Raw genomic sequence first — 54692 nt, forward strand, 5'->3', positions numbered from 1 at the left:
CTCGACCTGCATCTCGCCGGGGAGCTCTGAGACATGACGGCCAGCACGATGGAAGCGCCGCTTGCGCTTCATGCGCGGACCTACGGAACTGGCCCGCGCAAGGCGATCGCCCTGCATTGCTCGCTGGCCCATTCCGGGGCGTGGCGCGGCGTCGCTCAACAGCTTGAGGACGATCTGACCATCACCGCGCTTGATCTGCCGGGCCATGGCAAAAGCCCGGTTTGGGGCGGGCATGGCGATCTGACCGAAGAAACGTTGAAGGCGCTCTTGCCGCTTGTCACCGAGCCGGTGGACCTGATCGGGCATAGCTTTGGCGGCGTGCTGTCGCTGCTGATCGCGCTCGAGAAACCTGAAATGGTGCGCAGCCTGTCGCTCTTCGAGCCGGTCTTGATGGCCGTGGCGCGGGAGGATGCGCCAGAGCTTCATCAATGGAACTGTGCTCACATGGACGAGATCAACGCCCATATCGAGGCGGGCGACCCGGCAATGGGCGCGCGAATCTTCCTGCGGGTCTGGGGCGATGGGCGGCCTTGGGACGCTTTGCCCGAGGAGCTTCAGAAAACCGCGACGCGGCTCATTCCCTTTATCGGGGCGAGCCAGCCTGCGTTGGCCGATGACAACACCAACCTGATCCCGCGTCTTGGCCAGATCACCGCGCCCTGCGTGTTGATGGACGGAGGACAATCGCCGGCCCTGATGAAAACGGTGCAGGACGGTCTTGCCGCCCGTATTCCCAATGCGCGGCGCGCGACACTTGCCGCCGCGGGGCATATGGGGCCGATCACCCATGCCGCAGAGGTCGCCGCCGAAATCCGCAAGACGATGGCCAAAGCCCCCGCCTGAGCGTCACCTGATCGCCATCATTGCTGCAATGCGGCATCAGGGGCGGGGCTTTTTGTCCTTCCCTCCTGATCCGGCCAAGCGGGGCGTGACAAGACGCCCCGTCGCCCCTATAACGCGCGCAAATTCTCCCCGTTCGATGAAGGACTATTGCTCATGACCACCCTCGTTTTCGGCCACAAGTCGCCCGATACCGATTCCACCGGCTCGCCCATCATCTGGGCGTGGTATCTGAACGAAATCAAAGGCGTCGCTGCCAAGCCCGTCCTGCTTGGCGAGCCGAACACCGAAGCCGCCTTCGTGATCGAGAAATGGGGCTTTGAAAAGCCCGAGATCATCAGCGAGGTCGCCGCCGATACCCCGGTCGTCATCGTCGACACCAACAACCCCGCCGAGCTTCCCGAGGCGATCAACGACGCTGATATCACCGCCATCATCGACCACCACAAGCTCGTCGGTGGCCTTGAAACCAAGGGCCCGATCGACATCACCATCCGTCCGCTCGCCTGCACCGCGACGATCATGTATGATCTGATGGGCGACGATGCCGACAAGATGCCCGACAATATCAAGGGCGCGATGCTCTCCTGCATCCTCTCCGACACGCTTGAGTTCCGTTCGCCGACCACGACAGACGTGGACAAGGCGCTGGCCGAAAAGCTCGCCTCGGAACTGAACATCGACCTTGGCCAATATGCCTCCGAGCTTTTCGAAGCCAAATCCGACATCTCGGCCTTCTCGGATGCCGAACTGATCCGCATGGACTCGAAAGAATACGAAGTCGACGGCACCAAGTTCCGCGTCTCCGTGCTTGAGACCACCGCGCCGAAACTCGTCCTTGACCGCAAAGCGAGCCTGATGACTTCCTTTGCCGATGTCGCGAAAGAAGACGGTGTGGATGAAGTCCTGCTCTTCGTCGTCGACATTCTCAACGAAGAAGCGACCCTCTTCGTGCCGAACGACCTCGTCAAAGGCGTCGCCGAGAAGAGCTTTGGTGCCACTGTCGACGGCGACAGCGTCGTCCTCCCCGGCATCATGTCGCGTAAGAAACAGATCATCCCGAACCTCAAGGTCTGATCGCTTCTGAGATAGGTAATCAAAAAGGGCGCCCCTCACGGCGCCCTTTTTCTTTCAGAGAGAAATCGCCGTGAGCCATTCACTCCCCGCAGGGCGGTATTCACCATAGGTGCGCAATAGGCGCAAAACGGCGGGCATATGGGACGCGCCATAAACCACCGAGATCGACATTTCCCGGTCGTGATTTTCTTCAAGCAATCCAAGCAGAAGACTGCAAAGCCGGTCATCGCGTAGCCGTCGAATAGGTCCGGCCAGATCATAGCCGGGCGTGCCCCATTCGAAGGCGCTGGCCCGGCTTGCCTTGTCGTTCAAAGATGAGACCCCGCTCACCAACGACTGTCGACTAAGCCTTAGACGGTGCCTCAGCCCCACAAATGCTGACCTCTGAGGCGCCGCAAACCGAAGCCAGAGGGGCAAGTCTCTCCAAGCGGCCTCAAACTCATCCCCGCTTAAATCTGCATTCAACACCCGACATCCTGGCGGGGGAGTGGGAAACCTTGGCTGCAGGACGAGCCCCAGATTTTCCAGATCGATCCATCGATAAGAACGCGTCAAACGTCGAACCATCGGAGACTGAATGCCTTCTGTCAAAACCACATCTGCTTTGCAGGCCTGCGCGTAAACCGTTTCATAGAAGTCAGGTTCGCCGATATGAACCATCGGAAATAGGGTCACGACAGGGCGTTTTGAGCCGCTGGCCATACGATGCCGGGCAGATCGCAGGCCGATAATCGAACTTTCAATCAATTGCATGCAAAGGGAACGCGAGAAAACAGATGTGTGGGCAAACCTTCATATCCTGACATTCTTCAATAGGCAAAGCGGCTAGCCATTGCCCTAGATCCGTTTCGCCACTTCCTCGAGCATGACCTCGGTCGCGCCGCCGCCAATTGCCTGCACGCGCGCATCGCGGGCCATGCGTTCGATGGCCATGCCGCGCAGGTAGCCCGCGCCGCCGTGGAATTGCAGGCAGTCATACATGACGTCATTGACCAACTCACCGCAGAGCGCCTTGAGCATCGAGACCTCGCGCACCACGTCCTCGCCATTGGCATCGCGCGCCGCGACTTGGTAGACGAAGGCCCGCGCCGCCGAGACCCGTGCCGCGAGCATCGCCATGCGCTGCCGGATCGCCTGTTTCTCCCACAGCGGTGCGCCGAAGGCTTTGCGCTCTTTCACATAGTCGAGGGTCAGGTCGATGGCCGCCTGCGCCTCGCCCACGGCCATGGCGGCGATGACGATGCGCTCGTTCTGAAAGTTCTGCATGATGGCGTAAAAGCCGCGCCCTTCCTCACCGAGGACGTTTTCGACCGGAACGCGCACGTCTTGAAAGCTGAGTTCTGCCGTATCAGACGAACGCCAACCATGTTTGTCGAGCGCACGGCTCACGGTGAAGCCGTCCATGCCCTTCTCAAGCAGAAACATGGTCACTGACTGGCTCGCCGGGCCGTCGCGGTCGGTCTTGGCGGCGACACAGTAGAGATCGGCATGCACCCCGTTGGTGATGAACATCTTGGAGCCGTTGAGGACGTAGTGATCCCCTTCGCGGCGGGCAAAGCTACGGATGCCTTTGACGTCAGATCCTGCGCCGGGTTCGGTCACGCCGACGGCGACGATCTTCTTGCCGGCGATCACGTCCGGCATATGGGCGGCGCGCTGTGCCTCGCTGCCCGCGTTGTAGAGGTGGACCGAGGCCATATCCGTGTGCACCAGCGCCGTGATGGCAAAGCCCGAATAGGTCGAGCGGCCAAGTTCTTCGGCAAGCACGGCGGTGGCGCGTGTGTCCATCTCGCTGCCGCCATAGTCGGCCGGATAGCGGATGCCGAAAAAGCCGAGGTCGCCCATCTCGCGCAGGATGGCGCGCGGGACCATGCCGTCTTCTTCCCAGGCGTCTGCCACGGGTTTGACCCGCTCGGTCACAAAGCGGCGGATCTGGTCGCGCAGAAGGCTGTGCTCCTCGCCAAGAAATAGGTGCTGTTCCATGGTGTTGTCCTCCCCTTCGGCACGGTTTCATGGTCGCTGTGCCCCTGTCCAGCGCGACGTTGCGCCGCCGCAGTGCAGCACTGACGCAATACCGACGTGATACCGACGCGATACAGACCCCGGTTTTCACTGGTATCGCTGCGCCCGCTTTGTCATACCTTGCGCCACCAGCGACAGGCCAACAGGACCCTCCCATGACCGAGATCATCTCTGCCCTTTCCGACGTTTCCGACCGCTACGAGGCGCTTTTCGTGGACCTCTGGGGCTGTGTGCACAATGGGGTCACGGCCTATCCCGAGGCGGTGGCCGCGTTGCAGGCCTATCGCCGCAAGGGTGGCATCGTGGTGCTTGTGACCAACTCGCCCAAACCCCGCGCTGGGGTGGCGGTGCAGATGGCCAAATTCGGCGTGCCCGATGACGCCTATGATACGATCGCGACCTCTGGGGATTCGGCCCGCGCCGCGATGTTTACCGGCGCCGTGGGCGAGAAAGTCTATTTCATGGGTGAATGGGAACGGGATGAGGAGTTCTTCCAACCCCTTGAAGTCATTGACAACCCTGTCGAGATCACCCGCGTTCCGCTGGCCGAGGCAGAGGGGATCGTCTGTTGCGGGCCGTTCGATCCGATGGCCGATCCGGCGGTGAACCGGCCCGATTTCCTTTATGCCAAGACCAAGGGGTTGAAGCTCCTTTGTGCCAATCCCGATATCGTCGTGGATCGGGGAGAGGTGCGCGAGTGGTGCGCCGGGGCGCTGGCGCGTCTTTATACCGAGATGGGCGGCGAAAGCCTCTATTTCGGCAAGCCGCACCCGCCGATCTATGACCTCGCCCGCCGCCGGTTGGCCGCGCTCGGCAAGGATATTCCCGCGGCCTCGATCCTCGCCATCGGCGACGGCGCCCAAACCGACATCCGCGGCGCCATGGGCGAAGATATCGATTCGCTTTTCATCACCGGCGGCCTCGCCGCCGAAGACACCCAAACCGCCCACCAACCCAACAAAGACGCGCTAGAGGCTTATCTTGAAAAGGAAAAAGTCGCTCCGAACTTTAGTATCGGACAGCTCCGCTAGACGATTGGGGGTTGATTTTCTGCGTTTGCAAAGTAATAAAGTTGCGAAACGCGGCCTGCGGCTGCTTGAAAATTACACGAACAACCAAAGCCGGAGGGCGGAATGTTGGATAACCTGCCACGCGGAACGATCTGCATCGAAGACATCGAGATGGGCATGTCCCGTTACCTTCAGAAGGTCGTGACCGACGAAGATATCGAGATGTTCGCGCAGGTCTCGACCGACAGGAACCCCGTGCACCTTGACGATGACTATGCCAACGACACGATCTTTGAGGGCCGCATTGCGCATGGGATGCTGACGGCAGGTCTCATCTCGGCGGTGATCGGCGAACAGCTTCCGGGCCACGGTACGGTCTATATGGGGCAGACGCTCAAATTCCTCGCACCTGTGCGCCCTGGTGACACGGTCTATGCCGAGGTCAAGGTCATCGACATCGAACACGCCAAGCGCCGCGTGAAGCTTGATTGCCACTGCTCCGTTGATGGCAAGAAGGTTCTTATTGGCGAGGCCACCGTGCTGGCGCCGTCGCGCAAGTTCGACTGATCCAGCGCCGCAGTCATGCAAAGGGCCGTCCCAAGGGGCGGCCTTTTTTGTGGGCTGGCGACTGCACTGCCGTCGCGCCCCTCTTGCACAGTCCGAAGCAACGGGCTACCTCCGCTGCATGCGGATCATTCGGGATTATCAATTCGTAGCCGAGGAAGACCGGGGCGCCAGTGCGGCGATCGGGAATTTCGACGGTGTGCATCTCGGGCATCGCTCGGTGATCGATCTGGCGCGCGACGCCGGACAGGGGGCACCGCTTGGTGTCATGACCTTCGAACCGCATCCGCGCGAGTTTTTTGCGCCCGACGCCCCGCCGTTTCGCCTGACCAGCGCCGAGACGCGCGCCCACCGCCTTGAAAAGATCGGTGTTGAGCGCCTCTATGAGCTGCCGTTCAACGCGACGCTCTCGTCGCTCACACCCGAGGAATTCGCCCGCGATGTGATCCATGAAGGGCTTGGCCTTAAACATGTCGTCGTCGGTGCGGATTTCTGTTTCGGCAAGGGCCGGGCAGGATCGGCGGAGGATCTCGTGACCTTGGGCAAGCGCCTTGGTTTTGGGGTCAGTATCGCACCGCTCCTCAAGGGGGAGGGGGGGCAGGTGTCCTCGACCGCGATCCGCAAAGCACTGAGCGACGGGCGGCCGCGCGATGCGGCGGCGATGCTCGGTCACTGGCACCGGATCGACGGGCCGGTGATCGGCGGCGCGCAGCGGGGCCGAGACCTCGGCTTTCCGACCGCGAACATGTCCATCGACGGGCTGCATCCGCCGAAGTTCGGCGTCTATGCGGTGCTCGTTGATGTGCTCGACGGGCCGCATAAGGGCAATTACATGGGGGCGGCCTCCATCGGGGTGCGGCCGATGTTCGGCAAGAACCGGGCCAATATCGAAACCCACCTTTTCGATTTCTCCGGTGATCTCTACGGCACGCCGCTTTCTGTCGGGCTGATCGACTTCCTGCGCCCGGAATGGAAATTCGAGAGCCTCGAGGCACTGGTTGCGCAGATTGATGCGGATTGCCAGCAATGCCGCGAGATTCTGGCCAAGCTATGAGCGATCCCGATCCGATCGAACGCGGCGGATTTAAGCCCCGCTTCTGGGAGCGCAAACCGCTTTCCAAGATGTCCCGCGCGGAATGGGAGGCGCTTTGCGATGGGTGCGGGCGCTGTTGCCTAAACAAGCTTGAAGATGGCGATACGGGCGAGGTTGCTCTGACCCGTGTGGCGTGTCGCTTGCTTGATGACGAGAGCTGTCGCTGTGCGCAGTATGATATCCGCCATCAGTTCGTGCCGGAATGCATTGTCCTGTCGCCGAAGAATATCGAAAGCCATGCTTACTGGATGCCACGCACCTGCGCTTATCGGCTGCTCTGGGAGGGCAAGCCGCTCTATGATTGGCACCCGCTGATCTCCGGCACGCCGCAATCCGTGCATGACGCGGGGATCTCGGTGCAGGGCTGGACAGTGTCCGAATTTGAAGTGCACGAAGACGAGTGGGAAGACCATATTATCGAGGAGATCACCTGATGTTTTTTGCCTCTGACAATGCGGGTCCGGCGCATCCGGCGATCATGGACGCGCTGGCAAAGTCGAACGAAGGCTATGCGCCTCCTTATGGTGCCGATCCGATCATGGACGAGGTGCGCCAACAGATCCGAGAGATTTTTGAGGCACCGGAGGCGGCGGTCTATCTTGTTGCGACGGGCACCGCGGCGAACTCGCTTGCATTGGCGACGCTGTGCCAGCCATTCGAGACGGTGTTCTGCGCGCCCGTGGCGCATATCCATGAGGACGAATGCAACGCGCCGGAATTCTACACCGGCGGGGCCAAGCTTACGCTGGTGGGGGATGCCGACAAGATGACGCCCGCGAGCTTGCGCGCGTCGATCGAGGCAGAGGAAAGTCGCGGCGTGCATGGCCCCCAACGCGGCCCGGTGTCGATCACGCAGGTGACCGAGCGTGGCACGGTCTATAGCGTCGAAGAGTTGACCGCGCTGTGTGGTGTGGCCAAGGAGTTCGGCCTGCCGGTACATCTTGACGGTGCGCGTTTTGCCAATGCGCTTGTAGCGCTTGGTTGCACCCCTGCCGAGATGACATGGAAAGCGGGTGTTGACGCGGTGAGCTTCGGCGGCACCAAGAATGGCTGTGTCGGGGTCGAGGCGGTGATCTTCTTTGATCCGGCGAAGGCCTGGGAATTCGAACTGCGCCGCAAGCGTGGGGCGCATCTCTTTTCCAAGCATCGTTATCTCTCGGCCCAGATGAACGCCTATCTGAAGGATGATCTCTGGCTCGAAAGCGCGCGCCGGGCGAATGCGAACTGCGCGCGTCTCGCCGAGGGCCTGCGCGACGCGGGTGTCACGTTCACTTACCCGCCCGAGGCGAACACCGTATTCTGCACCTTCCCGCGGGCCATTCATCAGCGCCTGTTTGATGCAGGTGCGGCCTATAATGTTTGGTCCGGATCTCTTGAAGGCACAGACCCTGACGAGTTGCTCGAGGCGCGGTTCGTCTGTGAATGGTCGATAGAGGCGGCTGAGATTGACCGCTTCGTCGGATTCTTCCGGGAGTAAGCGGTGGCCCCCTTGCGCGAAACCGACCTCTATGCGCCGATCAAGGCGTGGCTCGAGGCGCAGGGGTTCGAGGTCAAGTCCGAGGTGGGCGCGGTCGATGTCATGGCGCGCCGGGGGGACGACGATCCGGTTATCGTCGAGTTGAAGACCGGGTTCACGCTCAAGCTTCTGCAGCAGGCCGTCGCGCGCCAGAGTATCAGCGATTGGGTCTATGTCGCGGTGCCGCGCTGGTCGGGTAAGGCGGCATGGCGCATGTTTAAGGGCAATGTGGGGCTGTGTAAGCGGCTTGGCATCGGGGTTCTGTCGGTGCGGCTCGAGGATGGGCATGTGCAGGCGCATTGCGATCCGGTTGAGTTTCGGCCGCGCAAATCCAAGCCCCGTAAAGGTGCGCTCTTGAAAGAGTTCGATCGCCGCCGGGGCGATCCCAACGCGGGCGGCACGCGAGGCGCGATTACAACGGCCTACAAGCAAGAAAGCCTGCGCTGTGCTGCCTATCTGGCCGAACACGGGGCGAGCAAGGGCGCGGATGTGGCCAAAGGCGCCGAGGTTGCGGCGGCAACGCGGATGATGCGGGACAACCATTTGGGTTGGTTCGTGAAAGTGGCGATCGGGGTCTATGACCTTGGCCCAGAAGGGCAGGCGGCCCTTGCTGCATCGCAGCAATGAGGCCAAGGGCAAGCTGTTGAGAACCAAGGTTTTTCGCTACCCGCCAAAGGCCCCTCAAATTCCGCTCAAAAAAGTCGCGCGATCTGGTTGACTCGGGTTTGTGGCCCTCCTAACTATGCGCTGTTAGCACTCGCCGACAGGGAGTGCTAACGACTCCGCTGAGGAGTCAGGGAGACAAATTTAGTTAGGGAAACCTAGACAATGGCACTTACACCTCTGCATGACCGCGTGCTGGTTCGTCGCGTTGAAAGCGAAGAGAAGACCGCAGGCGGCCTCATCATCCCCGATAGCGCAAAAGAAAAGCCCGCCGAGGGCGAAATCGTTGCCGTGGGCGCTGGCCTGCGTGACGACGACGGCGACCGCATCGCGCTCGACGTGAAAGCGGGCGACCGCGTTCTGTTCGGCAAATGGTCGGGCACCGAAGTTTCCGTCGACGGCGAAGAGCTGCTGATGATGAAAGAATCCGACATCATGGGCATCCTGTCCTGATCGTCTGACCCCATCCAAGAATTCAAAGAGGTAAAGCACAATGGCTGCTAAGGACGTAAAGTTCGACACAGACGCCCGTAATGCAATGCTGCGCGGCGTGAACATTCTCGCAGATGCCGTTAAGGTCACCCTCGGCCCGAAAGGCCGTAACGTGGTTCTCGACAAATCCTTCGGCGCACCCCGCATCACCAAAGACGGTGTTTCGGTTGCCAAGGAAATCGAGCTTGAGGACAAGTTCGAAAACATGGGCGCGCAGATGGTGAAAGAAGTCGCCAGCCGCACCAACGACGAAGCCGGCGACGGCACCACCACCGCGACGGTTCTGGCTCAGGCCATCGTCAAGGAAGGCCTCAAGCAGGTTGCAGCGGGTCTTAACCCGATGGACCTCAAGCGCGGCATCGACATGGCAACCGCCAAGGTTGTCGCAGGCATCCGTGAGATGGCGCGCGAAGTCAAAGACTCCGCAGAAGTCGCTCAGGTCGGCACCATCTCCGCCAACGGCGAATCCGAGATCGGTCAGCAGATCGCAGACGCGATGCAGAAAGTCGGCAACGAAGGCGTGATCACCGTCGAAGAGAACAAAGGCCTCGAGACCGAGACCGTTGTCGTCGAAGGCATGCAGTTCGACCGCGGCTACCTTTCGCCCTACTTCGTGACCAACACCGACAAGATGGTTGCAGAGCTCGACGACTGCCTCGTCCTGCTGCACGAGAAGAAACTCTCGTCGCTTCAGCCGATGGTTCCGCTTCTCGAGCAGGTCATCCAGTCGCAGAAACCGCTCCTCATCATCGCTGAGGACGTGGAAGGCGAAGCGCTCGCGACCCTCGTGGTCAACAAGCTGCGCGGCGGCCTCAAGATCGCAGCCGTCAAGGCACCGGGCTTCGGCGATCGCCGCAAAGCCATGCTGCAGGACATCGCGATCCTCACTGGCGGTCAGGTCATCTCGGAAGATCTCGGCATGAAGCTCGAGAATGTCACCATGGACATGCTCGGCTCGGCCAAGACCATCAACATCACCAAAGACGAAACCACCATCGTCGACGGTGCTGGCGAGAAGGCAGAGATCGAAGCGCGTGTCGCTCAGATCCGCAACCAGATCGAAGAAACCACCTCTGACTACGACCGTGAGAAGCTGCAAGAGCGCGTTGCCAAACTGGCAGGCGGTGTTGCTGTGATCCGCGTCGGCGGCATGACCGAAGTCGAAGTGAAAGAGCGTAAGGACCGTGTGGACGATGCTCTGAACGCGACCCGCGCAGCCGTGCAGGAAGGCGTGATCGTTGGCGGCGGTGTTGCCCTCGTTCAGGCTGGCAAGACCCTCGAAGGTCTCGAAGGTGCGAACCCCGATCAGAACGCCGGTATCGCCATCGTGCGCCGTGCGCTCGAAGCGCCGCTGCGCCAGATCGCTGAGAACGCAGGCGTCGACGGGGCCGTTGTTGCGGGCAAAATCCGCGAGTCGGAAGAAAGCTCCTTCGGCTTCAACGCGCAGACCGAAGAATATGGCGACATGTTCGCATTTGGCGTGATCGACCCGGCCAAAGTGGCCCGTACCGCTCTGGAAGATGCGGCATCGGTTGCTGGCCTGCTGATCACCACCGAGGCGATGGTTGCCGACAAGCCGGTCAAAGACGCACCGGCCGGTGGCGGCATGCCCGACATGGGCGGCATGGGCGGCATGATGTAATCACGCCGTTCCATCCGGAACACTCAAAGGGTCGCCTCCGGGCGGCCCTTTTTCTTTGCGGTGGCGTCACGTCGGGCGCTTGTGCGGGTTGCATGGCGCCGCAGCCTCGCGCAGGTTGTCTGCCTTGGACATTCTCACCCGGACCACCCATGAAGTTGCTTCTCCTGACCGCCCTGACCATGGCCGCCTTTGCGGCCAACTCGGTTCTCAATCGCCTTGCGCTCGCTGATGGCGCAATGAGCGCAGAGGCGTTCGGTGTCCTGCGCCTCGTGTCCGGCGCGGTGATGCTCCTCGTGCTGCTGGCATTGCGGCGACAAGAGATCTCACTCGGCGGGTGGCGCAGGGTTTGGCCCGTTGCGGCGCTTCTTGCCTATATCTTTGGTTTTTCCACCGCCTATGCCGCCCTCGCGCCGGGCTTTGGCGCGCTCATCCTGTTCTCGGTCGTGCAGGCCACAATGTTCCTTGGGGCGCTCGTTGCGCGCGAAGACGTTCCCCCGGCGCGCTGGGCCGGGGCGGGGCTTGGCCTAATCGGTCTAGCGTGGCTCTTGTGGCCGGTGGGAGGCGTGGTCCTGTCTTGGCCCCACATCTTTGCGATGGCAGTGGCGGGGATCGGCTGGGGCCTCTATTCGCTTTTCGGACGTCGCGCGGGCGATCCGCTTCAGGCCACGGCGCTCAACTTCGCCTTCGCGGCAATTGTCGCTGTGATCTGGTTGCTGATGAGTGGTGGTCTTGAGACCTGGCCGCTCAAGGGGGTGATCCTTGCCGCGGTGTCAGGCGCGATCACCTCCGGCCTCGGATACGCGCTTTGGTACCATATCTTGCCTGCACTCGGCGCCACGCGCGCCGCCGTGGCGCAGTTGAGCGTTCCGGTGATTGCATTGGCGGGTGGGGCGCTTCTCGTCGATGAACCTCTGACACTGCGTTTCGCGCTCGCCTCGGTGCTCGTCATGGGGGGCGTGCTTCTTTCCTTGCGGCGGGGCTGACTTGTTGCGCCGGGCGGATGGCCCTAGTGTCGCGCCATGATTATTCGTGGATATGGTCCCAAGGACGAGCCCAAGGTGCGCGACGTTGTGAAACGCGCTTTTGGACAGGATGATGAGGCGGTGCTTGTCTCGGCGCTGCGCCAAGGCGGGCATATGGCGCTCGAGCTTGTGGCCGAGGATCGCGGGCGGATCGTCGGGCATGTGGCACTTTCAAGGATGGAGGCGCCTGACGGGTGGCTCGCCCTCGCGCCGGTCTCTGTGGATCCGAAACGCCAGAAGAAAGGCATAGGGTCGGCGCTCTGCCAGATGGCCGTGGACTATGCCAATGCGCCGGTCGTGGTACTTGGCGATCCGGCGTATTACGCGCGGTTCGGGTTCGACTATGAGCGTGCGGCGAAGCTCCAGACGCCGTTTCCCGTTGTCTATACGGGTCTCTACGCGCCCAAGCTCGACATGGCGCAGCCCGAGGAGACCTTGCGCTATGCGCCGCCCTTCGGGGCCTGACGGGGCTTCACCAAGAGCTCCAGCGGATCATACGTGATCCCATCCTTGCCCCAAGCCACATCCGGCAAGCTGTCGGGTTTGAAACGAATCCCGGCCATCTCATTGCGCGCAAAGAACCGTCGCCGCGTGACGATTGCCTCAGGGTCTTGCCAACTGTCGTCGAGCGCACCTTCTGTGATCGTGCACCGGAAATAGAGATCGACCTGATGGAAGTGATCCTCGGGGTTGTGAAACTCGTTCACGAGGCACGGCGCGCCCACCGCGATCCGAAGCCCGGTTTCCTCCCACACCTCCCGCGCGAGGTTCTCGGGCAGGGAGGCGTTCTTCTCAACCCCTCCGCCGGGCGCGCACCAAAGATCATCAACCTCGCCGGGAAACGCATTCACGAGCAAAAGGCGATCCTCCTGAATGATAAGCGCGCGCACGGCGAGGCGAGGGGAGAGCATGGGCGGTTTCCTCTTGGACAGGGCTTTTGTAGACGCCCAACAGGGCCTATCTCAATAGGATGCGTCTCTTCGTCTTCATATTGGCCCTGATTCCGGGTCCGGCACTGGCCGATTGCGTGATCCTGCTACACGGATTGGCGCGCACCGAGGCGAGCTTTGTCGTGATGGAGGCCGCGCTGCGCCGCGAAGGGTATGATGTGGTGCGTCCGGGCTATCCCTCGACCAAGGCCGAGGTGCAGGCGCTGATCGACCCGCTCTTGCCCAAGGCCGTGGCGCAATGCGGAGAGGGCAAGGTGCATTTCGTCACCCATTCCATGGGCGGCATCCTGACCCGGCTCTGGCTTTCGCAGAACAAGCCCGAAACCCTTGGGCGCGTGGTGATGCTCGGCCCGCCCAACAAGGGTACGAAACTGGTCGACGAGATGACCGCCTGGGGCAAAGAGGTCGCGATCTGGGGCGAGGCGTTCGAATGGTTCAACGGTCCGGCTGGGGCTCAGTTGGGCACGGACGGTCTCCCATCTCATCTGCCGCCGGTTGATTTTGAGCTTGGCATCATCGCCGGGAACCGCTCACTCAACCCCATCACTTCGATGATTGTGCCGGGCGCCGATGATGGCAAGGTCTCGGTCGCGTCCACACGTGTCGCGGGGATGGCGGATCATATCGTGTTGCCGGTGACCCATACTTTCATGATGAACAATCCGCATGTGATCGCCGAGACCATGTATTTCCTTGCCCATGGCCGGTTTCATCACGATATGTCCTTCGGGGATGTGCTTTCCGGGGGACGAGGCGGACGATGAAATTCTGTAACGCGACACTTCTTGCGCCCGATGGCTTTGTTTCGGGCGATATCGCGCTTGTTGAAGGCAAGATCGCCGAGGATGGCGATGGACGTGAGATCGACCTCGCGGGGCTTTGGGTCTTGCCGGGGATGATCGATCTGCATGGCGATGGGTTCGAGCGCCATATCGCACCGCGACGCGGGGCGCTCAAGGATCTCTCACCGGGGCTTCATGCCGCCGATGCAGAGCTTGCCTCAAGCGGCATTACCACAGCTATGTTGGCGCAGTTCTTCTCGTGGGAAGGTGGTATGCGCGGCCCCGATTTTGCCGAGCGGTTCGCTACGGCCCTGCGGGAAGAGCCGGGGCTTCTCACCGATATGAAGCTGCAATTGCGTCTCGAGACCCATCTCCTCGAGGACTACGCGCGCTTCGAGGCGCTGGTGGAGAGCAGCGGCGCGCCTTACGTCGTTTTCAATGATCACGTTCCACATGATGCGCTGGCCAAGGGCAAACGCCCCCCGCGCCTTACTGGGCAGGCGCTTAAGGCCGGCCGCAACCCAGAAACGCACCATGCTCTCCTGCAATCTCTGCACGACAATCGCGACGCGGTGCCCGAGGCCGTGAGCGCGCTTGCATCGCGGCTTGCCGCGAAGGGCATCTTTCTCGGGAGCCACGATGACAACTCAGCCGAGCAGCGCGCCGAGTGGCGCGTGCGAGGCGCACGTCTCTCCGAGTTTCCGGAAACGCGAGAGGCCGCTGCGGCGGCTAAGGCGGCGGGGGATGCCGTGGTGCTTGGGGCGCCGAATGTAGTGCGGGGCAATTCTCACAAGGGCAACGTCTCGGCGACCGATCTCCTGCGTGAGGGACTCGGAGATGCGATTGCCTCGGACTATCATTACCCGGCGATGCGCCAAGCCGTGTCCCGGCTCGTGGCGCAAGATATCCTGCCGTTTGAGGCCGCTTGGAAGCTCGTCTCCGAGGGGCCAGCCGATGTTCTGGGGTTTGCGGACCGAGGGCGCATCGAGATCGGCAAACGTGCCGATCTCGTGGTGATGGACCCGGAGACGGGGCGCATCGGCGCGACCTTCGTTGCGGGCAAGATCGCCTTTATGGCCGGGCCAATCGCGGCCCGGTTCCTGAGTTAATCCGCTTTCGGGCGAATGCGATTCACATGGCCCATCTTTCGGCCCGGTTTGGCTTCGGCCTTGCCGTAGAGGTGCAGCGCGGTATCGCCACTGCGCAGGATCTGTGGGATTTGCGCAAGGTCGTCGCCAATCAGGTTTTCCATCACGACATTGGCATGGCGCTGACCATCGCCGAGCGGCAGGCCGGTCACGGCGCGGATATGCTGTTCAAACTGATCGACGGCACAGCCGTTTTGCGTCCAGTGCCCCGAATTGTGCACACGCGGCGCGATCTCGTTCACGACAAGCCCTTGGCCCGTCACGAAAAGCTCGACCCCCATAACGCCGACATAGTCGAGCGCGTTGAGGATGTTGGCGGCCAGAAGCACCGCGTCCATCCGCTGTGAGGCGGTGAGGGTCGCAGGCACGGTCGTGGTGCGCAGGATGCCGTCGCGATGCACGTTCTCGCCGGGATCAAAACAGGCGACGTCGCCGGAAAGGCCGCGCGCCGCGATGACAGACACTTCGTGGCTGAAATCGACAAACCCCTCAAGAAGGGCCGGAGCGCCTGCCATGTCCTTGATGGCGCTGGCAAGGTCGTCGGTACTCTTGATGCGCGCCTGCCCCTTGCCGTCATAGCCAAAGCGACGAGTCTTGAGGATCGCGGGCGCGCCGATCTGCGCGACGGCCGCCTCGAGCTCTTCAAGGGTCTCGACGGCGGCATAAGGTGCGGTTCTGAGGCCGAGCCCTTGCAGAAAGTCTTTTTCGGTAAGGCGGTCCTGGCTCACGCGGAGCGCCTCGCGGCCCGGACGGATCGGGCGATGCGCCTCAAGAATGTCGAGCGCCGAGGTCGGGATGTTCTCGAACTCATAGGTGATGACGTCGACCGATTCGGCGAAACGCTTGAGCGCCTCGGCGTCCTCGTAGGAGGCAGTGGTCACCGTATCGGCGACCTGCCCGGCGGGCGGGTTGGCGCCCGGCTCGAAGATATGCGTGATATAGCCAAGGCGCGACGCCGCGACCGAAAGCATCCGGCCAAGTTGGCCTCCGCCAAGAATACCAATGGTGCTGCCGAGGGGGAGGGTGTCAGTCATCTTGCGGCTCGTCGGGAATAGAAGCGGAAAGGGCCTCGCGCCACGCATCAAGGCGCTCTGCAAGGGCGGGATCGGAGGTGGCGAGAATACCCGCGGCCATCAACCCGGCATTGGCCGCGCCCGCCGCACCGATTGCCATGGTCGCGACCGGAAAGCCCTTGGGCATCTGGACGATGGAATAAAGGCTGTCGACACCGGAAAGCGCCTTGGTCTGGACCGGCACGCCGACGACCGGCACACGGGTCTTGGAGGCCATCATGCCCGGAAGGTGCGCCGCGCCGCCCGCACCGGCGATGATGACCTTGAGACCGCGGCCTGCGGCCTCCTTGCCATAGGACCAAAGTCGGTCCGGCGTGCGGTGCGCCGAGACGATCTTGGCCTCGTAAGCGATGCCAAGTTCATCGAGAATATCGGCTGCGAGTTTCATGGTCGGCCAGTCCGATTGGCTCCCCATGATGATTCCAACTTCTATGTCGCTCATTTCTGCCTCTGACGCCTTGAAAATAGGGTTTATAGACGATGCGGCGCGCGGCGCAATGCAACAGGGCAAGAAACCGTCATGTCGCGCTCCGGTCCGGGATCAGGCGATGATATCGGGGGTCAGGCGGTCTTCGATCTGTGAGATGATATCCTTGAGGCGAAGTTTCTGTTTCTTCAGCCGCTGGATCGTCAACTGATCGCCCGTTCCGCGTTCACTCAGGGCATGAATCGCCTCGTCGAGGTCGCGGTGTTCCTGCCGGAAGACTTCCAGCTCCACACGCAACACGTCATCGGTTTTCATGGACAGATCACGGGGGGCGTTCATCTTCGGATTTCCTGAGACTCGTCAGGCCTCTAACATAGCGAATAGCATCCTTGCTGCAAAGCCCTTGCAGTCCTCGCGCGGCTTTCCCATATTTACCTGAACGGGTCGCCATAACGGGGCCTGTTCTGGACTGTCGCTTACGCAAGGACGTGTCGATGAGCAAACTGACTCTCAATGCCTACCCGAACATGCTCGGGTTCGAGCAACTGGAACGCCTCTTGGAACGCACCGCAAAATCGGGCAACGAAGGCTATCCGCCCTACAATATCGAACAAACTTCGGATTTCTCCTATCGCATCACGCTGGCAGTGGCCGGCTTTAGCGAAGCAGACCTGTCGATCACCGTGGAAGACCGCCAACTCGTGATCCGGGGCCGCCAACAGGATGACGACGATGGCCGCATCTTCCTGCATCGCGGAATCGCCGCCCGCCAGTTTCAGCGCAGCTTCGTGCTCGCCGATGGCGTGGAGGTGGGCGACGCCATCATGGAAAACGGATTGCTACACGTAGACCTGAGCCGCACCCGGCCGGAAACCGTTGTACAAACCATAGAGATCAGGACGAAGTAACCATGTATACCGAATACGATTTTGGCCAAGAAGATCAGAACCGGATCGTCTATGTCCGCGAAGTCGCGGTGGACGATCTGCCCGAAGAAGTCCGCGATCAAGCCGAAGGCGCAGAGGTGCTCTATGCCGTGCATTCCGCCGATGGCGAGCGCCTCGCGCTTGTGAAAGAGCGCAACCTTGCCTTTGTTCTCGCGCGTCAAAACGATTTCGCGCCGGTCGCGGTGCATTGAGGCGACAGCTCTAGCCCTCCTGTCGTGCCGCTTCGATAATCGCTTCGGCTGCGCGCTTTTCCGTAGCTCCGAACCAAGCGGCCTTGGGCTTTACCCTGCGCAGTGCGGGAAGCATCTCTTCGAAGCGCTCCGCTGATGCGGACCGCACTGCTGCCTTGATGTCTTCTGCGCTGTTACAAATGATCATGGCATCCGTGTCGAGATAGTGCGCGATATTGGGGCAGCCGTAGTAGATCGGGATGCTCTCGCAGAGGATCGAGTCGATGAGCTTCTCGGTGAAATAGTCGGGCTCTTGCGCGTTCTCGATCACGACCGAGAACATATAGGGCGCGTGCCCATCCGATTTTTCATCGAACGGTTTATAGCCGCCGCCGATCGTATCGAGCGCCATCTCCGGATGTGCCTGCGCCCAATCCGCAATCTCGTGGCGCACATGGTGCCCCGGCTGCGTGCGTTTCGAAGATGCGATGAGAGAGGTCATCTTTGACTTGGTCGTATCGAGCGTTTCCCAGTTCGGCACCCATGTGCTGCCGAAGGGGAATTGGATGCCGTTTGGGATCGCGGAGATCAGTGGCGCATAAGCGCTCAGCACCCGGAAGAACCGCCTGTGGAATCGCAGAAGCTTTGTCAGGTGCCTTTCATGCACGATCTTCGGTTCGACAACGAGGACAGAGACGCGGGCTTTCGTTCCGAATCCGGGCCGGTAGTAGGATGTGCTGCGCGGATACATCAGAAGGTGATCTGAAGCAGAAAGATCTCGGAGTCCTTTACCGACAAGGTCCTCTGGTTGTCCAAGCGGCCAGTTGAGGGCGTTGAGAGGGTATCGAGACGGGTTTAAGCCGAGCTTCGCAGCGTGAGGAAGAACAGCAACCGTTGGTTTTCTATCCGACATCTTCGTCCTGTCTTTCTTGGCCCGGTCGGGCTTTATTTGTTCTCGAGTTTGCGCAGCTTGCGTTGTCGGCGGCGTGTTTTGGCCGCATCTAGTCGATCCCGCAGCCCCGCTGTGCGAAGTTCAATTCCTTTGTCAAAGAGCATCAACGTATTGCGCAAGGCCCATTGTCCAACGCTGCCGCGCGCGCCCTTCTCGGGCCACAAACTGCGCTCTGATTTGAGATAGAGGATATTTGATCTGTCTCCGGCGGGCTGGGCCGTCAGATCGCGTGCCAGATGCACGAGTTGATGGGCGATATTCTGTTCCGTCAGGATCGTTTGGCGGGCAGTGGCAATCGCGTTGCGCTCCCTGTCCCAGAGACCGGATTGCACCGCCTGTACGATCTGTTCTGCCGCTTGCCGGGGGTCGTCCAGATCGAGATAGGAAAAGCTCAAAGCCGGGAAATACTCTTCGACATTCGTCGCCCCGGCATAGAACGGATAGGCCCAGCATAGGTAGGGATCGGCGAGCTTTTCCGTCCATGTGTCGGGACCATGGCTGTTCTCGAGCGCGATATGGTATTTGCACGGCTCAAGGGCGAGGCGCTTGTCGTCAACGCTCTTATGTCCGCGCCCATAGATCTCAAGATGCTCCGGGATCTTCTCGATGAGTGCATCGAGAAAGGCGATCCGCTTCTGGTGGTACTCGGTGAAGCTCTTGTTGGAGGTCACGACCGAAACCTTGTTGCGCTTTGGCGGGGGGGCAAGGTTCGAGAAATAGTCATATCCCCGGAAATGCTCGATCTCCCAAGGTTTGGAGAAATCAATGCCCGCGAACCAGTACCAGCAGGGTGCGGTCTTCCATTGTCGTGTCCCGAGAGGTTTGTCCGTCGCCGACAGGACGATGCCAAACTGGTTGAGATAGCGGGCCGAGTAGGGATGAATTGCGTCCGGCTCTGCTGCGATGAAGGCGGTGCGCGCTTTGGGGAGCGTGGTCGCGATCGTGTAGGAGGCGCGGTTGAACGCGATCAGCGCGTCGCAGTCCTTGGGCACATCGAGGCCGAAGCTGAAGGAAAACCCGTCAAGCCTGCCGTCATTCCCGGGAAATTGTTTGAGAAATGCCGCTTCGGGGGCGTCCGTGAAGACATGGACCTTTTGGAGTTCTTGAGGCACCCGGTTCCCTTCCCTCAAGGCATCAGCCATCGTTCAGGAGTGTCCTAGCAGCCAGGAGGACGCGGCACAATAAGATGCCGCGTCCCGTGAGATTGTGTTCACGGCGATCACTGCGCCGCGATGAGGCCCATGCTTTCGAGCTTGAGGATCACCTGATGCGCGCAGTTGTCGACGTCGACATTTTCGGTTTCGACGCTCAGCTCGGGGTTGGCGGGAACGTCATAGGGATCGGAAATCCCGGTGAATTCCTTGATCTTGCCTTCGCGGGCGAGCTTGTAGAGGCCCTTGCGGTCGCGGCGTTCGCATTCTTCGATGGAAGTCGCGACATGGACCTCGATGAAGGCGCCGAACTGTTCGACATCTTCGCGCACCGCGCGACGCGTGGTGGCGTAGGGCGCGATCGGGGCACAGATGGCGATGCCGCCATTCTTCGTGATCTCCGAAGCGACATAGCCGATGCGGCGGATGTTGAGATCGCGGTGTTCCTTCGAGAAGCCAAGCTCGCTCGAGAGGTTCTTGCGCACGATATCCCCATCGAGAAGCGTCACCGGACGGCCCCCCATCTCCATCAGCTTGACCATGAGCGCGTTGGCGATGGTCGACTTGCCGGACCCGGAGAAGCCGGTGAAGAACACGGTAAAGCCCTGCTGCGAACGCGGCGGTTTGGTCTTGCGAAGCTCTTCGACCACCTCGGGGAAAGAGAACCAATCGGGGATTTCGAGGCCTTCCGACAGGCGGCGACGCAGTTCGGTGCCCGAGATGTTGAGGATGGTCACGTCATCCTTGTCCGCGATCTCGTCGATGGCTTCGTACTGGGCGCGTTCCTGCACATAGACCATGTGTTTGAAGTCGACCATTTCGATGCCGATCTCTTCCTGATGCTGGCGGAACAGGTCTTGCGCGTCATAGGGGCCGTAGAAATCTTCGCCTGCCGAGTTCTTGCCGGGGCCTGCGTGGTCGCGGCCAACGATAAAGTGGGTGCAGCCGTGGTTCTTGCGGATCAGGCCGTGCCAGACCGCTTCGCGCGGGCCGGCCATACGCATGGCAAGGTTGAGCAGCGACATGGTCGTGGTCGAACCCGGATACTTGTCGAGTACCGCCTCGTAGCAGCGCACGCGGGTGAAGTGATCCACGTCGCCCGGTTTGGTCATGCCGACAACCGGATGGATGAGAAGGTTGGCTTGCGCTTCTTTCGCGGCGCGGAAGGTGAGTTCCTGGTGCGCACGGTGCAGCGGGTTGCGGGTCTGGAAGGCCACGACCTTGCGCCAGCCGAGTTTGCGGAAATAGGCGCGCAGTTCGTTCGGCGTGTCGCGACGGGCGCGGAAGTCATAGTGGACGGGCTGCTGGATGCCGGTGACCGGGCCGCCGAGATAGACCTTGCCAGCCTGATTGTGCAGGTAGTTGACGGCAGGGTGCGCTTCGTCGTCGGCGCCAAAGACCTTCTCGGCTTCACGCGATTTGTTTGGGGTCCAACGGTCGGTCACGGTCATGGTGCCGAGGATGACGCCTTCTTGATCGCGCAATGCGATGTCCTGACCAAGCTCGAGCGACTCGGCAAAGTCTTCGGACACGTCGAGCGTGATCGGCATCGGCCAGAGCGAGCCATCCGCGAGGCGCATATTTTCGACGACGCTGTCGTAGTCTTCTTCCGACAGGAAGCCTTTCAGCGGGTTGAACCCGCCATTCATCAGAAGCTCCAGATCACAGATCTGGCGCGGCGTCAGGTCATGGCTGACGAGATCGGCGGCTTCGACTTTGAGTTTCTGCGAGCTCTCGTAGGACACGTAGAGTTCGGGGATGGGCGCGAGATTGTTCTGCATGAGTTTTGTCCTGTACTTGAACGGGGAAAGGCCACTGGTCGTGCCGGTCAATTCGGCGTGGAGTGCGTCGTATTCGTCGAATTTGCGGGCGAGGAACTGGTCGGTCAGGCGGAGTTTCTCCGCAGCGCCACGCGCGGTGAGCGCATAGGCAAAGCGTTGTCGCTTGTCCGGCCCGGAACGTTCGGAAATCCTGATCAAACCAGTCTCGGCAGCTGTGCGAAGCTGAGCGTTGAGGCGGCCAAGCGATATGCCAAGCGCCGCTGCCGTGACTCGCTGCGAGGCTTCCGGCGCAAGGTCAAGCTGGCGCAGGAGGCGAAAGAGCTGATCTTGCTCTTCCGGTTTGGATGTCGCGGTGGTCAAGGCCATGGTCTGGGACTCGAGATGTGTTCACGGATGAACGCATTGCATATCTCGCAGGCGCAGAAAAGAAGAAATGACGGCATTTTTAGGGAATCCACCAACGTGGCATGATTATCACAGCCGTTTTCGAGCCCTCAGCAGACACGCATGTCTCGGGCCGTGGGGCGGGATCGGAATGTTGTCTCGAAGGGAGGGAAGAGGGCAGGGAGATGCGCCCAGGTGCGCCCAGCGCGGGGGAAAATCGGTCTTTTCTGACCAAAGGCCGGGGCCGCGCGACCGTTGCGCGGCCCCTGTTGGTTCAATCGTCCTGTTCGGCGAGCCAGCGCTCGGCGTCAAGCGCCGCCATGCAGCCCATGCCCGCCGAGGTCACGGCCTGGCGATACTTGTGATCTGTCAGGTCGCCTGCTGCAAAGACGCCCGGCACCGAGGTTTCGGTGGTGCCTGGCTTCACCGCGACATAGCCGCCATTGTGAAGTTCGAGCGTATCCTTGACCAGTTCGGTCGCCGGCGCGTGCCCAATCGCGACGAAGACACCGGCGCAGGGGATTTCTGTGATCTCGCCGGTCTCCACGTGCTTGACCTTTACACCGGTCACGCCCTTGGGGTTGTCGTCGCCGACAACTTCTTCGAGCGTGTGGAACCACAGCGGTTCGATCTTGGGGTGTTTCTTGAGGCGGTCCTGCAAGATCATCTCGGCGCGCAGTTCGTCACGGCGGTGGATGAGCGTCACCTTGGAGGCGAAATTGGTTAGGAAAAGCGCCTCTTCCACGGCGGTGTTGCCGCCCCCGATCACAACAATCTCTTGTCCGCGATAGAAGAACCCGTCGCAGGTTGCACAGGCCGAGACACCAAAGCCCTTAAAGGCCTCTTCCGACGGCAGGCCGAGCCATTTGGCACGCGCGCCCGTGGCAAGGATCACAGCGTCGGCGGTGATCGTGTTGCCACTATCGCCCTTGGCGGTGAACGGGCGCTTGGACAGGTCGAGGTCGGTGATGATGTCCGAAACGATCTCGCAGCCCATGGCGCGCGCGTGTGCTTCCATGCGCACCATCAGGTCCGGACCTTGCACCTCGGTGTCGCCGGGCCAGTTCTCGACCTCTGTCGTGGTGGTGAGCTGTCCGCCCGGTTCGATCCCCTGCACGAGAATCGGCTCGAGCATGGCGCGGCTCGCATAGACGCCGGCGGTGTATCCCGCAGGGCCCGAGCCGATGATGAGAACCTTGGTGTGTTTCGTGTCGGCCATGAGGCACCTTTCCGTTCTTCAAACTGGGTTGCCGAAAGGATATAGCGATCCGGACCACCGGCGAAAACCCCGATGGCGTCGCAAATTCGCGCCGGTCAAATGTTGGGCGGTCAGGCGAAGCACAATAAAATGATCTTGCGCCTGCGTGAAATAATATTGCGCGTGCGCCGGGCGGTGGTATAAGAACCGAAAATCTGACAGCGAGAGAAACTTCATGCCCGGAACACGGCTCGATCCGATAGATCGTAAAATCCTGGCCGAACTGCAGGCCGATGGCCGCATGACAAATGTCGAACTGGCCAAGCGCGTCGGAATCTCGGCTCCGCCCTGTCTGCGCCGCGTGCGCACGCTTGAAGAGGCGGGGTTCATCCGCGGATATCACGCCGACGTAGACGCACGTGAACTCGGTTTCGAAGTGCAGGTCTTTGCCATGGTTGGCCTCGTAAGCCAGGCCGAGGCGGACCTCGCCACCTTTGAAGAGCGCTGCCGCAACTGGTCGCTCGTGCGCGAGTGTCACATGTTGAATGGCGAAGTGGATTTCATCCTCAAATGCGTCGCCCCGGACCTATCGACCTTCCAGAGCTTTCTCACCGAAGACCTGCTCAAGGCGGACAATGTGGCGAGTGTGAAAACCTCGTTGGTGATCCGTGGTGCCAAGGATGAACCGGGCGTACCGTTCGATGTGCTCGAAGACCGCCTGAGTCGCGACGCCTGATCTTCTGATCCCTGAATTGCAAAGGCCGCGCCCGGATCGTCCGGACGCGGCCTTTTTCGTTGTGCTGCCTGTATGACTTAAGCCGCTTTGACTTCGAGCTCGCCTGCGGTGCGCTTGGCAATGAAAGCCGCTCGGCGCGCGCCACGTGCCCACGGCATGGCCGGAACGTCGGTTTTCGCGCTTGCCGTGATGGATTTGATAAAGCGTGTTTTGCCTGCCATTTGTTTTCTCCTTCGTTCCGAACCCGGGCTGTCTCGCCCGCATTGTTTCTTGATTGAAACCAATGTCGTCCCGAAATGGGGCAGGGATGGGGCGGAACCGGTCTGATTTTAGGAAAATGCCCGGTTCTTTTCGGGGCAGGTGGGTCGTCCCGAGCTCAGAGACGGATGGTCGAGATGAGACGCCCGTAGTCCGCCTCGCCGGCATGGGTCGCGCGGCGATAGGAGAAGAACCGCGCTGGATCCGAATAGGTACAATGGCGGGTCCATTCCGCCGTCCCGACCCCTGCCTTCCGCAGCCGGTGTAAGCCATAGCCCTGAAGATCGAAGAGCATCTTCTCGCCACCATCGCCTGCGAAGAAGCGGCTGTTCTCAACGTCTTCTAGGAGGAAGTCATCCATGAACTCCGGACCAACCTGATAGGCGCGCTGGCTGATCGACGGACCGATCACGGCGGCGGTCCGGTCCCGCTTGGCGCCAAGGGCCTCCATCGCATCAAGCGTCGCCTCGAGGATGCCACCAAGCGCGCCGCGCCATCCGGCATGTGCGGCCCCGATAACGCCCGCCTCGTGGTCTGCGAAAAGCACCGGCTGACAATCGGCGGTCAACACGGCCAGAACGACACCCGGTGTCTTGGTGACCATGGCGTCTGCTTCTGGGCGTGGATCTTGAAGCGGGCCGTCAACCGTGACGACATTGCTGGAATGGGTCTGGTGCACAGAAACAAGGTGCTCCGGTGCGACGTCCATTGCGCCGGCAACCCGGCCCCGATTGATACGCACGATCTCAGATTGATCCGACGACCCGGCACCACAGTTCAATCCCGAGAACACACCCGAAGAGGCTCCGCCCTTGCGGGTAAAAAAGCCATGCCGCAAAGGCGTCAGGCGATCGGATGTCACGATTTCAAGCATCAGGCCTCGAATCCGGGGGGCGGGGTTGCGTCTGTCGGATAGACCGCCAGCGTTTTGAACAGGTTTCCCATTTCCTCCGGGTGCGTCAAGCGGCGATGTGCGGCGATATGGCTTTCAAGCGCCGCCCCGCTGAGCCCCTTGGCGAGCGCTTGGGCGCGGGCCGTGATCCCGAGCCGTTCAAGGAAAACTCCCTGCGGCGTCAGTCGGCTATGGGCCGAGGGCGTGGCGTTGGCGAGCGCCTCGAAATCCACATGCGCCGTAAGGTCCGCCGTACCGGGCGCCTCAAGTGGAGCGACTTTTTCATGCGCGCGCATCGCCTGTAGCGTGTCGCCGAGAGAGCGCCAGTCGCCATAGTCGATTACGATCCCCACGCCACCCTGTGCTTCGATTCGTGTCCCGATGGCGGCCATGATCGGCGCTGCTTGCGGGCAGATTTCCACAAGATCGCCCTCTTGCGTATCCGCGAGACGGTGGTGCAGCGCGGGCTGCGCCAGAAGATCGCCAAGACCGAACCGCAGGCTTTCATCCTCCAGGCCGACCAGACGCTCACGCCACCCCGGTCCACTGCGCAGGAATTGCCGGATCGGTAGCGCATCAAAAAACTCGTTCGCAACGAGGAAAAGCGCTCTGTCCTCGGGAAGGGTGTCGATGCTGTCATGCCATGTGACCTCCTCCCCGAGCGTGGCGCGTTGTGCTGCGCGCAGGGGCGGAGAGGCCTCGACAAGGTGGAGCGTGGCCGCTTCCGTGAATCCCGGCACTGCGCGGGTCGCGCGTAGGATATCGGCCATGAGTGTGCCGCGACCGGGTCCAAGCTCGGCCAGAGCAAACCGCGCCGGATGCCCTTGGTCGAGCCAGCTTTGCGCGAGGCAGAGGCCGATCATCTCGCCGAACATCTGCGAGATTTCCGGCGCAGTGGTGAAGTCGCCCGCGGCGCCAAGGGGATCTCGCGTCGTGTAATAGCCATGCGTCGGATTCAATAGCGCCTCGGCCATGAATTCCGAGACGCGCAGCGGCCCGCCCGCCCGAATCCGCGCCGCGAGATGGGCTTCGAGATCAGACATGGCGGACACGGCGCGCGCGTTGAATGAGCCAGAGCCCAAAAAGGATCATCGGCAGCGACAGGATTTGCCCCATCGTCAGCCCGTAGCCCCCCATTTCAAGCGCGAGGCCAAGCGGGTTGCCTTCGGAAATGAACTGCGGATCGGGCTGGCGCACGAACTCGACAAGGAACCGCGCGACGCCATAGCCCGCAAAGAACACCCCCGCGATGAGGCCCGGCGTCTTGAGCGCCCCGCGCCGGAAGGCGAGGGTGATGAGCAGCGCTCCGAGGATTAGCCCCTCAAGCAGCGCCTCGTAGAGCTGCGATGGATGGCGTGCGCAGATCTCGCCCACGGCTTGGCCGCATTCCTGCGCGTAATAGCCGGGAAAGGCGACGCCCCAAGGCAGGTCGGTTGGTCGCCCCCAAAGCTCGGCATTGATGAAATTGGCAATCCGGCCGAGGAGAAGCCCCGGCGCGACCCCGAGAGACATCGCGTCGGCCAGCGACAGGCGTGATACCTTATGGCGCGCCGACCAGGCCCAGGCCGCGATCACGACACCAAGGAATCCGCCATGGAACGACATGCCCCCTTGCCAAATGACAAGGATTTCCGCGGGGTTCGCGAGGTAATAGGCAGGCTTGTAGAATAGGACATAGCCAAGCCGCCCACCTAGGATCACGCCAAGGATGACCCATGTGAGCAGGTCTTCGCATTGTCGTGCATCCATAGGCGCACCCTTGTCCCCCCAAAGGGCCGGGCGCTTCAAGGCAGCAACGACAAGCCGCCAGCCAAGCAGGATGCCGACGATATAAGCCATCGCATACCAGCGGAGCGCGATCTCAAAGCCAAACAGGCTGAACGCGAAAATTTCGGAGGAGATATCGGGGAAGGGGATCATGGCGCGCATAGGCGAAGTTTTGTCCATGGCTCGCAGAGGAAGTCAACCTTGTGCCGCGCCGCATCTGCCCCCATATAGGGGCCAACGCAATTGCCGGAGACGATCATGCAGACCCGCAACAAGATCATGGACGATATTTCCCAATTGATGACCAACGCCATGGGCGTGGCGCAAGGGGCCAAGGACGAAGCCGAAACCGCGATGAAGTCGATGATGGATCGTTGGCTCGCGGACCGCGATTTCGTCACCCGCGAGGAATTCGATGCCGTGCGCGCCATGGCCCAGAAGGCCCGAGAGGAAAACGAGGCCCTGAAGGCACGCCTCGATGCGCTGGAAAAGAAGTAAGATTTGAAGGGCGCCGCGAGCGCCCTTTTTCTTTGCGGTATGCCTGTCATGACACCGCGGGCATCGATTGTTCTTGCCGGGCGCGCTGGGCCGGGTAGCCTTGGACCTGATATGAGTCGGGACATCACATTCAGGACGGAAGACCTCACCAAGACCTATGGTGAGGGCGCGGCCGCCGTGCATGCCCTGCGCGGTGTCGATCTTGAGATTCCGCGCGGCGAGATTGTCGTGCTCCTCGGGCCGTCCGGTTCTGGCAAATCCACGCTTCTCAATATTCTCGGTGGGCTTGATCGCGCGACAAGCGGTGACGCCTATTTCGAGACAGAAAACCTAAGCGATATGAACGACCGCGCGCTGACGCGCTATCGGCGCGATCACGTCGGGTTCGTGTTTCAATTCTATAACCTCATGCCGTCGCTTACGGCGCGAGAGAACGTCGAGCTTGTGACGGAAATCGCCAAGGATCCGCTCGGCGTCGAAGAGGCGCTGACGCTCGTCGGCCTCGGCGATCGCATGGATCATTTCCCGGCCCAGATGTCAGGCGGCGAACAACAGCGTGTCGCCATCGCCCGTGCCGTGGCCAAGAACCCGACCGTGCTTTTCTGTGACGAGCCCACGGGGGCGCTCGATTCGACCACCGGGCGTGCGGTGCTGCATGTGCTGAACGATGTGAATGCACGTCTTGGCGCGACTGTCCTGATCGTGACCCACGCTGCCGAGACCGCCCGCATGGCGCATCGCGTCATCCATTTTGCGGATGGTGCTATTCGCGAAGTGGTGCAGAACGAAACCCGCCTCAGCCCTGACGAGATCGAATGGTAGGACAATGCGGGCGCTCGATCATAAGCTGATGCGCGATCTCTGGCGGATCCGGGGGCAGGCGGGAGCCATTGCCCTCGTCGCCGCCGTCGGGGTCAGCCTTCTGGTGATGATGTCGGGAATGCTGCAATCGCTGCGCGAAACACGGATTCAGTATTACGAGAGCTACCGCCTCGCCGAGATTTTTGCGCCAGTGACCCGCGCCCCCAGCCCAATGGTCGAGCGTGTCGCCGATATCGCCGGAGTCGCCGCCGCAGAAGGCCGTATTCGGGGCGCCGCGCTTCTCGACATGCCGGGGCAGGCGCTTCCGGTGCGGGCTGCCGCTCTGTCTTTGCCGCGCTCCATGGTACCGCGCCTCAACAATCTGTACCTCAAGGATGGGCGTCTCCTCGCCCCCGGTCATATGGACGAGGTGGTGGTTCTAGAGAGTTTCGCAACCGCGCATGACCTCGCGCTCGGCGATCACTTGACCGCGACCATGCAAGGTAGCCGCCGCGACTTTCAGATCGTCGGCTTTGCCGCTTCTCCGGAGTTCCTCTTTACCACGGCGCCGGGCGAGTTCGTGCCTGACGATGCCCGCTTTGCCGTACTTTGGATGCATGAGGAGGCGCTTGCTGCTGCCTTCGACGTACAAGGCGCGGTGAACGAGGTTCTGATTGCGCTTGAGCGCGAGGCAAATGCCAATGACGTTCTGGCCAAGGTCGATCGGCTTCTGGATCGCTATGGCGGACAGGGGGCCTACCTGCGCAAGGATAGCATGTCGGACCGTTTCATCTCGGAAGAGATCGCAGGACTTTCGGCAACATCCGTTGTCGTGCCGCCGATCTTCCTTGGGGTGGCAGCTTTCCTTCTTTACATCGTCATCACCCGCCTGGTGCAGGCCGAGCGCGAACAGATCGGTCTTATTAAGGCGTTCGGCTACACCGACTTCGAGGTGGCCCTGCATTACTTCAAGCTGGTGATCATCATCGCTGTGATCGGCGCGGCGCTGGGCTGCGCGCTTGGGCTTTGGGGGGGGCGGCTTATGGCGGGGGTCTACCAATCGGTCTATCATTTCCCCTTCCTCGTGTTCCGGGTCGAGCCCTCGTCCTTTGTCACGGGCATCATCACCTCGGTTTTTGCCGCCTCTGCCGGGGGCATTCTTGTGCTGCGCGGGGTCTTCCGTCTGACGCCCGCCGTCGCCATGCGCCCGCCTGCGCCAATGGACTTTTCGCGCACGGGCGCGCTCAACGACCGTTTGCGCCGCTGGCTCGATCAACCGACCCGTATGGTTCTGCGCCGCATCCTGCGCAATCCGGGGCGGATCGGCGGTGCGGTGCTCGGGATCGCCGTCGGCATGGGTCTCTCTTCGGCGCAGATGTCGCTCATGTCGGGCTTTGATGACACGCTCGATCTGACCTTCGGGGTGATCGACCGTTCCGATGTTGCCGTGACCTTTTTCGAACCCATGCCCGCCAAGACGGCGTTCAATATGGCGCATCTTCCTGGCGTCCTCGAGGTAGAGCCCGTGCGCAGCGTCTCTGCCGTGATGCGCAACGGACGGCAGAGCTATCGCGGCTCGGTCACAGGGCTTGTCGAAGAGGCGCGCCTGAATCGCGCCGTGCGCAAGGACATGAGCGATATTTCCATGCCGACCAAGGGCATCGTGCTCGCTCGCGCGCTTGCCGACACGCTCGATATTGGACCCGGCGAAACGTTGCGTGTCGAGGTGCTCAACGGTCGCCGCCCGACGATAGATGTGCAGGTCGCGGAGGTGGCCGAGACACTGCTTGGTGCCCCCGCCTATATGCGGTTCGAAGGTCTCAATGCCGCGCTTGGTGAAGTCGGGCGCGTTTCGGCGGTCTACTTGCGGGTGGACGCGTCGAAGATGGATGCGCTCTATGCCGCGCTGAAGGATATGCCGACAGTCGCTGGCGTGACACAGCGCGAAGACGCCCGCGCGGCGATGCAAAAGCTCATGGATACGGGCGCGGGCGCAATGCGCTATGTGATGGCGGCGATTGCTGGGATCATCACCTTCGGCATTGTCTATAACGCTGCCCGCATCGCGTTTGGCGAGCAATCCCGCGATCTGGCGAGCTTACGGGTCATGGGGTTCACGCGCGGCGAAACCTCTTATGTGCTGCTCGGTGAGTTGGTCGTGGTGGTGCTATTGGCAGTGCCGCTTGGTGTTGGGGTCGGCTACTACCTGTCTTTCCTGATCGCTGCCGGATTTAGCACCGACCTCTACCAGATCCCGACGGGATTCCGCCCAGATGCCTTCGGTGCGGCGGGGGTGGCCGTACTTCTGGCGACGGTTGTGTCGGGGGCTTTGGTGCGACGGGATATTGACAAGGTCGACCTCGTGGAGACCCTGAAGACAAGAGAGTGAGGCGAAAATGGCGACGCGGAAATCGAGAAATGTGCTCATGATCGGGGTTGTCGGGCTGGTCGCGGCGGCGCTTGCCGCAGCCTTCTGGCCACAACCGACCGAGGTCGACCTCGGCACGGTCAAACGCGGTGCCATGCGGCTGACCGTGGATGAAGAGGCCCGCACACAGGTGCGCGACCCCTATGTGGTCTCGACACCCATCGCGGGCCATCTCTTGCGCGTGGACCTTCAGCCCGGCGATCGTGTGACGCAGGGCGAAACCATCGTCGCACGCATGTTGCCCACCAACCCTGCCGCGCTCGATATCCGGACGCGGGAACAGGCCGGAGCCGCTATCGACTCGGCCAAGGCCGCGTTGCGCGTTGCCGAGGCTGACCTGAACAAGGCCCTTTCAGATCGCGACCTCGCCCAAACCGCCCTTGAACGTGCCCGCAAGCTCTTTGCGCAAGGCAATATCTCACAGGCTGCGATGGAACGGTCGGAAAGCGCGATGCGGACGGCGCAGGCCGTGGTCGATACCGCCCGCGCGGCCATCTCGATGCGGGTCGCCGACCTCAACAACGCCGAAGCCAATTTGATCTCCTTTGACAATATCGGCCAAGCCAGAAGCGCCAGCGAGGCCATTGACCTGCCATCTCCGATCACTGGTGTGGTGCTGCGGGTGATCCAAGAAAGCGAAACCATCCTCCCGGCCGGCACGCCGGTGCTCGAGATCGGCGATACCGCGAATGATCTCGAAGTTGTGGTCGAGTTGCTGAGCAGCGATGCCGTGCGTGTCGCAATCGGCGATCCTGTCGAGATCGACAATTGGGGCGGCGACGGCGTGTTGAATGGTATGGTGGAACGGATTGACCCCTTCGGATTTACCAAGTTCTCCGCGCTCGGCGTCGAAGAACAACGGGTCAACTCTGTGATCCGCTTCACCGATCCACCGGAACAGCGTGGCGGGCTAGGCCATGGGTTCCGCGTCGAAGCCCGCATCATCGTCTGGCAGGATGAGGACACGCTCATCGCCCCTTCAAGTGCCTTGTTTCGTCATGATGACGGCTGGGCCGTCTTCGTCATCCGCGAGGGACACGCGGTCCTGACACCCATCGAAATCGGACGCAACAACGGGTTTTCCGCGCAGATTCTCGACGGGCTCGACGTGGGAGCAGAGGTTGTTCTCTACCCATCGGCGACGCTCGTGGACGGGGCCCGCATTGCCGCCAGAAGCGCCGGCTAGATCGTCTTTCGATAGCGCCATAGGTTGCGCGTTCTGCGGGTTTTCCAACAAGGGAAACGCGCCCGGCGCTCTCTGTGGTATGTGACAGTTTCTTGTGCCTCGGTGCGATTAATCCACAACTTATTGCGTTATCCACAAATATTTTGCTTTACAGCAGACCCTCTCTACCGCCACCATATCTAGTAAGGGAGGCGGAAAATCCCGCTGTCCCTAGAGCAGGCACCAAGCGCTAGGGGCGCTGCCATTCCCCCGGCGCAAGAGAGAAAGAGGTGGCGCCATGGCATTGTCTGAGCAGTTCTTCGAAGAAGATATTCACCCGATCGACATCGTCGAGCATATCGCAGAGCACCACGACTGGAGCTTTGACAGACTCGGGGACGATCAGATCGCGATGGCTGTTGAAGGACAGTGGCGCACCTACTCGATCACCCTTGCCTGGTCCCACTATGATGAAACGCTTCGCCTCGTGTGTTCCTTTGAGATGGAGCCGCCCGAAGAGAAGCTGAGCGCACTACACGCGGCGCTCAACGCGGTCAACGACGAATGCTGGGCCGGGGCGTTTACCTTCTGGGCCGAGCAAAAACTGATGATCTATCGCTACGGCCTCGTCCTTGCGGGCGGCCAGATGGCGAGCCCCGATCAGGTTGATACAATGATCCGTGCCGCCGTCCTGAGCGCCGAACGCTTCTACCCCGCGTTTCAGCTTGTCGTGTGGGGCGACCGCAAGGTCGAGGACGCGATGCAGGTCGCCATTGCAGAGGCTTACGGTCGCGCGTAACACTTCCCCCCAAATACGAACAGGGGGACATCATGGATATGAAACATGTCGCCGAGCGGGGTTTGGTTCTGCTCGGATGTGGCAAAATGGGATCGGCCATGCTCGAGGGCTGGCTCGCGGGCGGACTTCCTGCAAACTCTGTCTGGGTGCAGGATCCGTCCCCGAGCGATTGGGTCAAAGGCTCTGGCGTGAACGTCAATGAAACGCTGCCCGCGAAACCCGCCATCGTCCTTGTCGCGGTCAAACCGCAGGTCATGGCCGAGGCGCTTCCGGTGCTAGAACCGATGGGCAATGGCGAAACGCTCTTCATTTCGGTTGCGGCTGGGATCGGTTGCGCCACCTACGAAGACATGCTCGGAAGCGACACTCCGATCATCCGCGCCATGCCGAACACGCCCGCAGCCGTCGGGCGGGGCATCACCGCGATCATCGGCAACGCCCGCGCTAGTGCCGATATGCTCGATCTTGCCGAAAGCTTGCTCAAGGCCGTGGGACAGGTCGTTCGCCTTGAGAGCGAAAGTCAAATGGATGCGGTCACCGGCGTGAGCGGCTCTGGCCCTGCCTACGTTTTCCATATGATCGAATGCATGGCTGCAGCGGGCGAAGCACAAGGTCTCGCGCCCGATCTTGCCATGGCGCTCGCCAAGGCGACCGTGGCCGGGGCAGGGGCGCTGGCCGAGGCCGCGGATGAGACGCCCGCGCAACTGCGCGTCAACGTGACAAGCCCTAACGGTACGACACAAGCCGGTCTTGAGGTGTTGATGAACGCCGAAACCGGCCTGCCGCCATTGATCCGCAAGACCGTCGCAGCAGCAGCAGATCGCTCGCGGGAGCTGGCCAATGGCTGAGATTTCCTTTGACGACTTCCTCAAAGTCGACATCCGTGTTGGCACTGTGACCCGCGCCGAGCCCTACCCGGAGGCGCGCAAACCCGCGATCAAGCTCTGGGTCGATTTTGGCGATGAGATTGGCGAGCGCAAAAGCTCAGCCCAGATCACCAAGCACTACGATCCCGAGGCCCTTGTCGGTAAACAGGTCATGGCCGTGGTCAATTTTCCCCCTCGCCAGATCGGCAAGTTCATGTCGGAAATCCTTGTTCTCGGTTTGCCGGATGCAGATGGCGAAATCGTCCTTATCGGCCCAGATCAACCCGTGCCAAGCGGCGGGAGAATGCATTGAAACGGCTGTTCGTGACGCGCCCGTTGCCCGACCTCGTCATCGACAAGGCCCGCGAGGCTTGGGATGTGACCGTCAGGACGAGCAACGCGCCGATGTCCCCGGACGAGATGCGTGTGTCCTTGCAGGACTACGATGCCGTCTTGCCGACCCTTGGAGATCTCTACGGTGCCGAGGTCTTTGCCGCCGTGCCCGCCGCGCGCTGTCGTATCCTCGCGAACTTTGGCGTCGGGTACAACCATATCGATGTAGCCGCCGCCCGCGCTGCCGGGATTGCTGTGACCAACACGCCTGGCGCGGTGACCGACGCCACTGCCGATATCGCCCTGACCTTGATGATGATGAGTGCTCGCCGCGCGGGCGAAGGCGAACGGTTGGTGCGCGCCGGGGCTTGGAGTGGCTGGCACCCGACCCAGATGCTCGGGCTGCACCTTTCAGGCAAGACTGTCGGCATTGTCGGCATGGGACGCATCGGTCAGGCCATCGCCAAGCGCTGTCACCTCGGGTTCGGTATGGCAGTGCGATATTTCAATCGCTCGCCGAAGGACTTGCCCTTTGACGCGACCCGTGTGGACAACCTCCACGAACTCGCGGCTGAGGTCGACATTCTCGTAGCGGCGGTGCCCGGTGGGGCCGAGACGCGGCACCTGATGGATGCCGGTATCTTTGCAGCGATGCAGCCCCACGCGCATTTCATCAACATCTCGCGCGGCGATGTCGTCGACGAAGCCGCCCTTATCACCGCGCTTGAAAGTGGGGCCATTGGCGGCGCGGGGCTTGATGTTTATGAACAGGAACCCATCGTTCCGGACGCGCTGATACAGATGGAAAACGTGGTGCTTCTGCCCCATCTCGGCACCGCCGCGCTCGAAGTGCGGACCGGCATGGGGTTGATGGCCGTGGAAAACCTTGCCGCCTTTGCCACCGGAGCGCCGTTACCGAACGCCGTCTGATCCGTCGTCCATCGCTTCACGCCAATGACGGCGGCAGAGGGAAACATAGCTCTCATTGCCGCCGATCTGCACCTGTGCACCGTCATGCAGCACGTCTCCAGCCTCATCGAGCCGCACCACCATCGTCGCTTTCTTGCCGCAGTGACAGATCGTGCGCACTTCGCGCATTTCGTCGGCAAGAGCGAGCAACGCGGCAGAGCCGGGAAAGAGTTTGCCCCGGAAATCGACGCGCAGCCCGTAGCACATGACCGGCACGCCAAGATCGTCCACGGCCCGTGCCAATTGCCAGACTTGCGCCTCCTCGAGAAACTGCGCCTCGTCAAGGAACACACAGGCGCAGGGCCCTTCGTCAAGCCGGGCCTCGATCATCGCGAATAGATCGTCTTCGGGGCCAAACCCAACCGCCGGGCTTTCAATCCCGATCCGTGACGCAATCTTGCCGCGACCGGCGCGCGTATCTAGCGCCGCAGTCAGGAGGTAGGTCTCCATGCCGCGTTCGCGGTAGTTATGCGCGGCTTGCAAGAGCACCGTCGATTTGCCGGCGTTCATTGTCGAATACTGAAAGTAGAGCTTGGCCATGGCGCGGTCATAGGCTGGCGAAGGGCTTGGATGCAAGAGGCTCTGGTGGGCGAGGCGGGGCCGAGGCGATCGCATCCACGATCGCCCCGAACCTGCCGTCTACTCTTAACTCAAGCTTTCCAGGAGACAGGGTCTCTGGGGATGGCTGGAAAGCGCCACTCGCAACGATGTAGACAGGTCGCCTGCTACGAGACTTGTTCGCATATGGACGCCCCTACACTCCGAGCACGTGTCCGAGGGATTGTGCCCGAATGTCCACGCGTTTCCGCATGTGAACACTTTACCAATGACATTATGAATGTAAGTCTTTAAGGGGAAACAAATTGCAGGTTTCCCCATGCGCTAAGGGGATTATTCGTTTCGGGGGTAGAAGAGCATGAACGCGATCGGGTCGTACCTGAAGAAGCACTCCGAGGCTCTGGTCAAGGATGTTGGGATCGAGGCCGCTTGCGAGCTGACGGGAAAATCCAAGGCCACGCTCGGACGCTACTACTCGCAACATCCCGAACACGAAGACCGGTTCATGCCGATTGATGCGGTCGCCCTCCTCGAAGAAGCCTCGTCTTACCCCCATGTTACGGCGGCTCTGGCCGAGTTGAAGCGCATCACCCTTTCCTATGACGATCGCCGCAAGAACGATCGCGAAGGTGGGGTCAATTCCGATGTGGTCGCCCTGAGCCAGCGGTTCGCCATGCTGATGGCCGAATATAGCCAGTCGATCGAAGACGGGATCATTACCGTGAACGAGGCCAAGCGCCTTCTCAAGGAAACTGTCGCGCTGCAGCAGGTGCTGATCGACATGAAGCTGCACCTCGAAGAAGAGACCGTCTGATCTTTGGCTCTCAGGCCTCGCGCCGTAGCAGAACAGACCCGACCGAATAGCCCGCCCCGAAAGAACACACGAGCCCAAGATCGCCGGGGTCGAGATCGTCGGAATACTTCGCGAATGCGATGATCGACCCGGCCGAAGACGTGTTGGCATAGTCCTGAAGGATGTTCGGCTGTTCCTCGCGTTCCGGCGTGCGGCCCATGACCTTCTTGCCGATGAAATCGTTCATCGACTTGTTCGCCTGATGAAGCCAGAGCCGGCGCAGGTTCTCGCCGCCAAAGCCCTCGTCATCGAGATGGGCAAGGATATGCGCCGACACCATCGGCACCACTTCCTTAAAGACCTTGCGGCCGTTTTGCATGAACTGCATATCGCGCCGATCCTCGACACCGGACGGACGCGAGCGGCGCAGGAAGCCGTTATTGTTGCGGATATTGTTGGAGAATTCCGTCGCGCAACGGGTCGAGAGGATATCGAACCGCGCGCCCTTGGCATCTTCCGCGCGCTCAATGACTGTTGCCGTCGCCACGTCGCCAAAGATGAAATGGCAATCCCGGTCGCGCCACTCGAGGTGCCCCGAGCAGATCTCGGGATTGACGACGATGGCCTTGGTGGCCGAGCCGGACCGCACCATGTCCGCCGCCGCCTGAATGCCGAAGGTGGCCGAGGAACAGGCGACGTTCATGTCAAAGGCAAATCCGCCCGCGCCAAGCGCCTTCTGGATTTCGATGGCAATCGCCGGGTAGGCGCGCTCCATGTTGGATGCGGCACAGATCACGAGGTCGATCTCTTCCGCCGCGACGCCCGCCATATCGAGCGCCTTCTGGCAGGCATCAAGCGCCATCTCTGCCATCAGCGAAAGCTCATCATCACTGCGCTGGCGCAGATGCGGATGCATGACCTCCGGATCAAGAACCCCGCTCTTGTCGATCACATAGCGTTGTTCGATTCCCGAGGCCTTGAAGATGAACTCCGACGAGGAATGTTCCATCGGAGCCATCTCGCCCGCCGCGATGGCCTCGGCGTTCTTTGCGTTCATCCGATCGGCATAGGCATTGAACGCGACGACAAGTTCGTCGTTGGTGATGACCTGTTCCGGGGTGAAGACACCGGTGCCGGTGATGGCGGGTTGATACATGGCTGACCTCTTGCAAGCAGTATCCTAGCAATCCCCAACCCTGACCAGTTGGTCAAGGGGCGCGCGGTAAAAAACGCTCGACTGACCTTAGGCGAACGGGTCTTCCGGGTAGCCGACCCCGGCAAGGTAAAGCCCCTGCGGCGGGCAAACTGGACCACAGGCCGCCCGATCCCGTGCCTCGAGCGCCTCGCGTACCTGTTCGGGTGTCCATGCCCCCGCGCCAACGCGCTCCAGAGTCCCGACGAAACTGCGCACCTGATTGTGCAGGAACGACCGCGCCCGCACATGGAAATGCATCTCCGGCCCCCAAAGCGTCTCAACCCGCTCGACCCGCAACTCATCGAGCGTTTTAACCGGGCTGGCCGACTGACAGATCGAACTGCGGAAGGTGGTGAAGTCGTGATGGCCGATGAGGAAATCCGCCCCGGCCTGCATCGCTTCAGCATCTAGGCTGTGATTGATCTGCCAGACCAGTCCCGCCTGATGCGTCGCAGGGGCGCGACGCATGAGGATGCGAAACAGATACCGCCGCTCCACCGCCGAGAACCGCGCGTGCCAGTCCTCGTCCACCCGCGCCGCGGCAACAATGGCCACAGGATTCGGTTTCAGATGATGGTTGAGCGCTTCCGAAAGGCGGAACGGGTCCCAGTCCTTTTCCATATCGCAATGCGCCACCTGCGCCAGGCCATGCACCCCTGCATCCGTGCGCCCGGCGGCCGCTATCGTGTGCGGCCCCGGCTCAAGCCGTGCCAGCGCAGCCTCAATCGCGCCCTGAACCGAGGGCTGATCGGCCTGTCTTTGCCATCCGGCAAAGGGCGCTCCGTGGTATTCGACTTTGAGGGCATATCTTGGCATGGCCTGCGCATAGCCCATGTTGCGCGCCGCGAAAAGAGGGGGAGGACATGGGCCAGACTCCCCCCTAGCAATGTTACGCGTCGACACATAGCTTGAGAGCGAAGCAAACACAGGGGGCCGCGTGGTCATCTCAACCCTTGCCGACGGCCTGACGCGCAGCGTCGAATCCGTCGGCGACACCATCTCCGAGACCTTCTTCGAACCGGTGATCCGGCTCGGTGTGACGGGGCTTGCGCGGTCGGGCAAGACGGTGTTCATCACCTCTCTGGTCGCCAACCTCCTAGATCGCGGGCGGATGCCCGGCCTTTCTGCCGTGGCCGATGCGCGTATCACCGCTGCCCACCTGCAACCCCAACCTGACGACACCATTCCCCGGTTCGACTACGAAACCCATCTCGCCGCGCTCACACGTCCCGATCCGCATTGGCCCGAAAGCACCCGCGCCGTGAGCGAGTTACGCCTGTCGCTCAAGGTTCGGCCCACGTGTCTCCTTGGCGGCGTGCAGGGGCCGCGTACCGTGCATATCGACATCGTGGACTATCCCGGCGAGTGGCTCCTTGACCTTGCGCTTCTCGACAAAAGCTATGCCGAGTGGTCCGCTGAGACCCTCGCCCGGCTCGAGACCCGTGAAGAGGCGCTGCCCTTCCGCACCGCGTTGCGCGAAACGGATGCGCTTGCGCCGCTTGACGAACCCGTTGCCCAACGCCTCGCCGCGGCCTTTACGACCTATCTCAATGCCGCGCGCGATGCCGGGGTCTATGATTGCACGCCCGGCCGTTTCCTCCTGCCCGGTGATCTCGAAGGCTCGCCCGTTCTCACCTTTGCGCCCCTGCCGCCCGAGACCGGCGCGCCCCGCCGCTGCCTCTGGCGCGAGATGGAGCGCCGCTTTGAGGCTTACAAGGCGCGTGTCGTCAAACCGTTCTTCCGCGATCATTTTGCCCGCATCGACCGTCAGATCGTTCTCGTCGATGCGCTTGGAGCGATCCATCGCGGTCCACGCGCGGTCGAAGATATGCGCGGTGCGATGGCCGATATCCTGACGGCCTTCCGTCCCGGCACCAATAGTTTCCTCGCGCGCCTCCTGAGGGGGCGTCGCGTCGACAAGATCCTCTTTGCCGCGACCAAGGCCGACCACCTGCACCATACCCAACACCCCCAGCTCACCGCGATCATGCAGGCCCTGACCCGCGACGCCGCCTCGCGCGCGGAATTTGCAGGTGCCGCGACCGACGCGCTTGCGCTGGCCTCGGTGCGGGCCACGACCGAAGACAGCCTGCGCCATGACGGCCGCACCCTCGATTGCGTGCGTGGTACGTTGCTCGAGACCGGCAAACAGGCCGCCTTCTACCCCGGTCGCTTGCCGGATGATCCGTCCCAACTCCTGACCCCGGCGCGCGACGGGGCCGAGAAATGGCTCGACGGGGATTTCCAAGCGATGCAATTCGCGCCCGCGCGCCTGACGCTCAAACCGGGCGAAGGCCCGCCGCATATCCGCCTCGACCGCGCGGCGGAATTCCTCTTGGGAGACCGGCTATGACCAATGGCCCCGTTCTGATCGACCTCGAAGACAAGGACGCCGCGCCTTCCGTGCAAGAGGCCGCGCCAGTGCCGGACCTGGCGTCCCCGACGCCAGAAGGGCAGGCGATGGTCATGGCAAGCCGCCTGGCCGCCCGCCCTCCGTCCCGGCTCGCGCGTTGGTTCTGGGGGCTGCTCGGTCTTTTGCTTGGCACTGTGGTGTCGCTGGCCGCTTGGGAGTTCATCACCGCGCTTCTTGAGCGCACGCCAATCCTTGGTTGGGGTGTGACGGCGCTTGTCTGTGTGTTCCTCCTCGTGGTCTTGATGATCGCCCTACGAGAGATCGCGGGATTTGCGCGCCTGCGCCGTGTCGATTCCCTGCGCCACGCGGCCGAGGCTGCGCTGGCCAGCGGAGAGACCAAAGCTGCCCGGGACATGGTCGAGACGCTTGACCGGTTCTATCGCGGTCGTCCCGATACAGAATGGGGCCGTGCCCGCCTTGCAGAACGTAAGGGAGAGGTGATGGACGGCGATGCGCTACTCGCATTGGCCGAGACAGAGCTTCTCGCCCCCCTCGACAAGGCCGCCACGCGTGAGATCGAGGCCGCCTCGCGGCAGGTCGCCACGGTGACGGCGCTTGTCCCTCTGGCGCTTGTCGATGTGGTGACAGCGCTTGGCACCAACATCCGCATGATCCGTCGCATTGCCGAGATCTATGGCGGACGCGCCGGCACCCTCGGAAGCTGGCGCCTTCTGCGCGCGGTGATGACTCACCTTGTCGCAACAGGCGCGGTGGCGATTGGTGATGACATGCTCGGCTCGCTTGCCGGGGGCGGGGTGCTGTCCAAACTGAGCCGCCGCTTTGGCGAAGGCCTGGTGAATGGCGCATTGACTGCGCGGGTCGGCGTTGCGGCGATGGAAGTCTGCCGCCCCATGCCCTTCACACGCGCCCGCCGCCCGTCGGTCAGTGGCATCGTGAAACGCGCGCTGACCGGCTTTTTCGGGGGCTGACCCTAGTCCAGAACGGGCGGCGCCGCCTTGGTCTGACGGACCTGCTGAAGACCGAGGCGCAGTCCCTTGCCAATCCGGTGGGCCAGCGCCGAAAACTGGGTTCTGGTCGGCTCAGGCAGGGTTTCGGCGAGGGTTTCATCGAAGAGTCCGAGCCAGAGTTCGAAGTGTTCGGGCTGCACATGCGGGCTTTGCATATGCGCCATCATCGGGCTCCCGGAATAGCTCCGTTCCTTCAGGATCGCATTGCGCCAGAACCCGGCGATTTTGGCCTCATGCGCGGGCCACGCCCCGTCCTTGATATGCGCCGAGAAAACCGGCCCAAGAACCTCATGCTGGCGGATTCGGGCATAGAACAGGCGCATCACGTCGTCGATCTGTCCGGGTGTAATCTCAAATAGCTGCAACGGGTTGTTCATTTCGCGCTCCTTCGAAAGAAGGCGCAGTCTGCGCCTTGTGCCTTGCGGGGAAAATAGGCCATTTCGCCACGTGGGTGGCCTTTGGAGTAGACCCTCACGCCGGGCTTTGGCACTCTGCCCACATGACCGAGCACGGACACAGCCAGGCAGAAGTAGAACAGCGTATTGGCGCACCACAAGGGCGCGGATACCTACGCGATGTGGTCTATGGTGCGATTGACGGCTCTGTCACGACCTTTGCCATCGTCGCTGGCGTCGCCGGGGCGGGGCTTTCGCCTTTTATCATCGTCGCGCTCGGCTTTGCCAACGTGCTCGCGGACGGGTTTTCCATGGCGGTCGGCAATTACTCCGGCACTAAGGCTGAACTCGATGACGCCGAGCGCCTGCGTGCCGTCGAACGCCGCCATTTGCGCGATCATCCCGAAGGTGAGCGCCGCGAAATTCGGGAAATCCTGCGCCTCAAGGGGCTGGAGGGGCCTGTGCTCGAGGCCGCGACCGATGCGATCTTCAAGGACGAAGAGGCCTCGGTCCAGCTCATGCTCGAGGGCGAATACGGCATTTCCTCTGTCGACCCGCATCCATTTCACGCAGCCTTGGCGACCTTTGTTGCCTTCCTCGTGGCTGGTGTGATCCCGCTCTTGCCCTTCGTCTTTGGCATGGAGAACGCCTTTCGCCTTGCCTCGATCCTGACCGCCTTCGTCTTCTTCGGTATTGGCGCCCTCAAAAGCCGGTGGGCACTCGTGCCGTGGTGGCGCTCCGGGCTCGAGACCTTGCTCATCGGTGGGGTCGCCGCGCTGATCGCCTTCGGAGTCGGGAGCCTCTTCAACGTCTGAGCCTCGGCCGCGCCAGTTCCGCCTTGCCGCGCTTGCGGCACAGGCCTATAACGCGCCCCATGACCCGCCATTTCGCGATCATTATTCGAATTACATGCCCGGCGCTCTGAACCAAACGAGCCGCCGGGACAAGGCGTATGGGAAACCGCGCCGACTTTCACACTTCCCAACATGATCCGAACCGCAAGGACGCCGAAAGATGTGCGCCGAGACGCCTGACTACAAAGACACGCTGAACCTTCCCAAAACCGATTTCCCCATGCGCGCGGGACTGCCCAAGCGCGAGCCGGAATGGCTCGCCCGCTGGGCCGAAATCGGCATCTATGACCGCCTGCGCGAGAAAGAGGGGCGGGCCCCCTTCATCCTCCATGACGGCCCCCCCTATGCCAACGGTCACCTGCACATCGGCCACGCGCTCAACAAGATCCTCAAGGACTTCATCGTCCGCAGCCAGCAGATGCTTGGCCGCGATGCGCGCTATGTGCCGGGCTGGGATTGCCACGGGTTGCCGATCGAATGGAAGATCGAGGAACAATACCGCGCCAAGGGCAAGGACAAGGACGAAGTTGACGTGGTCGAGTTCCGCAAGGAATGCCGCGATTTCGCCGCCGGCTGGATCGATATTCAGCGCGACGAGTTCAAGCGCCTCGGCATCACCGGCAAATGGGAAAAGCCCTACCTGACGATGGATTTCCACGCCGAGCGCGTCATCGCCGAGGAGTTCATGAAATTCCTCATGAACGGCACGCTCTACCAAGGCTCCAAACCGGTCATGTGGTCGCCTGTCGAGGAAACCGCGCTGGCCGAGGCCGAGGTGGAATACCATGACAAGGAGAGCTTCACCATCTGGGTGAAATTCCCCGTCGCGACCGAGGGTGACCTCGAAGGCGCCAACGTGATCATCTGGACCACCACTCCCTGGACCATCCCCTCGAACAAGGCGGTGGTCTTTGGCGAGGACTATTCCTACGGCCTCTATGAGGTGACCTCCACGCCCGAGGAATGTTGGGCCAAGCCGGGCGAGCGCTTCTTGCTCGCCGACAAGCTTGCTGGCGACGTGATGGGCCGCGCGCGTCTTGACGACGACATGTGGACCCGTGTGCGCGATGTGCCGACGTCGGAGCTTGCGGGCCTGACCCTGCGCCACCCGCTTGCCGGGGTCGAAGGGGCCAAGGGCGAATGGGACGACCTGCGCGACTTCCGCGCCGCCGATTTCGTCACCGACGAGGAAGGCACCGGCTTTGTGCACTGCGCCCCTTCGCATGGTATGGAAGAATTCGAACTTTATCGCGATCTCGGCATGCTCGAACAGGTCATCACCTATAACGTTATGGACGATGGCTCTTTCCGCGAAGACCTGCCGTTCTTTGGTGGCAAGCGCATCCTGCGTGCCAAGGCCAAGAAAGGCGATTGGGAAGGCGACGCGAACGGCGCTGTCATGTCCAAACTGGCCGAAGTGGGCGGTCTTCTCGCCCGTGGCAAGATCAAGCACAGCTACCCCCATAGCTGGCGCTCCAAGGCCCCGGTCATCTACCGCAACACACCGCAATGGTTCGCCGCCATCGACCGCGAGGTCGGCGACGGACAGGATACCTACGGCAAGACGATCCGCGATCGTGCCCTGAAATCCATCGACGAACTCGTGACTTGGACGCCAAAGACGGGCCGCAACCGCCTCTATTCGATGATCGAAGCGCGCCCCGACTGGGTGCTGTCGCGTCAACGCGCTTGGGGCGTGCCGCTGACCTGCTTTGTCAAGAAAGGCGCGCTGCCGACGGATCCGGACTTCCTCTTGCGCGACGATGCCGTGAACGCCCGCATCTGCGAAGCTTTCGAGGCCGAAGGTGCGGACGCTTGGTATCTGGACGGCGCCAAGGAGCGCTTCCTCGGCAACGACTACAACGCCGACGATTACGATCAGATCTTTGATGTGCTCGACGTGTGGTTCGATTCTGGCTCGACCCACGCTTTCGTGCTGCGTGACCGCGAAGATGGCGTCCCGGATGGCATCGCCGATCTTTACCTCGAAGGCACCGACCAACACCGTGGTTGGTTCCATTCTTCTATGCTTCAGGCCTGCGGCACCAAGGGCCGCGCGCCCTATCGTGGCGTGCTGACTCATGGGTTCACGCTCGATGAGAAGGGCAACAAGATGTCCAAATCCTTGGGCAACACGATCGTGCCCGAGGAAGTGGTCAAGCAATATGGCGCCGATATCCTGCGCCTCTGGGTGGCCCAGACCGACTATACCAACGATCAGCGGATCGGCCCGGAAATCCTCAAAGGGACCGCCGACAGCTATCGCCGCCTGCGCAACACCATGCGTTTCATGCTCGGCGCGCTCGCGCATTTCGACGAAAAAGACCGCGTTGAACCTGCCGATATGCCCGAACTGGAACGCTGGGTTCTGCATCGCCTGGCCGAGTTGGATCACAAGGTTCGCACTGGCTACAACGCCTATGACTTCCAAGGCGTCTTTAGCGCGATCTTCAACTTTGCCACGGTCGAGCTTTCGGCCTTCTACTTCGATATCCGCAAGGACGCGCTTTATTGCGATGGCGACACTGCGCGTCGCCGCGCCGCGCATACCGTGCTCGATCTCCTGTTCCATCGTCTGACCACATGGCTTGCGCCGGTTCTGACCTTCACGATGGAAGAGGTCTGGCTCGAACGCTTCCCCGGCGAAGGCGCGTCGGTGCACCTGACCGATATCCCCGACACGCCCGCCGATTGGATCGACGAGCCGCTTGCAGCGAAATGGGCCAAGGTGCGCGAGGCGCGTCGTGCCGTGACCGCCGCCCTCGAAGTGCAGCGCACGGATAAGGTCATCGGTGCGTCGCTCGAAGCATCGCCCGTCGTCCATGTACGCGAGGCCGAGGTGCTCGAGGCGCTGAAGTCGGTGAACTTCGCTGATATCTGCATCACGTCTGACATTCGCCTGACCGGCGATCCGATGCCTGCCGAAGCCTTCCGCCTGCCGGAAGTCGAAGGCGTGGGCGTGGTGTTCGAGAAAGCCGAGGGCGAGAAATGCCAGCGTTGCTGGAAAATCCTCCCTGATGTGGGCCGTCACGCACATACGGGCGTCTGCGGCCGCTGTAGCGACGCGCTCGGCTAGATCGCGCAGACCTGTTGATGCACTCAGAAAACGTCCCGCTTGCGGGGCGTTTTTTTCTGGGCCACGGTCATCTCATGACAGAACGCACGATAGACAGCCCGGTCGGCGCTCTCCGCCTTGTCGAAAGCGACGGCGCGATCACGCGGCTTGCTTGGGGGCAGGGCGCGCGGGACTCCACTCCGCTCCTCCTCGAGGCCGAGGCCCAGCTTGCCGCCTATTTCGCCGGCACCCGCGAAGCGTTCGATATCCCGCTCCATGTCGACAGGAGCGAATTTCAGCGCGCGGTCTGCGATGCCATGCTTGCGATCCCCTTTGGCTATACCCGGACCTATGGCGAGATTGCCCGCGACCTTGGCGTCCCGGCGCAGGCCGTGGGGCAGGCCTGCGGTGCAAACCCGATCCCGATCCTCATTCCCTGTCACAGGGTCATGGGGGCGAAAGGCCTGACAGGGTTTTCCGGCGGGGGCGGTGTCGAGACGAAGGTGACGCTGCTGCGCCTCGAAGGCGCGGCAGGACTGCTCATCTGAAATGCGCACATACGCAATACCGACGTAATACCGACGTGATACAGACGCGCTATTTTGCCGGAAAAACCTGCTGCGCGATGCCTGCGAACAAGAGATAGATCGAGGTCACGACAAGCCCCCAATGGGCCCAGCTCTCGGGGTGAAAATCAACCCAAGCCGCCCATCCCGCGAAGAAGGTCCAGGCAAACGCCACCGGCAGCGACACGTTGCGCCACCGCTCTGTGCGCACTGGATGGATGAACTTGAGCGGCAGGAACATCGCCACCGCAAGCAAAGCCACAAGCGCGAACGAGACCCAGAAATTCGGCTCCAACGCAAAGATCACGAGCACCAGCATGTTCCAGCAGCCGGGAAAGCCGTGAAAGGAATTATCCTTTGTTTTCATGCGGGTGTCGGCAAAATACATGGCCGAGGCAAAGGTGATGACGATGATCGACGCCCACCCGGTCCAGCCGCCCATCAGGTCGGATTTGAAAAGCGCGAAGGCGGGGATAAAGACATAGGTCAGGTAGTCGATGATGAGATCAAGAAGGACGCCATCGAACTCTGGTGCGTTGGTCTTGACGTCATATTTGCGCGCCATCGGCCCATCGAGCCCATCGACCGCGAAGGCCACGACGAGCCAGAGGAACATCAGGCTCCACTTCTCATCCACGGCCGCCAACATCGCCAACATGGCAAACACGGCACCGGTCGCAGTAAACAAATGAACAAGCAAGGCACGTAGATGATCTGTCATCCATCCGTCATGACGCAATTCGCCATATAGCGCAACGCCGGGCATTTGTTTTTCGACCTTTAGAACTTGGGAAAATGCGCTCTCGTGGCGACGGAATTTGCCCCTGCCACGTTATACGATTGAAACAGGTTTCGGAGAGCAAGAACCATGCATCTACGTAAATGGGCGACACCACTCACAATCGGAAGTTTCCTTGTTATGGGGGTGACCGGCACTTTGATGTTTTTCCATCTGGATGAAGGGCTTAACAAGCTTCTGCATGAATGGGCAGGGTGGGCCATGTTGGTCGCGGTCGGAGCGCATGTGCTGTTGAACTGGCGTGCGTTTCAGATCTATTTCAAACGCCCTGTCGCGTTGGGGATTATGGTCGTGGCGGCGGGTGCGCTTCTCTTGTCTTTCGTACCGGTCGACGCAGGGGGCGGCAGCCCCGTTCCCCATGTCATGCGCGCGTTGTCTGACGCTCCTGTGGAGCATGTCATCGCCATTGCCGGGGTCGACCTACAAGAGGGTTTGACCCGGCTTCGTGAGGCCGGGTATCCGATTGAGGCCGGGCAGGCGATTGCGGATGTCGCTCAAGGAGATCGCGGTGCAAGCATGACAGCAACGAAGTCGCTCTTTGTTCCCTGACCAACTGGGGACGCCCCCTCATTTCACGATGTGTTCATCTTTCACGAACATATTGGCCCATGCGCGATCAATCAGATCAGGGTTCATCTGATAAGGGATGCCTTCGAACTGACAGATCGAAATGATCTGATCGATGAGGAAAATCGGCTGGTAGTTGGCGTAGACATTGTCGATCGCCGGGTATTTTTCTTTGAGCAGGTAGATCAGCGAGGCTTCGTCGAGGGGCACTTTCTTCTTCTTCGCGACGAGTGCAAAAATCTTGAGGAAGTTCTCCTGGCTCGGCCCGTCAATCTTGATTTTAAAGAAAATCCTGCGAAGCGCGGCTTGGTCGAAAATCTCGTTCGGGTGAAAGTTGGTTGAGAAAATCACAAGCGTGTCAAAGGGCACTTCGAATTTTTCGCCTGATTGAAGCGCGAGGATGTCCTTGCCTTCTTCTAGCGGAACGATCCAACGGTTCACGAGCGCCTGTGGCGGCTCTTCCTGACGTCCGAGGTCGTCGACGATAAAGATTCCGCCCGTGGATTTGAGCTGTAGCGGCGCCTGATAGGTGCGCGCGGTCGGGTTGTAGACCAGGTCCAGCATATTGAGAGAAAGCTCCCCGCCGGTGATCACCGTGGGGCGCTCGCATTTGACATAGCGGCTGTCGAACCGACCGACACGACGTAGCGAGGTCTTGTCATCCTCGTCGGCTTCGGCGGCGGAATGCACAATCGGGTCATAGACCGTGATGACTTGTCCAGCATATTCAATCGCGCGCGGGACAAAGATCTTGTCGCCCATCGCATCACGTATGCCGTTGGAAATAGAAGATTTACCGTTGCCCGGCGGGCCATACATGAGGATCGAACGCCCGGATCCGACTGCGGGGCCAAGATGATCGAGAAGACTATCAGGCAGGATCAGGTGCCCCATCGCCTTGGTGAGTTGTTCGCGCGTAATCTGCACGTTCTTGATCGATTGGCGTTCCACTTGCTCGCGATAGACATCAAGCGGTACAGGCATTGCCCCGTAGTACTCCGACTGGGACAAAGCATCGAGCGCGCGGGATTTGCCGGCCTCGGTCAATTGGTAGCCCATCTCATTGCCGCTATTCGCATTGAGCGTCCCGGTCGCCTCGATCAGGCGCTGTTCGCGGCCTATATCGACAAGCTCCTGCGTCACAGCAGAAGGCAGGCAGATTGCCTTGGCGATTTCCGAGACCATATCGACGTTCTTACGGAACATAGTCTTCAGAAGTATGTCCCGCATCATCACAATGGGGAGCTGCATTTCGGCCAGACGCTTTGGCGCCGGCGGTGCTATGACATTGGAGACCTGCATGTTCATTGGTGTCACCTCGCCATCCTTGGTGCTTCCTGTGAGCAGGTGCGCCTAGGCATAGCTCACTTGCCGCGTTCCTCGCGACTAGACCCTAGAAAGAAGGCAATTTTCGGGCCGGGATCAGGCGCCGTAGAGGAAACCAAGCACAAGGTAGAGCGCCAAGGTGCCGCCGAGGGCGAGGCCCATGGGGAAGTCCCAGCCCTGTTCCCAGCTTTCCCAGTCAGGGACCATGCGCCGGATCGGAGAGTGCTTGGCAATCCTGTGCGTGACCCAAGCCGCAAGGAGGGTCGCGGTAAAGATCGCCATCAGGAACCGCAGGTCTGAGACAAAGACAAAAGGTGCCGCGGCCGCCGCGAACTTAGCGTCGCCTGCCCCCACAAGGCCGCCTGCATTCAGCAGGATACCGATAAGAAGAACGATGACCACGTGCAGCAGGTGCCAAAGATAGATTGGAAAGGGGAGGGCGATCAGACCCACGACAACATAGACCCCGAGCAAGAAAAGCACGCTCGTATTCGGGATACGCATGGCGCGCATATCTGACCATGCGACGTAGAAACAGACCGGCAGCACGAAAGGCATGAACCAAAGCGCGGCGCTCGTGGGGATCTCCATAGACATCCGCCCCTAGCCTATCAGCTTTCTTCCAACGCGCGCAGGGCGCGTACGGCGGCTTCGAAATGCTGCGGGTGGGTGTCAATCGCTTCACGCAGGAGCGTTTTGCCGGTTTGTGTGTCGTTCTGTTTGATCGCGGAAAGCGCCATCGTGTGTAGAAGCTGGGCCCTCTCGGTCTGGTCCATCGGGATCACGGGAAGGGTGTACTTACGCTGTGCGCCGCGTGCGAGAACCATGTTGTTCTTGGCGGTGAACAGGGCGTTGTCCTGCCGGATCGCATCGCTGAACAACCGTTCGGCGTCAGCGTAGTCGCCCCGTGTGAGCTTGGAATACCCCCAGTTGTTGAGCACGCCGGCCGGGCGCGTCGTCAATCCAACGGCCGTCTCATAGTAGCTGTCGGCCTTGCTCCATTCGTTGTTGGAGTCGGCGATCATCGCCTCAAGGCGGTAGCGCTTGAAGGTCTCGTGTGTGGGCGGAATCGTGTCGAGCTGTTTCTCGGCCTCTTGCCATTTACCTGCGCGGATCAGGGCATCCGCATAATCTACGCGGTCTACGCTCGTCGATTCTGTATTCTTCACGACACGCTGCCAAGCGGGAATGGCTTCGGAGTAGCGCCGTGCGCGCACAAGTGACACCGCGAGACCGCGTTGGATGTCGATCCGGTCCGGATTGTCCTTGAGCGTGCGCTGAAAATAGGAGACCGCCTCATTGGGGTCTGCCACGGTCAGCATGATGTCCGACAGGTTGCTTTCGTCGATCGCGTTCACGTCTTGAAGCGCTCGATCTACGGACGAAGTGCCTGTGTCTTCACAGCCCACAAGCGCAAGTGCGCTCACAAGACATATGGATACGATAAATGGCTGGCGCATTGTTGCGACCTCTTACTGCTCTTGCCACTTTTTAAGGTGTTTGCCGGATCAGGTAGCTCGACCGTCCACGGCGCACCATTTTATATTCGTTTGCCTGTTCATCATCATAAGACGGATTTTCCAATTTTGCGAGTGCTAACCGCAGATTGTCCCGAATCATGTCACTATCGCCATTGTCGAGCGCGTAGGCCTTGCGAAAGACCTGAACCGATTGGGCGACTTCGCCTTTCTCGAGCAAAATAACACCAAGGTTGTTCCAGGCGTCCGGGCGAGTTTCGTCTTTCTCGAGAGCGCGTTTCAGGAAGCTCTCGGCCTGTCCGAGGCGGCCAAGCGCAAGGTTCGCAGAGCCCAAGGAAATAAGGACGTCAGGCGTCATCCCGTGATCCCCAGCGGCACGGATATAGGCCTTGAGCGCCAGTTCGTGCTCGCCCGCATCCATGAGCCGATCCCCGACGACGAGGCCATCAACGGCTTCTTCGCTATGATCCACACCCGGTGCAAATGGGCCAGTGCGAGACTCGGATAGGCCGCCCGTGTCACAGGCGGCCAATGCCAGAAGGGAGGTCAGAAGCGCCGGTCGTAGGGCGGATCGCATGGGGCCTCGTCTTTAGTTGCCGAGTTTGGTGATGTTGTAGACCGACGGCCCCACGAGGATGATCAGGAGCGGCGGCACCGTGAGCATCATTGTGGCAAGCGTCATCTTGGTTGGCAACTTGTTTGCCTTTTCCTCGGCGCGCATCACCCGCTTGTCACGCATCTCGCCCGCATAGACGCGCAACGCTTCGGCGATGGACGTCCCGAAAGAGGCAGACTGGATGAGAACGGTCACAAAAGACGACACATCCTGCACGCCGCAGCGTTCGCTCATGTCCCCAAGGACGGCGGCTTTGTCTTTGCCAGCTTTCATCTCATAGGAGACGATTTCGAATTCGTCTGCCAGAGAGGGGTAGGAGGCGCGCAGTTCGCGTGCGACGCGGATGATGGATTGGTCGAGGGACTGGCCTGCTTCGACGCAGACCAGCATCATGTCCAAGGCATCGGGAAAGCCTGAGGTGATTTCTTCTTTGCGTGTCTCCACACGACGGGTCACCCAGTATTTTGGCAGCAGATAGCCAGCGCCCGCCGGGCCGAGAATGTGCAAGAGCGTGTCTTGTGTGCCAGTGGAAACACCCCCTTTGACAAAGAAAAAATAAGCGAGGCCAAGCACAAGCCCACCGATGCCAAGCCCCATCTGGGCAAGGTGAAAAGCGCGCACGGCATCGCGGGAATGGTATCCGGCCTGAAGCAGCTTCAGGCGCAGGCTGGACAGTTCTTCTTCGTTCTTCGGCTCAAGGAACGCCTTATATTTTGCCAGGCGCTCGTTGTTGGACCCACGGCGGAGCTTTTCCTTGCGGCCATCTTTGCCCGCGACCCGGTCGCTCTCGCTTTTCTTAAGCTTGTCGATCGGATCGTTTTGGGCCTTGAGCATCATTGGGATGGTCGCGGCGATCATCAAGAGACCGAGGACACCAACAATGATGAGGGGGCCAAACGGGCCGAGCATATCGGTTAGGAACTGCATGAAATGACCTCCTTAAACCTTGATGTCTGTCAGGATGCGCATCACGAAAAGGTTCGCGGCAAGGAACAGGCCGACTGTGATGCAGGCGGGGATGAAGAGCGAGTGGGTCTGCACCTCGTCGTAATAGTGCGGGTCGCTCAGGTTGATGAAGATAAGCGCCGCGACGGGGAAGCCGGACAGGAACTTTCCGGACCATTTCGCCTCGGCCGTAATTGCTTTCACACGGCGGAACAGACGGAAGCGGGCACGGATCACCTTTGAAAGACCGGCGAGGATTTCGGCAAGGTTGCCGCCCGACTGCTGTTGGATCGTCACCGCGACCGCGAGGAAGCGCAAATCCTGCATGTCGAGACGTTCGGCCATATCCTTAAGAGCCTCTCCAACATCCCGCCCATAGGCGCTTTCATCTGCGATGACGCCGAATTCGGTCGCCAAAGGATCTTCAACCTCGCGAGACACGATCTGAATTGCGGATGAAAACGGGTGTCCCACACGCAGCGACCGCACCATGAGTTCGATCGCGTCAGGAAGCTGTTCCTCGATCATCGACAGGCGCTTGCCCGCTTTCATTGACACCCAGAAGTAGATGCCTCCAACGCCCATCATGATTGAAATGATGACGGTCATCAGGAGCCCGGTGTTGGTCCCGATTGTGAGGCCGATGAAGGCAAAGACAGTGACGCCCGCCATCATCATCATGAGTTGCTTCGGCGTGAAGGCAATAGCTGCTTTTTGTGCCTTGGAGGCGAGCATGGAGTAGAGCGGGATCGAGCGCACTTTCCCGTGCTGTTGCATCTCCTTGCGCAGCTGCTCCAGAACTTCGGCACGCTTTGTGCCTTTGTCGAGCATCTCGAGACGGCGGTTGACCCGGCTGTTCAAGCTGATCGAGCGTCCAAAAACCGTCAGGTAGACACCTTCGACCAAGGCGAGCACCGCGATAAAGATCACACCGTAGATAATGAGTTCAGGGCTAAAAGGCATCGTAATTATCCCGCGGTTGGTTCGTAGATAGCTGGCGGCAGATCAAAGCCCCAGAGGCGGAAACGCTCGGAGAAGTGGCTGCGGACGCCTGTTGCTGTGAAATGGCCGATGATCTTGTTGTCAGGGCCAAGGCCCGTCCGCTGGAAGCGGAAGATCTCCTGCATCGAGATGACGTCGCCTTCCATGCCAGTGATCTCGGTGATCGAAGTCATGCGGCGAGAGCCGTCCTGCAGGCGCGAGGCCTGTACGATGAGGTTCACAGCAGAGGAAATCTGCGAGCGTTGCGCCTTGATTGGCATTTCGATCCCGGCCATTGCGATCATGTTTTCAAGACGGGCGATCCCGTCGCGCGGGTTGTTGGCGTGAATCGTGGTCATCGAGCCGTCGTGGCCCGTGTTCATCGCCTGCAGCATGTCGATCACTTCCTCGCCACGCGTCTCGCCAACGATGATCCGATCCGGGCGCATACGAAGAGCGTTCTTGAGACAATCGCGCGGTGAGACTTCGCCCTTGCCCTCGACGTTTGGCGGGCGGCTTTCCATGCGACCGACGTGGATTTGTTGCAGCTGGAGTTCGGCCGTGTCTTCGATTGTGAGAATCCGCTCGGAATTGTCGATGAACGACGAAAGCGCATTGAGCGTCGTGGTTTTACCCGAGCCTGTCCCGCCAGAAACGATCACATTGAGACGTGTCGAAACTGCCGCTTGCAGATATGCGGCCATCTCCTCGGAAAAGGCTCCGAAGTTTACAAGATCGTCGATCCCGAGTTTGTCTTTCTTGAATTTACGAATGGAAACCAGCGAGCCATCGACGGCGATTGGGGGCACCATAGCGTTGAAACGCGAGCCATCCTGTAGACGCGCATCGACATAGGGGTTCGACTCATCGACGCGACGCCCGACAGCCGAGACGATCTTGTCGATGATCCGCAGAAGATGCTTCTCGTCTTTGAAGGTCGTGTCCGAGATCTGGAGTTTACCGTCGCGTTCGACAAAAACCTGTTGCGGCCCATTGATGAGAATATCGCTGATGGTGTCGTCTTTGAGCAACGGCTCAAGCGGACCGAGACCTGTGACTTCGTCGTAGAGCTCTTGGTTGATGAGCGCGCGCTCTTCGCGATTGAGTACGATGGCGCGTTCCTGAAGAACCTCGGAAGCGATGGCGCCGATTTCGTTGCGCAGGTCCTGCTCGGATGCGCTTTCGAGTGCGGAGAGGTTCAGGTTGTCCAGCAGTTCCCGGTGCAGTTCGACCTTGATTTCACCGAGGCGCTCTTTGCGTTTGCGCTCTTTGTCGACCGGAGCGGCTTTTGCGGGCGCGCGTTGCACGGCCTTGCGCATCGAGGGCTTGGGTTGTTCGGGGGCAGGGGTGGCCGGCGCTGCTTGCTTTGCTGTCGGAGCGGCGGCAGGGGCTGCTTTCGCTGCGGGGCCACCTGCCGGGTTGACTGGCTTCGCAGGTTCTTTCTTGTATCGAGAAAACATCTAGTATCTTTCCCTCACGCGGCTTTCGGATCGCTTTGATCCACTTCGAGCAGGCTCTCAGCCAGCTTTGCGATTTCTTTGCGTAGCGGGTTCTTCGGTGCGGCAATGCCCAATGGTTGCCCATGGTCGGCCCCGTTCATGACCTGCCGGCCGCCATCCGGAAGAAGAACGTCGATTGAAATCGAGAGGCTATCGGCCAAACGCTTGACGCGGCTCTTCCCGGCGAGGTCCGTGAACTTCGGCGCGCGGTTGAGCACATAGCGCAGTTTTTCGAATGGCAGGTCCTCGGCTTGGAGCGCGCGCTTGATCCGCATCGCGTTCTGAGCCGAACGCATGTCGATCTCCATGGTCGCAAGGTAGACATGTGCGGCACTCAAGACAGCTTCGGTCCAGACAACCAGGGTCTTGGGCATATCCACAATGACATAGTCATAGTGCTGTCGCGCCATTGCGATGACGCGCTCAATGTCCTCGGAACTCAATAGATCAAGCGGAATGATGTCGGGCGGCGCGGTCAGAACGCTGATCTTGCCTTCGTATTGCTGAAGCGCTTGCCCAAAGCTCTCGCTGTCCATGCCTTCGGTGTCGGTGATGAGCTCAAAGACGGCTTCGCGGCGCGGGAGGTCGAGATAGGTCGATACAGAGCCGAACTGAACATCGAGGTCAATCAGACAGACGCGCGGCGCGTTGTCCTTGGAGTTGTTGGCAAGTTCCCAAGCGAGGTTGACGGCAAGTGTCGTCGCGCCGGTTCCGCCGGAAAGGCCATGTACGGCAAGCACGACACCTTCCCGAGATTGCGCGTTGTTTTGAAGTGCCACGGCCGCGGGGGCGGGAACGACCTCGGCCGGCTCTTCCGCGTTCCGCATCCGCGCGATGACTTCTTTCAGTTCACCTTCGGGAAGCGGATAGGGAATGAAGTCATCCGCCCCGTTGCGCAGGAGCTTATGAAGCGAAGCAGGAGTGACATCCTCAGCAATGAGGATCGAGTGGATGCCCCGGGTTTTTGCCGCGTTGATCACGTCGAGCAGAAGATCGAGGTTGTCCTCGTCATAGTCGTCGATCGCGATGGCAATGAATTCCAGCGCCTCTGCATCAGGCTGCGCGAGGAATTGTAGAGCGTCGTCAAACCCTAGATCACCCCACTGTTCGCCCATGATTTCTTCCATGTCGACGATCAGAAGCTCAAAGTTCTGCACGTCCCGGCACACAGTACATGCCAGGATCGGGCTAGGATCAGATTGTATCGTCGAGCTACTCGTCATCCTTGACCTCAAGTCCTTTTGCTTCGGCGGCTCCGGAGCGGTCGA

General features: G+C 60.9%; 60 protein-coding genes (1 of these 60 cut by a window edge). 33 read left to right on the forward strand and 27 right to left on the reverse strand.

What is annotated here, in order from left to right:
• The 3 genes from R1W01_RS13760 to R1W01_RS13770 all read left to right on the forward strand — a co-directional run.
• On the forward strand, positions 1-30 hold the final stretch of the coding sequence (locus R1W01_RS13760) for a 2-hydroxychromene-2-carboxylate isomerase (protein ID WP_297755895.1). Its footprint begins 567 nt before the window's first position; the window shows 30 of its 597 coding nt (coding positions 568-597); the start codon falls outside the window, past its left edge; the stop codon is at positions 28-30.
• A 3-nt stretch (positions 31-33) separates the two neighbouring features.
• Entirely contained in the window at positions 34-843 is an 810-nt protein-coding gene (locus R1W01_RS13765; RefSeq protein ID WP_297755896.1) for an alpha/beta fold hydrolase, read from the forward strand.
• Between the two features lie 153 nt (positions 844-996).
• Positions 997-1917 carry a manganese-dependent inorganic pyrophosphatase gene (locus R1W01_RS13770; RefSeq protein WP_297755897.1) on the forward strand — a complete coding sequence of 307 codons (921 nt, stop codon included), beginning with the start codon at positions 997-999 and terminating at the stop codon, positions 1915-1917.
• Positions 1918-1971: 54 nt separating this feature from the next.
• Here R1W01_RS13770 and R1W01_RS13775 read toward each other — a convergent pair whose 3' ends face one another.
• Positions 1972-2229, reverse strand: a complete 258-nt coding sequence (locus tag R1W01_RS13775; protein WP_317275284.1) for a hypothetical protein — start codon at positions 2227-2229, stop codon at positions 1972-1974.
• Between the two features lie 525 nt (positions 2230-2754).
• Positions 2755-3900 (reverse strand): acyl-CoA dehydrogenase family protein, encoded by a 1146-nt coding sequence (locus R1W01_RS13780; protein WP_243613964.1) that lies wholly within the window; start codon positions 3898-3900, stop codon positions 2755-2757.
• Positions 3901-4094: 194 nt separating this feature from the next.
• Here R1W01_RS13780 and R1W01_RS13785 point away from each other — a divergent pair, with 194 nt between their 5' ends.
• From R1W01_RS13785 to R1W01_RS13830, 10 genes are all read left to right on the forward strand, one after another.
• Entirely contained in the window at positions 4095-4970 is an 876-nt protein-coding gene (locus tag R1W01_RS13785) for a TIGR01459 family HAD-type hydrolase (RefSeq protein ID WP_297755899.1), read from the forward strand.
• A gap of 102 nt (positions 4971-5072) precedes the next feature.
• The gene (locus R1W01_RS13790) at positions 5073-5516 is read left to right on the forward strand and encodes a MaoC family dehydratase (RefSeq protein WP_243613962.1); all 444 of its coding nucleotides are present in this window, start codon (positions 5073-5075) and stop codon (positions 5514-5516) included.
• Between the two features lie 118 nt (positions 5517-5634).
• Positions 5635-6567 (forward strand): bifunctional riboflavin kinase/FAD synthetase, encoded by a 933-nt coding sequence (locus R1W01_RS13795; RefSeq protein ID WP_297755902.1) that lies wholly within the window; start codon positions 5635-5637, stop codon positions 6565-6567.
• Positions 6564-7040, forward strand: a complete 477-nt coding sequence (locus R1W01_RS13800; protein ID WP_297755904.1) for a YcgN family cysteine cluster protein — start codon at positions 6564-6566, stop codon at positions 7038-7040. Before R1W01_RS13795 ends, R1W01_RS13800 begins: the two co-directional genes overlap by 4 nt.
• Positions 7040-8083, forward strand: coding sequence for a threonine aldolase family protein (locus R1W01_RS13805; protein WP_297755906.1), 1044 nt, complete (start codon positions 7040-7042; stop codon positions 8081-8083). Before R1W01_RS13800 ends, R1W01_RS13805 begins: the two co-directional genes overlap by 1 nt.
• A gap of 12 nt (positions 8084-8095) precedes the next feature.
• A complete protein-coding gene (locus tag R1W01_RS13810) occupies positions 8096-8749 on the forward strand; it encodes a DUF2161 domain-containing phosphodiesterase (protein WP_297755986.1) in 654 nt (217 codons plus the stop codon).
• Positions 8750-8950: 201 nt separating this feature from the next.
• Complete coding sequence (locus tag R1W01_RS13815) at positions 8951-9238, forward strand: co-chaperone GroES (protein ID WP_297755908.1); 288 nt, start codon at positions 8951-8953, stop codon at positions 9236-9238.
• A gap of 40 nt (positions 9239-9278) precedes the next feature.
• Positions 9279-10919: a chaperonin GroEL gene (gene groL / locus R1W01_RS13820; protein WP_243613957.1), complete on the forward strand. Its 1641-nt coding sequence runs from the start codon at positions 9279-9281 to the stop codon at positions 10917-10919.
• 149 nt (positions 10920-11068) lie between these two features.
• Positions 11069-11902, forward strand: a complete 834-nt coding sequence (locus R1W01_RS13825; RefSeq protein WP_297755909.1) for a DMT family transporter — start codon at positions 11069-11071, stop codon at positions 11900-11902.
• A 36-nt stretch (positions 11903-11938) separates the two neighbouring features.
• Positions 11939-12406: a GNAT family N-acetyltransferase gene (locus R1W01_RS13830; protein WP_297755910.1), complete on the forward strand. Its 468-nt coding sequence runs from the start codon at positions 11939-11941 to the stop codon at positions 12404-12406.
• Here the strand turns inward: R1W01_RS13830 and R1W01_RS13835 are convergent.
• A complete protein-coding gene (locus R1W01_RS13835; protein WP_297755912.1) occupies positions 12382-12852 on the reverse strand; it encodes an NUDIX domain-containing protein in 471 nt (156 codons plus the stop codon). The two genes, R1W01_RS13830 and R1W01_RS13835, sit on opposite strands and share 25 nt — an antisense overlap.
• A gap of 59 nt (positions 12853-12911) precedes the next feature.
• Between R1W01_RS13835 and R1W01_RS13840 the strand changes: the two genes are divergently transcribed.
• Both R1W01_RS13840 and R1W01_RS13845 read left to right on the forward strand, forming a co-directional pair.
• A complete protein-coding gene (locus R1W01_RS13840) occupies positions 12912-13655 on the forward strand; it encodes an alpha/beta fold hydrolase (protein ID WP_243613953.1) in 744 nt (247 codons plus the stop codon).
• Positions 13652-14782, forward strand: a complete 1131-nt coding sequence (locus R1W01_RS13845; protein WP_297755914.1) for an alpha-D-ribose 1-methylphosphonate 5-triphosphate diphosphatase — start codon at positions 13652-13654, stop codon at positions 14780-14782. Before R1W01_RS13840 ends, R1W01_RS13845 begins: the two co-directional genes overlap by 4 nt.
• Here R1W01_RS13845 and R1W01_RS13850 read toward each other — a convergent pair.
• The 3 genes from R1W01_RS13850 to R1W01_RS13860 all read right to left on the reverse strand — a co-directional run bounded on the left by R1W01_RS13850 (position 14779) and on the right by R1W01_RS13860 (position 16660).
• A complete protein-coding gene (locus tag R1W01_RS13850) occupies positions 14779-15855 on the reverse strand; it encodes a 5-(carboxyamino)imidazole ribonucleotide synthase (RefSeq protein ID WP_297755915.1) in 1077 nt (358 codons plus the stop codon). The genes R1W01_RS13845 and R1W01_RS13850 overlap by 4 nt on opposite strands.
• Positions 15848-16336, reverse strand: a complete 489-nt coding sequence (gene purE, locus R1W01_RS13855; protein WP_243613950.1) for a 5-(carboxyamino)imidazole ribonucleotide mutase — start codon at positions 16334-16336, stop codon at positions 15848-15850. Before purE ends, R1W01_RS13850 begins: the two co-directional genes overlap by 8 nt.
• Before the next feature lie 99 nt (positions 16337-16435).
• Entirely contained in the window at positions 16436-16660 is a 225-nt protein-coding gene (locus R1W01_RS13860) for a YdcH family protein (RefSeq protein ID WP_243613949.1), read from the reverse strand.
• A 155-nt stretch (positions 16661-16815) separates the two neighbouring features.
• On the opposite strand from R1W01_RS13860, the gene R1W01_RS13865 reads away from it, so the two are divergent.
• A complete protein-coding gene (locus R1W01_RS13865) occupies positions 16816-17229 on the forward strand; it encodes an Hsp20 family protein (protein ID WP_243613948.1) in 414 nt (137 codons plus the stop codon).
• Positions 17230-17231: 2 nt separating this feature from the next.
• Positions 17232-17459: a DUF1150 family protein gene (locus R1W01_RS13870; protein ID WP_243613947.1), complete on the forward strand. Its 228-nt coding sequence runs from the start codon at positions 17232-17234 to the stop codon at positions 17457-17459.
• Between the two features lie 10 nt (positions 17460-17469).
• On the opposite strand, the gene R1W01_RS13875 is transcribed toward R1W01_RS13870, so the two are convergent.
• From R1W01_RS13875 to trxB, 4 genes are all read right to left on the reverse strand, one after another.
• Complete coding sequence (locus R1W01_RS13875; RefSeq protein ID WP_297755919.1) at positions 17470-18189, reverse strand: glycosyltransferase family 10 domain-containing protein; 720 nt, start codon at positions 18187-18189, stop codon at positions 17470-17472.
• Between the two features lie 194 nt (positions 18190-18383).
• Positions 18384-19502 carry a glycosyltransferase family 10 domain-containing protein gene (locus tag R1W01_RS13880; RefSeq protein WP_297755921.1) on the reverse strand — a complete coding sequence of 373 codons (1119 nt, stop codon included), beginning with the start codon at positions 19500-19502 and terminating at the stop codon, positions 18384-18386.
• A 107-nt stretch (positions 19503-19609) separates the two neighbouring features.
• A complete protein-coding gene (locus tag R1W01_RS13885; RefSeq protein WP_297755923.1) occupies positions 19610-21688 on the reverse strand; it encodes a bifunctional sulfate adenylyltransferase/adenylylsulfate kinase in 2079 nt (692 codons plus the stop codon).
• A 292-nt stretch (positions 21689-21980) separates the two neighbouring features.
• Positions 21981-22925, reverse strand: a complete 945-nt coding sequence (trxB, locus tag R1W01_RS13890; RefSeq protein ID WP_243613944.1) for a thioredoxin-disulfide reductase — start codon at positions 22923-22925, stop codon at positions 21981-21983.
• A 214-nt stretch (positions 22926-23139) separates the two neighbouring features.
• On the opposite strand from trxB, the gene R1W01_RS13895 reads away from it, so the two are divergent.
• The gene (locus tag R1W01_RS13895; RefSeq protein WP_243613943.1) at positions 23140-23640 is read left to right on the forward strand and encodes an Lrp/AsnC family transcriptional regulator; all 501 of its coding nucleotides are present in this window, start codon (positions 23140-23142) and stop codon (positions 23638-23640) included.
• Positions 23641-23717: 77 nt separating this feature from the next.
• Here the strand turns inward: R1W01_RS13895 and R1W01_RS13900 are convergent, their stop codons facing one another.
• The 4 genes from R1W01_RS13900 to lgt form a co-directional block, all read right to left on the reverse strand.
• Positions 23718-23861 carry a hypothetical protein gene (locus R1W01_RS13900; RefSeq protein ID WP_243613942.1) on the reverse strand — a complete coding sequence of 48 codons (144 nt, stop codon included), beginning with the start codon at positions 23859-23861 and terminating at the stop codon, positions 23718-23720.
• 155 nt (positions 23862-24016) lie between these two features.
• Positions 24017-24775, reverse strand: coding sequence for a peptidoglycan editing factor PgeF (gene pgeF / locus R1W01_RS13905; protein WP_297755987.1), 759 nt, complete (start codon positions 24773-24775; stop codon positions 24017-24019).
• A complete protein-coding gene (locus R1W01_RS13910) occupies positions 24772-25833 on the reverse strand; it encodes a class I SAM-dependent methyltransferase (protein WP_297755927.1) in 1062 nt (353 codons plus the stop codon). Before R1W01_RS13910 ends, pgeF begins: the two co-directional genes overlap by 4 nt.
• Positions 25826-26719, reverse strand: a complete 894-nt coding sequence (gene lgt, locus R1W01_RS13915) for a prolipoprotein diacylglyceryl transferase (RefSeq protein WP_297755929.1) — start codon at positions 26717-26719, stop codon at positions 25826-25828. The genes R1W01_RS13910 and lgt overlap by 8 nt, the downstream gene beginning before the upstream one ends.
• A gap of 96 nt (positions 26720-26815) precedes the next feature.
• Here lgt and R1W01_RS13920 point away from each other — a divergent pair, with 96 nt between their 5' ends.
• The 8 genes from R1W01_RS13920 (at position 26816) to R1W01_RS13955 (ending at position 34377) form a co-directional block, all read left to right on the forward strand.
• A complete protein-coding gene (locus R1W01_RS13920; protein ID WP_243613939.1) occupies positions 26816-27055 on the forward strand; it encodes an accessory factor UbiK family protein in 240 nt (79 codons plus the stop codon).
• 111 nt (positions 27056-27166) lie between these two features.
• A complete protein-coding gene (locus R1W01_RS13925; protein WP_297755932.1) occupies positions 27167-27877 on the forward strand; it encodes an ABC transporter ATP-binding protein in 711 nt (236 codons plus the stop codon).
• A gap of 4 nt (positions 27878-27881) precedes the next feature.
• Positions 27882-30245 carry an ABC transporter permease gene (locus R1W01_RS13930; RefSeq protein ID WP_297755934.1) on the forward strand — a complete coding sequence of 788 codons (2364 nt, stop codon included), beginning with the start codon at positions 27882-27884 and terminating at the stop codon, positions 30243-30245.
• Between the two features lie 7 nt (positions 30246-30252).
• Positions 30253-31470 carry an efflux RND transporter periplasmic adaptor subunit gene (locus R1W01_RS13935; protein ID WP_297755935.1) on the forward strand — a complete coding sequence of 406 codons (1218 nt, stop codon included), beginning with the start codon at positions 30253-30255 and terminating at the stop codon, positions 31468-31470.
• 277 nt (positions 31471-31747) lie between these two features.
• Positions 31748-32248: a YbjN domain-containing protein gene (locus R1W01_RS13940; RefSeq protein ID WP_243613935.1), complete on the forward strand. Its 501-nt coding sequence runs from the start codon at positions 31748-31750 to the stop codon at positions 32246-32248.
• Positions 32249-32280: 32 nt separating this feature from the next.
• A complete protein-coding gene (gene proC / locus R1W01_RS13945; protein ID WP_297755937.1) occupies positions 32281-33096 on the forward strand; it encodes a pyrroline-5-carboxylate reductase in 816 nt (271 codons plus the stop codon).
• A complete protein-coding gene (locus R1W01_RS13950; protein ID WP_243613933.1) occupies positions 33089-33427 on the forward strand; it encodes a tRNA-binding protein in 339 nt (112 codons plus the stop codon). The genes proC and R1W01_RS13950 overlap by 8 nt, the downstream gene beginning before the upstream one ends.
• Complete coding sequence (locus tag R1W01_RS13955; RefSeq protein ID WP_297755939.1) at positions 33424-34377, forward strand: 2-hydroxyacid dehydrogenase; 954 nt, start codon at positions 33424-33426, stop codon at positions 34375-34377. Before R1W01_RS13950 ends, R1W01_RS13955 begins: the two co-directional genes overlap by 4 nt.
• Here the strand turns inward: R1W01_RS13955 and R1W01_RS13960 are convergent.
• Complete coding sequence (locus R1W01_RS13960) at positions 34360-34956, reverse strand: thymidine kinase (protein WP_243613996.1); 597 nt, start codon at positions 34954-34956, stop codon at positions 34360-34362. The two genes, R1W01_RS13955 and R1W01_RS13960, sit on opposite strands and share 18 nt — an antisense overlap.
• A gap of 376 nt (positions 34957-35332) precedes the next feature.
• Here R1W01_RS13960 and R1W01_RS13965 point away from each other — a divergent pair, with 376 nt between their 5' ends.
• The gene (locus R1W01_RS13965; protein WP_243613931.1) at positions 35333-35788 is read left to right on the forward strand and encodes a hypothetical protein; all 456 of its coding nucleotides are present in this window, start codon (positions 35333-35335) and stop codon (positions 35786-35788) included.
• A 10-nt stretch (positions 35789-35798) separates the two neighbouring features.
• Here the strand turns inward: R1W01_RS13965 and R1W01_RS13970 are convergent, their stop codons facing one another.
• Positions 35799-36923: a beta-ketoacyl-ACP synthase III gene (locus R1W01_RS13970; protein WP_297755941.1), complete on the reverse strand. Its 1125-nt coding sequence runs from the start codon at positions 36921-36923 to the stop codon at positions 35799-35801.
• An 87-nt stretch (positions 36924-37010) separates the two neighbouring features.
• Positions 37011-37778: a tRNA pseudouridine(38-40) synthase TruA gene (truA, locus tag R1W01_RS13975; RefSeq protein ID WP_297755943.1), complete on the reverse strand. Its 768-nt coding sequence runs from the start codon at positions 37776-37778 to the stop codon at positions 37011-37013.
• Between the two features lie 121 nt (positions 37779-37899).
• Between truA and R1W01_RS13980 the strand changes: the two genes are divergently transcribed.
• Positions 37900-39315 carry a YcjX family protein gene (locus R1W01_RS13980; RefSeq protein WP_317275285.1) on the forward strand — a complete coding sequence of 472 codons (1416 nt, stop codon included), beginning with the start codon at positions 37900-37902 and terminating at the stop codon, positions 39313-39315.
• Positions 39312-40304 carry a YcjF family protein gene (locus tag R1W01_RS13985; RefSeq protein WP_297755947.1) on the forward strand — a complete coding sequence of 331 codons (993 nt, stop codon included), beginning with the start codon at positions 39312-39314 and terminating at the stop codon, positions 40302-40304. Before R1W01_RS13980 ends, R1W01_RS13985 begins: the two co-directional genes overlap by 4 nt.
• A gap of 2 nt (positions 40305-40306) precedes the next feature.
• Here the strand turns inward: R1W01_RS13985 and R1W01_RS13990 are convergent, their stop codons facing one another.
• A complete protein-coding gene (locus R1W01_RS13990; RefSeq protein WP_243613926.1) occupies positions 40307-40720 on the reverse strand; it encodes a group III truncated hemoglobin in 414 nt (137 codons plus the stop codon).
• A 122-nt stretch (positions 40721-40842) separates the two neighbouring features.
• On the opposite strand from R1W01_RS13990, the gene R1W01_RS13995 reads away from it, so the two are divergent.
• The 3 genes from R1W01_RS13995 to R1W01_RS14005 all read left to right on the forward strand — a co-directional run bounded on the left by R1W01_RS13995 (position 40843) and on the right by R1W01_RS14005 (position 45195).
• Entirely contained in the window at positions 40843-41553 is a 711-nt protein-coding gene (locus tag R1W01_RS13995) for a VIT1/CCC1 transporter family protein (protein WP_297755949.1), read from the forward strand.
• Positions 41554-41752: 199 nt separating this feature from the next.
• Complete coding sequence (gene ileS, locus R1W01_RS14000; protein ID WP_297755951.1) at positions 41753-44668, forward strand: isoleucine--tRNA ligase; 2916 nt, start codon at positions 41753-41755, stop codon at positions 44666-44668.
• Positions 44669-44742: 74 nt separating this feature from the next.
• Entirely contained in the window at positions 44743-45195 is a 453-nt protein-coding gene (locus R1W01_RS14005) for a methylated-DNA--[protein]-cysteine S-methyltransferase (RefSeq protein ID WP_243613923.1), read from the forward strand.
• 49 nt (positions 45196-45244) lie between these two features.
• On the opposite strand, the gene R1W01_RS14010 is transcribed toward R1W01_RS14005, so the two are convergent.
• Positions 45245-45934, reverse strand: a complete 690-nt coding sequence (locus R1W01_RS14010; RefSeq protein WP_297755953.1) for a CDP-alcohol phosphatidyltransferase family protein — start codon at positions 45932-45934, stop codon at positions 45245-45247.
• A gap of 147 nt (positions 45935-46081) precedes the next feature.
• On the opposite strand from R1W01_RS14010, the gene R1W01_RS14015 reads away from it, so the two are divergent.
• Positions 46082-46561, forward strand: a complete 480-nt coding sequence (locus tag R1W01_RS14015) for a DUF4405 domain-containing protein (protein WP_297755956.1) — start codon at positions 46082-46084, stop codon at positions 46559-46561.
• Between the two features lie 18 nt (positions 46562-46579).
• On the opposite strand, the gene R1W01_RS14020 is transcribed toward R1W01_RS14015, so the two are convergent.
• The 8 genes from R1W01_RS14020 to R1W01_RS14055 form a co-directional block, all read right to left on the reverse strand.
• On the reverse strand, positions 46580-47887 hold the full coding sequence (locus R1W01_RS14020; RefSeq protein ID WP_297755958.1) for an ATPase: 1308 nt from the start codon (positions 47885-47887) through the stop codon (positions 46580-46582).
• Between the two features lie 114 nt (positions 47888-48001).
• Complete coding sequence (locus R1W01_RS14025; protein WP_297755990.1) at positions 48002-48496, reverse strand: prepilin peptidase; 495 nt, start codon at positions 48494-48496, stop codon at positions 48002-48004.
• Positions 48497-48516: 20 nt separating this feature from the next.
• The gene (locus R1W01_RS14030; protein ID WP_297755960.1) at positions 48517-49365 is read right to left on the reverse strand and encodes a tetratricopeptide repeat protein; all 849 of its coding nucleotides are present in this window, start codon (positions 49363-49365) and stop codon (positions 48517-48519) included.
• A 31-nt stretch (positions 49366-49396) separates the two neighbouring features.
• The gene (locus R1W01_RS14035) at positions 49397-49960 is read right to left on the reverse strand and encodes a tetratricopeptide repeat protein (protein ID WP_243613918.1); all 564 of its coding nucleotides are present in this window, start codon (positions 49958-49960) and stop codon (positions 49397-49399) included.
• A gap of 12 nt (positions 49961-49972) precedes the next feature.
• Complete coding sequence (locus R1W01_RS14040; RefSeq protein ID WP_243613917.1) at positions 49973-50926, reverse strand: type II secretion system F family protein; 954 nt, start codon at positions 50924-50926, stop codon at positions 49973-49975.
• Positions 50927-50938: 12 nt separating this feature from the next.
• The gene (locus R1W01_RS14045; protein ID WP_243613916.1) at positions 50939-51907 is read right to left on the reverse strand and encodes a type II secretion system F family protein; all 969 of its coding nucleotides are present in this window, start codon (positions 51905-51907) and stop codon (positions 50939-50941) included.
• Between the two features lie 5 nt (positions 51908-51912).
• On the reverse strand, positions 51913-53385 hold the full coding sequence (locus R1W01_RS14050; RefSeq protein WP_297755963.1) for a CpaF family protein: 1473 nt from the start codon (positions 53383-53385) through the stop codon (positions 51913-51915).
• Between the two features lie 14 nt (positions 53386-53399).
• Positions 53400-54647, reverse strand: a complete 1248-nt coding sequence (locus R1W01_RS14055) for a CpaE family protein (RefSeq protein ID WP_297755965.1) — start codon at positions 54645-54647, stop codon at positions 53400-53402.
• Between the last annotated feature and the right edge of the window lie 45 nt (positions 54648-54692).

Origin of the sequence: Shimia sp. FJ5, assembly GCF_032918335.1 — a bacterium.
Classification (GTDB): Bacteria; Pseudomonadota; Alphaproteobacteria; order Rhodobacterales; family Rhodobacteraceae; genus Shimia; species Shimia aestuarii_A.

Bases quoted from the DNA above. Each gene is read 5' to 3' on its own strand.
- R1W01_RS13765 (WP_297755896.1), top strand. From the start codon at position 34: ATGACGGCCAGCACGATGGAAGCGCCGCTTGCGCTTCATGCGCGGACC.
- R1W01_RS13770 (WP_297755897.1), top strand. From the start codon at position 997: ATGACCACCCTCGTTTTCGGCCACAAGTCGCCCGATACCGATTCCACC.
- R1W01_RS13780 (WP_243613964.1), bottom strand. From the start codon at position 3,900: ATGGAACAGCACCTATTTCTTGGCGAGGAGCACAGCCTTCTGCGCGAC.
- R1W01_RS13785 (WP_297755899.1), top strand. From the start codon at position 4,095: ATGACCGAGATCATCTCTGCCCTTTCCGACGTTTCCGACCGCTACGAG.
- R1W01_RS13790 (WP_243613962.1), top strand. From the start codon at position 5,073: ATGTTGGATAACCTGCCACGCGGAACGATCTGCATCGAAGACATCGAG.
- R1W01_RS13795 (WP_297755902.1), top strand. From the start codon at position 5,635: ATGCGGATCATTCGGGATTATCAATTCGTAGCCGAGGAAGACCGGGGC.
- R1W01_RS13800 (WP_297755904.1), top strand. From the start codon at position 6,564: ATGAGCGATCCCGATCCGATCGAACGCGGCGGATTTAAGCCCCGCTTC.
- R1W01_RS13805 (WP_297755906.1), top strand. From the start codon at position 7,040: ATGTTTTTTGCCTCTGACAATGCGGGTCCGGCGCATCCGGCGATCATG.
- R1W01_RS13815 (WP_297755908.1), top strand. From the start codon at position 8,951: ATGGCACTTACACCTCTGCATGACCGCGTGCTGGTTCGTCGCGTTGAA.
- groL (WP_243613957.1), top strand. From the start codon at position 9,279: ATGGCTGCTAAGGACGTAAAGTTCGACACAGACGCCCGTAATGCAATG.
- R1W01_RS13825 (WP_297755909.1), top strand. From the start codon at position 11,069: ATGAAGTTGCTTCTCCTGACCGCCCTGACCATGGCCGCCTTTGCGGCC.
- R1W01_RS13830 (WP_297755910.1), top strand. From the start codon at position 11,939: ATGATTATTCGTGGATATGGTCCCAAGGACGAGCCCAAGGTGCGCGAC.
- R1W01_RS13835 (WP_297755912.1), bottom strand. From the start codon at position 12,852: ATGCTCTCCCCTCGCCTCGCCGTGCGCGCGCTTATCATTCAGGAGGAT.
- R1W01_RS13840 (WP_243613953.1), top strand. From the start codon at position 12,912: ATGCGTCTCTTCGTCTTCATATTGGCCCTGATTCCGGGTCCGGCACTG.
- R1W01_RS13845 (WP_297755914.1), top strand. From the start codon at position 13,652: ATGAAATTCTGTAACGCGACACTTCTTGCGCCCGATGGCTTTGTTTCG.
- R1W01_RS13850 (WP_297755915.1), bottom strand. From the start codon at position 15,855: ATGACTGACACCCTCCCCCTCGGCAGCACCATTGGTATTCTTGGCGGA.
- purE (WP_243613950.1), bottom strand. From the start codon at position 16,336: ATGAGCGACATAGAAGTTGGAATCATCATGGGGAGCCAATCGGACTGG.
- R1W01_RS13860 (WP_243613949.1), bottom strand. From the start codon at position 16,660: ATGAACGCCCCCCGTGATCTGTCCATGAAAACCGATGACGTGTTGCGT.
- R1W01_RS13865 (WP_243613948.1), top strand. From the start codon at position 16,816: ATGAGCAAACTGACTCTCAATGCCTACCCGAACATGCTCGGGTTCGAG.
- R1W01_RS13870 (WP_243613947.1), top strand. From the start codon at position 17,232: ATGTATACCGAATACGATTTTGGCCAAGAAGATCAGAACCGGATCGTC.
- R1W01_RS13875 (WP_297755919.1), bottom strand. From the start codon at position 18,189: ATGTATCCGCGCAGCACATCCTACTACCGGCCCGGATTCGGAACGAAA.
- R1W01_RS13885 (WP_297755923.1), bottom strand. From the start codon at position 21,688: ATGGCCTTGACCACCGCGACATCCAAACCGGAAGAGCAAGATCAGCTC.
- trxB (WP_243613944.1), bottom strand. From the start codon at position 22,925: ATGGCCGACACGAAACACACCAAGGTTCTCATCATCGGCTCGGGCCCT.
- R1W01_RS13895 (WP_243613943.1), top strand. From the start codon at position 23,140: ATGCCCGGAACACGGCTCGATCCGATAGATCGTAAAATCCTGGCCGAA.
- R1W01_RS13900 (WP_243613942.1), bottom strand. From the start codon at position 23,861: ATGGCAGGCAAAACACGCTTTATCAAATCCATCACGGCAAGCGCGAAA.
- R1W01_RS13910 (WP_297755927.1), bottom strand. From the start codon at position 25,833: ATGTCTGATCTCGAAGCCCATCTCGCGGCGCGGATTCGGGCGGGCGGG.
- lgt (WP_297755929.1), bottom strand. From the start codon at position 26,719: ATGCGCGCCATGATCCCCTTCCCCGATATCTCCTCCGAAATTTTCGCG.
- R1W01_RS13920 (WP_243613939.1), top strand. From the start codon at position 26,816: ATGCAGACCCGCAACAAGATCATGGACGATATTTCCCAATTGATGACC.
- R1W01_RS13925 (WP_297755932.1), top strand. From the start codon at position 27,167: ATGAGTCGGGACATCACATTCAGGACGGAAGACCTCACCAAGACCTAT.
- R1W01_RS13930 (WP_297755934.1), top strand. From the start codon at position 27,882: ATGCGGGCGCTCGATCATAAGCTGATGCGCGATCTCTGGCGGATCCGG.
- R1W01_RS13935 (WP_297755935.1), top strand. From the start codon at position 30,253: ATGGCGACGCGGAAATCGAGAAATGTGCTCATGATCGGGGTTGTCGGG.
- R1W01_RS13940 (WP_243613935.1), top strand. From the start codon at position 31,748: ATGGCATTGTCTGAGCAGTTCTTCGAAGAAGATATTCACCCGATCGAC.
- proC (WP_297755937.1), top strand. From the start codon at position 32,281: ATGGATATGAAACATGTCGCCGAGCGGGGTTTGGTTCTGCTCGGATGT.
- R1W01_RS13950 (WP_243613933.1), top strand. From the start codon at position 33,089: ATGGCTGAGATTTCCTTTGACGACTTCCTCAAAGTCGACATCCGTGTT.
- R1W01_RS13960 (WP_243613996.1), bottom strand. From the start codon at position 34,956: ATGGCCAAGCTCTACTTTCAGTATTCGACAATGAACGCCGGCAAATCG.
- R1W01_RS13965 (WP_243613931.1), top strand. From the start codon at position 35,333: ATGAACGCGATCGGGTCGTACCTGAAGAAGCACTCCGAGGCTCTGGTC.
- R1W01_RS13970 (WP_297755941.1), bottom strand. From the start codon at position 36,923: ATGTATCAACCCGCCATCACCGGCACCGGTGTCTTCACCCCGGAACAG.
- truA (WP_297755943.1), bottom strand. From the start codon at position 37,778: ATGCCAAGATATGCCCTCAAAGTCGAATACCACGGAGCGCCCTTTGCC.
- R1W01_RS13985 (WP_297755947.1), top strand. From the start codon at position 39,312: ATGACCAATGGCCCCGTTCTGATCGACCTCGAAGACAAGGACGCCGCG.
- R1W01_RS13990 (WP_243613926.1), bottom strand. From the start codon at position 40,720: ATGAACAACCCGTTGCAGCTATTTGAGATTACACCCGGACAGATCGAC.
- R1W01_RS13995 (WP_297755949.1), top strand. From the start codon at position 40,843: ATGACCGAGCACGGACACAGCCAGGCAGAAGTAGAACAGCGTATTGGC.
- ileS (WP_297755951.1), top strand. From the start codon at position 41,753: ATGTGCGCCGAGACGCCTGACTACAAAGACACGCTGAACCTTCCCAAA.
- R1W01_RS14005 (WP_243613923.1), top strand. From the start codon at position 44,743: ATGACAGAACGCACGATAGACAGCCCGGTCGGCGCTCTCCGCCTTGTC.
- R1W01_RS14010 (WP_297755953.1), bottom strand. From the start codon at position 45,934: ATGACAGATCATCTACGTGCCTTGCTTGTTCATTTGTTTACTGCGACC.
- R1W01_RS14015 (WP_297755956.1), top strand. From the start codon at position 46,082: ATGCATCTACGTAAATGGGCGACACCACTCACAATCGGAAGTTTCCTT.
- R1W01_RS14020 (WP_297755958.1), bottom strand. From the start codon at position 47,887: ATGAACATGCAGGTCTCCAATGTCATAGCACCGCCGGCGCCAAAGCGT.
- R1W01_RS14025 (WP_297755990.1), bottom strand. From the start codon at position 48,496: ATGGAGATCCCCACGAGCGCCGCGCTTTGGTTCATGCCTTTCGTGCTG.
- R1W01_RS14030 (WP_297755960.1), bottom strand. From the start codon at position 49,365: ATGCGCCAGCCATTTATCGTATCCATATGTCTTGTGAGCGCACTTGCG.
- R1W01_RS14035 (WP_243613918.1), bottom strand. From the start codon at position 49,960: ATGCGATCCGCCCTACGACCGGCGCTTCTGACCTCCCTTCTGGCATTG.
- R1W01_RS14040 (WP_243613917.1), bottom strand. From the start codon at position 50,926: ATGCAGTTCCTAACCGATATGCTCGGCCCGTTTGGCCCCCTCATCATT.
- R1W01_RS14045 (WP_243613916.1), bottom strand. From the start codon at position 51,907: ATGCCTTTTAGCCCTGAACTCATTATCTACGGTGTGATCTTTATCGCG.
- R1W01_RS14050 (WP_297755963.1), bottom strand. From the start codon at position 53,385: ATGTTTTCTCGATACAAGAAAGAACCTGCGAAGCCAGTCAACCCGGCA.
- R1W01_RS14055 (WP_297755965.1), bottom strand. From the start codon at position 54,647: ATGACGAGTAGCTCGACGATACAATCTGATCCTAGCCCGATCCTGGCA.